This window comes from Streptomyces griseoloalbus, assembly GCA_014650015.1.
GTDB lineage: Bacteria > Actinomycetota > Actinomycetes > Streptomycetales > Streptomycetaceae > Streptomyces > Streptomyces griseoloalbus.
In genome coordinates, this window is the sequence record BMUD01000020.1 from 1 (window position 1) to 57488 (window position 57488).

At 71.2% G+C, this 57488-nt stretch carries 49 protein-coding genes, 1 tRNA gene, 1 pseudogene and 1 riboswitch (1 of these 52 running past the window's edge); of the genes and pseudogenes, 29 read left to right on the plus strand and 22 right to left on the minus strand.

The genetic code is table 11. The annotated features are described in order from the left end of the window. Nucleotides 1-378: 378 nt before the first annotated feature. Both IE178_RS26290 and IE178_RS26295 read right to left on the minus strand, forming a co-directional pair. Nucleotides 379-690, minus strand: a complete 312-nt coding sequence (locus tag IE178_RS26290) for a hypothetical protein (protein WP_184766042.1) — start codon at nucleotides 688-690, stop codon at nucleotides 379-381. A 21-nt stretch (nucleotides 691-711) separates the two neighbouring features. Then, entirely contained in the window at nucleotides 712-2391 is a 1680-nt protein-coding gene (locus IE178_RS26295; RefSeq protein ID WP_193514026.1) for a sodium:solute symporter family protein, read from the minus strand. A gap of 179 nt (nucleotides 2392-2570) precedes the next feature. On the opposite strand from IE178_RS26295, the gene galT reads away from it, so the two are divergent. The 3 genes from galT to galK are packed head-to-tail and all read left to right on the plus strand — an operon-like array spanning nucleotide 2571 to nucleotide 5792. Beyond that, the gene (gene galT, locus IE178_RS26300) at nucleotides 2571-3632 is read left to right on the plus strand and encodes a galactose-1-phosphate uridylyltransferase (protein WP_193514027.1); all 1062 of its coding nucleotides are present in this window, start codon (nucleotides 2571-2573) and stop codon (nucleotides 3630-3632) included. Further along, nucleotides 3629-4591: a UDP-glucose 4-epimerase GalE gene (gene galE / locus IE178_RS26305; protein ID WP_193514028.1), complete on the plus strand. Its 963-nt coding sequence runs from the start codon at nucleotides 3629-3631 to the stop codon at nucleotides 4589-4591. The genes galT and galE overlap by 4 nt, the downstream gene beginning before the upstream one ends. A 28-nt stretch (nucleotides 4592-4619) precedes the next feature. Continuing rightward, nucleotides 4620-5792: a galactokinase gene (gene galK, locus IE178_RS26310; protein WP_184766038.1), complete on the plus strand. Its 1173-nt coding sequence runs from the start codon at nucleotides 4620-4622 to the stop codon at nucleotides 5790-5792. 3 nt (nucleotides 5793-5795) lie between these two features. Here the strand turns inward: galK and IE178_RS26315 are convergent, their stop codons facing one another. After that, complete coding sequence (locus IE178_RS26315; RefSeq protein ID WP_193514029.1) at nucleotides 5796-6251, minus strand: GNAT family N-acetyltransferase; 456 nt, start codon at nucleotides 6249-6251, stop codon at nucleotides 5796-5798. 289 nt (nucleotides 6252-6540) lie between these two features. Here IE178_RS26315 and IE178_RS26320 point away from each other — a divergent pair, with 289 nt between their 5' ends. Continuing rightward, entirely contained in the window at nucleotides 6541-7308 is a 768-nt protein-coding gene (locus IE178_RS26320) for a LuxR C-terminal-related transcriptional regulator (protein ID WP_184766037.1), read from the plus strand. Here the strand turns inward: IE178_RS26320 and tamR are convergent. Beyond that, complete coding sequence (tamR, locus tag IE178_RS26325; protein WP_184766036.1) at nucleotides 7267-7764, minus strand: MarR family transcriptional regulator TamR; 498 nt, start codon at nucleotides 7762-7764, stop codon at nucleotides 7267-7269. The two genes, IE178_RS26320 and tamR, sit on opposite strands and share 42 nt — an antisense overlap. Before the next feature lie 119 nt (nucleotides 7765-7883). Here tamR and IE178_RS26330 point away from each other — a divergent pair, with 119 nt between their 5' ends. Further along, nucleotides 7884-8705 carry a trans-aconitate 2-methyltransferase gene (locus tag IE178_RS26330; RefSeq protein ID WP_193514030.1) on the plus strand — a complete coding sequence of 274 codons (822 nt, stop codon included), beginning with the start codon at nucleotides 7884-7886 and terminating at the stop codon, nucleotides 8703-8705. Here IE178_RS26330 and IE178_RS26335 read toward each other — a convergent pair whose 3' ends face one another. The 4 genes from IE178_RS26335 to IE178_RS26350 are packed head-to-tail and all read right to left on the minus strand — an operon-like array spanning nucleotide 8706 to nucleotide 10937. Next, nucleotides 8706-8954 carry a type II toxin-antitoxin system RelE family toxin gene (locus IE178_RS26335; RefSeq protein ID WP_184766034.1) on the minus strand — a complete coding sequence of 83 codons (249 nt, stop codon included), beginning with the start codon at nucleotides 8952-8954 and terminating at the stop codon, nucleotides 8706-8708. It abuts the gene before it with no gap. After that, a complete protein-coding gene (locus IE178_RS26340; protein ID WP_184766033.1) occupies nucleotides 8951-9205 on the minus strand; it encodes a type II toxin-antitoxin system Phd/YefM family antitoxin in 255 nt (84 codons plus the stop codon). Before IE178_RS26340 ends, IE178_RS26335 begins: the two co-directional genes overlap by 4 nt. Nucleotides 9206-9246: 41 nt before the next feature. Next, complete coding sequence (locus tag IE178_RS26345) at nucleotides 9247-9924, minus strand: TetR/AcrR family transcriptional regulator (protein ID WP_184766032.1); 678 nt, start codon at nucleotides 9922-9924, stop codon at nucleotides 9247-9249. After that, nucleotides 9921-10937 carry an acyl-CoA desaturase gene (locus IE178_RS26350; protein ID WP_193514031.1) on the minus strand — a complete coding sequence of 339 codons (1017 nt, stop codon included), beginning with the start codon at nucleotides 10935-10937 and terminating at the stop codon, nucleotides 9921-9923. Before IE178_RS26350 ends, IE178_RS26345 begins: the two co-directional genes overlap by 4 nt. Before the next feature lie 292 nt (nucleotides 10938-11229). Here IE178_RS26350 and ppc point away from each other — a divergent pair, with 292 nt between their 5' ends. Further along, entirely contained in the window at nucleotides 11230-13962 is a 2733-nt protein-coding gene (ppc, locus tag IE178_RS26355; protein ID WP_193514032.1) for a phosphoenolpyruvate carboxylase, read from the plus strand. A gap of 79 nt (nucleotides 13963-14041) precedes the next feature. Here ppc and IE178_RS26360 read toward each other — a convergent pair whose 3' ends face one another. The 8 genes from IE178_RS26360 to IE178_RS26395 form a co-directional block, all read right to left on the minus strand. Further along, nucleotides 14042-14716, minus strand: coding sequence for an LAVTG motif-containing sortase-dependent surface protein (locus IE178_RS26360; RefSeq protein ID WP_184766029.1), 675 nt, complete (start codon nucleotides 14714-14716; stop codon nucleotides 14042-14044). A 146-nt stretch (nucleotides 14717-14862) separates the two neighbouring features. Next, nucleotides 14863-15351: a hypothetical protein gene (locus IE178_RS26365; RefSeq protein ID WP_193514033.1), complete on the minus strand. Its 489-nt coding sequence runs from the start codon at nucleotides 15349-15351 to the stop codon at nucleotides 14863-14865. An 88-nt stretch (nucleotides 15352-15439) separates the two neighbouring features. After that, complete coding sequence (pth, locus tag IE178_RS26370) at nucleotides 15440-16042, minus strand: aminoacyl-tRNA hydrolase (protein ID WP_193514034.1); 603 nt, start codon at nucleotides 16040-16042, stop codon at nucleotides 15440-15442. Nucleotides 16043-16114: 72 nt separating this feature from the next. Next, on the minus strand, nucleotides 16115-16714 hold the full coding sequence (locus IE178_RS26375; protein WP_193514035.1) for a 50S ribosomal protein L25/general stress protein Ctc: 600 nt from the start codon (nucleotides 16712-16714) through the stop codon (nucleotides 16115-16117). A 209-nt stretch (nucleotides 16715-16923) separates the two neighbouring features. Further along, nucleotides 16924-17904 (minus strand): ribose-phosphate diphosphokinase, encoded by a 981-nt coding sequence (locus tag IE178_RS26380; protein WP_145868808.1) that lies wholly within the window; start codon nucleotides 17902-17904, stop codon nucleotides 16924-16926. 88 nt (nucleotides 17905-17992) lie between these two features. Continuing rightward, entirely contained in the window at nucleotides 17993-19441 is a 1449-nt protein-coding gene (gene glmU, locus IE178_RS26385; RefSeq protein WP_193514036.1) for a bifunctional UDP-N-acetylglucosamine diphosphorylase/glucosamine-1-phosphate N-acetyltransferase GlmU, read from the minus strand. A gap of 132 nt (nucleotides 19442-19573) precedes the next feature. After that, a tRNA-Gln gene (locus IE178_RS26390) sits at nucleotides 19574-19649 on the minus strand. Nucleotides 19650-19663: 14 nt separating this feature from the next. Further along, on the minus strand, nucleotides 19664-20524 hold the full coding sequence (locus IE178_RS26395) for a helix-turn-helix domain-containing protein (RefSeq protein ID WP_438874414.1): 861 nt from the start codon (nucleotides 20522-20524) through the stop codon (nucleotides 19664-19666). Nucleotides 20525-20691: 167 nt separating this feature from the next. On the opposite strand from IE178_RS26395, the gene IE178_RS26400 reads away from it, so the two are divergent. Next, a complete protein-coding gene (locus IE178_RS26400; RefSeq protein WP_193514038.1) occupies nucleotides 20692-22005 on the plus strand; it encodes a sensor histidine kinase in 1314 nt (437 codons plus the stop codon). A gap of 16 nt (nucleotides 22006-22021) precedes the next feature. On the opposite strand, the gene IE178_RS26405 is transcribed toward IE178_RS26400, so the two are convergent. Continuing rightward, nucleotides 22022-22555 carry an SUKH-3 domain-containing protein gene (locus tag IE178_RS26405; protein ID WP_184766022.1) on the minus strand — a complete coding sequence of 178 codons (534 nt, stop codon included), beginning with the start codon at nucleotides 22553-22555 and terminating at the stop codon, nucleotides 22022-22024. A gap of 45 nt (nucleotides 22556-22600) precedes the next feature. After that, a complete protein-coding gene (locus IE178_RS26410; RefSeq protein WP_184766021.1) occupies nucleotides 22601-23131 on the minus strand; it encodes a YwqJ-related putative deaminase in 531 nt (176 codons plus the stop codon). 352 nt (nucleotides 23132-23483) lie between these two features. On the opposite strand from IE178_RS26410, the gene IE178_RS26415 reads away from it, so the two are divergent. From IE178_RS26415 to IE178_RS26425, 3 genes are all read left to right on the plus strand, one after another. Further along, complete coding sequence (locus IE178_RS26415; RefSeq protein WP_184766020.1) at nucleotides 23484-24509, plus strand: SMI1/KNR4 family protein; 1026 nt, start codon at nucleotides 23484-23486, stop codon at nucleotides 24507-24509. 2 nt (nucleotides 24510-24511) lie between these two features. Continuing rightward, entirely contained in the window at nucleotides 24512-27289 is a 2778-nt protein-coding gene (locus IE178_RS26420; RefSeq protein ID WP_193514039.1) for an SUKH-4 family immunity protein, read from the plus strand. Nucleotides 27290-27490: 201 nt separating this feature from the next. Next, a complete protein-coding gene (locus tag IE178_RS26425) occupies nucleotides 27491-28375 on the plus strand; it encodes a coiled-coil domain-containing protein (RefSeq protein ID WP_318280257.1) in 885 nt (294 codons plus the stop codon). A gap of 228 nt (nucleotides 28376-28603) precedes the next feature. Here the strand turns inward: IE178_RS26425 and IE178_RS26430 are convergent, their stop codons facing one another. After that, the gene (locus tag IE178_RS26430; protein WP_193514041.1) at nucleotides 28604-30154 is read right to left on the minus strand and encodes an MFS transporter; all 1551 of its coding nucleotides are present in this window, start codon (nucleotides 30152-30154) and stop codon (nucleotides 28604-28606) included. Between the two features lie 399 nt (nucleotides 30155-30553). Here IE178_RS26430 and IE178_RS26435 point away from each other — a divergent pair, with 399 nt between their 5' ends. The 3 genes from IE178_RS26435 (at nucleotide 30554) to mfd (ending at nucleotide 37818) form a co-directional block, all read left to right on the plus strand. After that, the gene (locus tag IE178_RS26435; RefSeq protein ID WP_184766016.1) at nucleotides 30554-31342 is read left to right on the plus strand and encodes an ABC transporter ATP-binding protein; all 789 of its coding nucleotides are present in this window, start codon (nucleotides 30554-30556) and stop codon (nucleotides 31340-31342) included. Then, nucleotides 31339-33918: an ABC transporter permease gene (locus IE178_RS26440; protein ID WP_193514042.1), complete on the plus strand. Its 2580-nt coding sequence runs from the start codon at nucleotides 31339-31341 to the stop codon at nucleotides 33916-33918. Before IE178_RS26435 ends, IE178_RS26440 begins: the two co-directional genes overlap by 4 nt. A 342-nt stretch (nucleotides 33919-34260) precedes the next feature. Beyond that, nucleotides 34261-37818 (plus strand): transcription-repair coupling factor, encoded by a 3558-nt coding sequence (gene mfd / locus IE178_RS26445; RefSeq protein WP_184766014.1) that lies wholly within the window; start codon nucleotides 34261-34263, stop codon nucleotides 37816-37818. A 360-nt stretch (nucleotides 37819-38178) separates the two neighbouring features. Here mfd and IE178_RS26450 read toward each other — a convergent pair whose 3' ends face one another. Then, nucleotides 38179-38364, minus strand: coding sequence for an antitoxin (locus IE178_RS26450; protein ID WP_184766013.1), 186 nt, complete (start codon nucleotides 38362-38364; stop codon nucleotides 38179-38181). 184 nt (nucleotides 38365-38548) lie between these two features. On the opposite strand from IE178_RS26450, the gene IE178_RS26455 reads away from it, so the two are divergent. Continuing rightward, the gene (locus IE178_RS26455) at nucleotides 38549-39316 is read left to right on the plus strand and encodes an HNH endonuclease family protein (protein ID WP_193514078.1); all 768 of its coding nucleotides are present in this window, start codon (nucleotides 38549-38551) and stop codon (nucleotides 39314-39316) included. 106 nt (nucleotides 39317-39422) lie between these two features. Continuing rightward, nucleotides 39423-39646 (plus strand): annotated as a pseudogene (locus tag IE178_RS36995) (N-acetyltransferase); the annotation flags it as partial. 13 nt (nucleotides 39647-39659) lie between these two features. On the opposite strand, the gene IE178_RS26460 reads toward IE178_RS36995, so the two are convergent. Continuing rightward, nucleotides 39660-40463, minus strand: coding sequence for a hypothetical protein (locus IE178_RS26460; RefSeq protein ID WP_193514043.1), 804 nt, complete (start codon nucleotides 40461-40463; stop codon nucleotides 39660-39662). A 45-nt stretch (nucleotides 40464-40508) separates the two neighbouring features. Further along, on the minus strand, nucleotides 40509-40997 hold the full coding sequence (locus IE178_RS26465) for a hypothetical protein (RefSeq protein WP_184766011.1): 489 nt from the start codon (nucleotides 40995-40997) through the stop codon (nucleotides 40509-40511). 202 nt (nucleotides 40998-41199) lie between these two features. Between IE178_RS26465 and IE178_RS26470 the strand changes: the two genes are divergently transcribed. The 14 genes from IE178_RS26470 to IE178_RS26535 all read left to right on the plus strand — a co-directional run. Continuing rightward, nucleotides 41200-43434 (plus strand): N-6 DNA methylase, encoded by a 2235-nt coding sequence (locus IE178_RS26470; RefSeq protein ID WP_193514044.1) that lies wholly within the window; start codon nucleotides 41200-41202, stop codon nucleotides 43432-43434. A gap of 107 nt (nucleotides 43435-43541) precedes the next feature. Then, entirely contained in the window at nucleotides 43542-44204 is a 663-nt protein-coding gene (locus tag IE178_RS26475) for a hypothetical protein (protein ID WP_193514045.1), read from the plus strand. Between the two features lie 38 nt (nucleotides 44205-44242). After that, complete coding sequence (locus tag IE178_RS26480; protein ID WP_318280262.1) at nucleotides 44243-45739, plus strand: protein kinase domain-containing protein; 1497 nt, start codon at nucleotides 44243-44245, stop codon at nucleotides 45737-45739. A gap of 171 nt (nucleotides 45740-45910) precedes the next feature. Beyond that, nucleotides 45911-46558 carry a SurA N-terminal domain-containing protein gene (locus tag IE178_RS26485; protein WP_184766007.1) on the plus strand — a complete coding sequence of 216 codons (648 nt, stop codon included), beginning with the start codon at nucleotides 45911-45913 and terminating at the stop codon, nucleotides 46556-46558. A 174-nt stretch (nucleotides 46559-46732) separates the two neighbouring features. After that, nucleotides 46733-47728 (plus strand): nucleoside triphosphate pyrophosphohydrolase, encoded by a 996-nt coding sequence (locus IE178_RS26490; RefSeq protein ID WP_184766006.1) that lies wholly within the window; start codon nucleotides 46733-46735, stop codon nucleotides 47726-47728. A gap of 120 nt (nucleotides 47729-47848) precedes the next feature. Beyond that, complete coding sequence (locus IE178_RS26495) at nucleotides 47849-49144, plus strand: cytochrome P450 family protein (RefSeq protein WP_184766005.1); 1296 nt, start codon at nucleotides 47849-47851, stop codon at nucleotides 49142-49144. Between the two features lie 194 nt (nucleotides 49145-49338). Continuing rightward, nucleotides 49339-50319 (plus strand): LysM peptidoglycan-binding domain-containing protein, encoded by a 981-nt coding sequence (locus IE178_RS26500; protein ID WP_193514047.1) that lies wholly within the window; start codon nucleotides 49339-49341, stop codon nucleotides 50317-50319. A gap of 205 nt (nucleotides 50320-50524) precedes the next feature. Next, nucleotides 50525-50696: riboswitch (cyclic di-AMP (ydaO/yuaA leader) on the plus strand. A gap of 4 nt (nucleotides 50697-50700) precedes the next feature. Beyond that, a complete protein-coding gene (locus tag IE178_RS26505) occupies nucleotides 50701-51390 on the plus strand; it encodes a LysM peptidoglycan-binding domain-containing protein (protein WP_184766003.1) in 690 nt (229 codons plus the stop codon). 244 nt (nucleotides 51391-51634) lie between these two features. Beyond that, the gene (gene eno / locus IE178_RS26510; RefSeq protein WP_193514048.1) at nucleotides 51635-52915 is read left to right on the plus strand and encodes a phosphopyruvate hydratase; all 1281 of its coding nucleotides are present in this window, start codon (nucleotides 51635-51637) and stop codon (nucleotides 52913-52915) included. 111 nt (nucleotides 52916-53026) lie between these two features. Further along, nucleotides 53027-53503, plus strand: a complete 477-nt coding sequence (locus IE178_RS26515; RefSeq protein ID WP_184766001.1) for an FtsB family cell division protein — start codon at nucleotides 53027-53029, stop codon at nucleotides 53501-53503. Nucleotides 53504-53565: 62 nt separating this feature from the next. Continuing rightward, nucleotides 53566-54111, plus strand: a complete 546-nt coding sequence (locus IE178_RS26520; RefSeq protein WP_184766000.1) for a DUF501 domain-containing protein — start codon at nucleotides 53566-53568, stop codon at nucleotides 54109-54111. Further along, nucleotides 54108-55061, plus strand: coding sequence for a Ppx/GppA phosphatase family protein (locus IE178_RS26525; protein ID WP_193514049.1), 954 nt, complete (start codon nucleotides 54108-54110; stop codon nucleotides 55059-55061). Before IE178_RS26520 ends, IE178_RS26525 begins: the two co-directional genes overlap by 4 nt. A gap of 609 nt (nucleotides 55062-55670) precedes the next feature. Then, nucleotides 55671-57056 (plus strand): NAD(P)/FAD-dependent oxidoreductase, encoded by a 1386-nt coding sequence (locus IE178_RS26530; RefSeq protein WP_193514050.1) that lies wholly within the window; start codon nucleotides 55671-55673, stop codon nucleotides 57054-57056. Between the two features lie 379 nt (nucleotides 57057-57435). Next, nucleotides 57436-57488 carry the beginning of an SAM-dependent methyltransferase gene (locus IE178_RS26535; protein WP_193514051.1) on the plus strand. The gene runs 1246 nt beyond the window's last position, so the window shows 53 of its 1299 coding nt (coding positions 1-53); it begins with the start codon at nucleotides 57436-57438; the stop codon falls past the right edge of the window.

Genomic DNA, 57488 nt, shown 5'->3' on the forward strand with positions numbered 1-57488 from the left:
TGCGGGTTGTGTGGTTGTTGCGGTAGCGCCTGTGGGTGGTGGGTGGGTCGGGGCCGGGTCGGGGGTGTCCGTCCTCGGACTGGCGCGGAATCGGTCATTTGAGAAGCGGGGGTGCGGACGCGCCAGCCACTGCGGGCGAACACCCCCGCCCCGTCCCCTTCGCGCCGTACGCGGCCACAGCCGCCCACCGCGGGCAGCCACTGCCGCCCACTGCGGGCAGTCACTGCCGCCCACCGCGGGCAGCCACTGTGCCGCCAACTGCGGGCAGTCGTGCCGCTGGGGCGATGGGGGAGGGTGGGCGCGGCGGCACCCCGCCAACGCCGGGCTGCGCAACCACTCCCCGGCCCACCCCGGCACCGGGCACCAGCGCAGCGCCGCCTACTCGTCCCGTTCCCCGGGAACGGCATCCGGTGGCGGGGGAGCCGTCGGCCTCAGCTTCAGCCACAGCAGGAACAGCAGGCCGAGGGCCAGCATCCCCAGCCCTGTCCACAGGTTGATGTTGACGCCCTCCGCCTTGTCGATGTCGGCATCGGAGGCGGTGAATCCGGCGATCGTGACGATCACGCCGTACACGACGAACAGTCCGCCGATGAGGCGACGGATGTCGAAGAGGCGGGCGGCCGTCGCTGACTTGGTCTCCAGGTCGGTGATCTCACGCTGGAGGTCGCGCTCGGAGTAGTGCTCTGACATGGTCTCTCCATCCTCCCGCGGTCAGAACGAGAACGGGATGTAGCAGGCGGCGGCCAGGATCACCGCACCCCAGCCGAGCAGCGCCGGCTTGCGGTACCAGGCGTCGTCGCCCTCCGCGGGCGGCTCGGCCATGCCGGGGGAGCGGGTGCCGTAGACCAGGCCCTGGAGTTCGTCGGCGGGCTTGGGGGCCGTGAAGAGGGACACGGCGACCATGACCACCGCGCCCGCGACGAAGCCCGCGATCGCGGAGACGAAGTTGGCTCCCTGGTCGGAGGGGATGTCGATGATGCCCTGCTTGTAGATCCAGAAGTAGTTGATCATCGCCGCGGTGGTGCCCGCGACCAGCCCCCAGAAGCCGGACTTCATGGACGCGCGCTTCCAGAACATGCCGATGATGAAGACCACGAACATCGGCACGTTGAAGAAGGAGAACAGTGTCTGGAGGTAGCTCATGATGTTGGAGAACGAGGAGGCCAGGAACGCCGTGCCGATGGAGGCGAGGACGCCGATCGCGGTGATCAGGCGGCCGAAGCGGACGTAGTACCCGTCCTCGCGGCCCTTCACCACGTACTTCGCCCAGATGTCGGTGGTGAAGACGGTGTTGAAGGATGAGATGTTGGCCGCCATGCCCGCCATGAACGCGGCCAGCAGGCCGGTCACGGCGATGCCCAGCACGCCGTTGGGCAGGAGCTGTTCCATCAGGTACGGGATGGCGTCGTTGTACTGGAGGTCGGAGCCGGCCGTGCCGATCTTGGGGACCATGACCGCCGCGACCAGGCCCGGGATCATCACCAGGAAGACGATGAAGATCTTCGGGAACGCGGCGATGAGCGGGGTGCGCTGGGCCGCGGAGAGGTTCTTGGCGGACAGGGCGCGCTGCACCTCGGCGAAGTTGGTCGTCCAGTAGCCGAAGGAGAGGACGAAGCCGAGGCCGAGGACGATGGTCAGCCAGTTGGCGCCGAGCGGGTTGTCACTGCCGATGCCGGTACCGCCCCAGGCCGTCACGAAGTCGTCGCCGCGTGCCTGGGTGAGGGAGTCGGACAGGCCGTCCCAGCCGCCGACGCTCTTCAGGCCCAGCACCGTGATCGGGATGAGCGCGGCGAGGATGACGAAGAACTGCAGGACCTCGTTGTAGATCGCCGAGGACAGACCGCCCAGGGTGATGTAGGCCAGGACGAAGAAGCCGGCGACGACGATCGCCACCCACTGCGGCCAGCCCAGCAGCGCCTCGACCACGATCGCCAGGGCGTACAGGTTCACGCCGGCGATCAGGATGGCGGCCGCCGCGAAGAGGAACGAGCTGAGGAGATGGGCCGCCTTGTCGAAGCGCAGGAGCAGGAACTCGGGGACCGAGCGGACCTTGGAGCCGTAGTAGAACGGCATCATCACCAGGCCGAGGAAGACCATGGCCGGGATGGCGCCGATCCAGTACCAGTGGGTGGTGTAGACGCCGTACTGCGCGCTGTTTGCGGCCATGCCGAGGATCTCGGTGGCGCCCAGGTTGGCGGCGATGAACGCCAGACCGGTGACCCAGGCGGGCAGGGAGCGTCCGGAGAGGAAGAAGTCGAGACTGGTCTTGACCGAGCGGCGGGCGGCGAAGCCGATGCCGAGCACGACGACGAAGTAGATCCCGAGGATCGTGTAGTCCAGCCAGTTGGTGGGGAGTCGAAGCTCTGCAGATAGATATGTGGGGGTTTGCATAAGCACTCGCTTCGTTCGCGAACTGATCCGGTGCGGAACCTATGCCTCCGTGTTCGGTAATTGAACACGTCCGATGGTGTTCTTTGTTTGATCGTGATCAGTACGATTCCCTGGTCGGTTGTGATGTGTTATGTTCGATTGTGTTGAGTGATGGAGTGCGGGTGCAGAGGAGTACGGCAGTGAAGAAGACCTCGACCCGGCTGGCCGACGGTCGCGAGCTCATCTACTACGACCTCGCCGACGACACGGTGCGGGACGCCGTCGACCGCCGTCCGCTGGACGCCACGGTCACCACGTCCGAGGTCCGCCGCGACCCGCTGCTGGGTGACTCTGTCGCCGTCGCCTCCCACCGCCAGGGGCGCACCTACCACCCGCCGGCCGACGAATGTCCGCTGTGTCCTTCCCAGGGCGACCGGCTGAGCGAGATCCCCGACGCGTCGTACGACGTGGTCGTCTTCGAGAATCGTTTTCCCTCCCTGGCCGGGGACTCGGGCCGGTGCGAGGTCGTCTGCTTCACCTCCGACCACGACGTCTCCTTCGGCGGGCTGAGCGAGCGGCAGACGCGGCTGGTGCTCGACGCCTGGACCGACCGGACGTCCGAGCTGTCGCATCTGCCCTCCGTCGAACAGGTCTTCTGCTTCGAGAACCGCGGGGCCGAGATCGGCGTCACCCTTCAGCACCCGCACGGGCAGATCTACGCCTACCCCTTCACCACCCCCCGCACCGCCCTGATGCTGCGCCAAGTGGCCGCGCACAAGGAGGCGACCGGCGGGGAGAACCTGTTCGACGCCGTACTGGAGCGGGAACTGGCGGACGAGCGGATCGTCCTTGAGGGTGAACACTGGGTCGCCTTCGTGCCGTACGCGGCGCACTGGCCCTACGAGGTCCACCTGTACCCCAAGCGCCGCGTGCCCGACCTGCTCGGGCTGGACGAGGCGGCGCGTACCGAGTTTCCCCAGGTGTACCTGGAACTCTTGAAGCGCTTCGACCGGATCTTCGGCGAAGGTGAACCTCCGACGCCGTACATCGCGGCCTGGCACCAGGCCCCGTTCGGGCAGCTGGAGGAGTTCGACGGCGTGACGCGTGACGACTTCGCGCTCCACCTCGAGCTTTTCACCATCCGCCGCACGTCCGGCAAGCTGAAGTTCCTCGCGGGCTCCGAGTCCGGCATGAACGTCTTCATCAACGACGTGCCGCCGGAGCGCGCGGCCGAGCGACTGCGGGAGGTAGCGAGTTCATGAGCGAGAAGTACCTGGTCACCGGCGGTGCGGGATACGTCGGCAGTGTCGTCGCCCAGCATCTGATCGAGGCCGGTCACGAGGTCGTCGTGCTCGACAACCTCTCCACCGGCTTCCGGGAAGGCGTCCCCGCGGGTGCGTCGTTCGTCGAGGGCGACATCCGTGACGCCGCCAAATGGCTGGACTCGTCGTTCGACGGTGTCCTGCACTTCGCCGCCTCGTCACAGGTCGGCGAGTCGGTGGTGAAGCCGGAGAAGTACTGGGACAACAACGTCGGCGGCACCATGGCGCTGCTCGGCGCGATGCGCGAGGCGGGCGTGCGCCGGCTGGTGTTCTCCTCCACGGCGGCCACGTACGGCGAGCCGGAGCGGGTGCCGATCGTCGAGTCCGCGCCGACCGCCCCGACCAATCCGTACGGGGCCTCGAAGCTCGCCGTCGACCACATGATCACCGGTGAGGCGGCGGCGCACGGGCTGGGCGCGGTCTCCCTGCGCTACTTCAACGTGGCCGGCGCGTACGGGCAGTACGGCGAGGGTCACGACCCCGAGTCGCACCTCATTCCGCTCGTGCTGCAAGTGGCCCAGGGGCGGCGCGACGCGATCTCCGTCTACGGCGACGACTACCCGACGCCGGACGGCACCTGCGTGCGCGACTACATCCACGTCGCCGACCTGGCCGAGGCCCACCTGCTGGCGCTGCGGGCCGCCGCGCCGGGCGAGCACCTGATCTGCAACCTCGGCAACGGCAACGGCTTCTCCGTCCGCGAGGTCGTCGAGACGGTCCGTCAGGTCACCGGCCACCCGATCCCCGAGGTCGCGGCCCCCCGCCGGGACGGCGACCCGGCGGTCCTGGTGGCATCGGCCGCCACGGCCCGCGAGAAGCTGGGCTGGAACCCGTCGCGCACGGACCTCGCGGGGATCGTCGCCGACGCATGGGAGTTCGCGCAGCAGCGCGCCAAGTAGAACGTAACGAAGGGTCAGGGGTCAGGGCATGAGCGAGTCCAGCGAGGTTGTCGCGGAGTCCGTCGCCGAGCGGTTCCGCCAGTTGTACGGGGCCGCGCCGGACGGGGTGTGGGCGGCACCGGGCCGGGTCAACCTCATCGGTGAGCACACCGACTACAACGACGGCTTCGTCATGCCGTTCGCCCTGCCGCACGCCGTCGTCGCGGCGGTCGCGCGCCGCGACGACGGCGTCCTGCGGCTGCACTCGGCCGACGTGGACGGGCCGGTCGTGGAACTGACCGTGGACGCCCTCGCCCCCGAGTCCGACAAGCGGTGGACCGCCTACCCGGCGGGCGTGGTGTGGGCGCTGCGCGAGGCCGGGCACGCGGTGACCGGCGCGGACGTCCACCTGGCCTCCACGGTGCCGGCGGGCGCGGGCCTGTCGTCCTCCGCCGCCCTGGAGGTCGTCGTGGCCCTCGCGCTCAACGACCTGTACGGACTCGGCCTGCGCGGCTGGCAGCTGGCCCGCCTGTGCCAGCGCGCGGAGAACGTCTACGTCGGCGCCCCGGTCGGCATCATGGACCAGACGGCGTCGGCCTGCTGCGAGGCCGGCCACGCCCTGTTCCTCGACACCCGTGACCTCTCCCAGCGGCAGATCCCCTTCGACCTGGCCGCCGAGGGCATGCGGCTGCTCGTCGTCGACACCCAGGTCAAGCACAGCCACAGCGAGGGCGAGTACGGCAAGCGCCGCGCGGGCTGCGAGAAGGGTGCGGCCCTGCTGGGCGTGGACGCCCTGCGCGACGTCCCGTTCGCCGGCCTGGACGCGGCGCTGGCGCGGCTGGGCGACGAGGAGGAGGTCCGCCGGCTGGTCCGCCACGTGGTGACGGAGGACGCGCGGGTGGAACGGGTCGTCTCCCTGCTGGAGGCCGGCGACACCCGCGCGATCGGTCCGGTGCTGGCCGAGGGGCACGCCTCCCTGCGCGACGACTTCCGCATCTCCTGTCCGGAGCTGGACCTGGTGGTGGACACGGCCCTCGCCTCCGGCGCCCTCGGTGCCCGGATGACCGGCGGCGGGTTCGGCGGCTCGGCCATCGTCCTGGTGGAGGAGGCGGACGTCCCCGCCGTCACCAAGGCGGTGGAAGAGGCGTTCGCGGCGGCTGGGTTCACGACTCCCCGGGTCTTCGAGGCGGTGCCCTCGGCGGGGGCGCGGCGGCTGCGCTGAGCCTCAGCCCAGCCGCTTCGTCAGCGTGTACTCGGTGATCCCCGGCGGGTAGTCGGGGATCACGCAGACCACGTCGTAGCCCTGCCGCTGGTAGAACGCCGGGGCCTGGAAGTCCCAGGTCTCCAGGCGGGACGCCGTGCAGCCGCGTTCGGCGCGGGCGATGTGCTCCGCCCGGGCCAGCAGGCGGGAGCCCAGGCCCGCCCCCCGGTGGCGTCCGTCGACCCAGAGATAGGTCACGTGCAGCCAGGTCGTCCAGGTGTGACCGACCAGACCGCCCGCGAGATCACCGTTCGCGTCCAGCGCCCACACGTGCAAAGGCGCTTCACGTTCGTGCGGGGTTCCGCGCAGGGCCCGCAGGACCGGGGAGGCCGCCGTGTTGGTGTCCCTCAGGTGCCTGCGGAGCAGATCACGTCGGGCTTTGTCGACTTCTGTCTCAAGACGAAACATGCGGCACACCATAAACGCGTAAGGCCGCAAGTTCTGCAAATTGCCTTCCGCTCCCGGCCCTCGCCCGTACGCTGAAGAACAGTGCCGGTGGGGGCCGGCGCCGTTCAGGGGGCGAGACAGTCGGGTACGGCGTCAGAGGTGGGGTGGCGGTTGTCGCACGGCGGCGGCCGTGTGGCCGCGGTGCCCGTCCCACGTCCAGTGAGTGACAGGACAAGGGCCTCGGCGTCGTACCCGCGCCGGTGTCGTCTTCCGACGATGGGGTAATCCCCTGCTCCGTGAGGAGCTTGGGGGAGGGGGTTTCGTGGTGCGCATTCGAGTCCTGGTCGTCGACGACCATCGCATCTTCGCCGAGTCACTGGCCGCGGCCCTGGCCGCGGAGCCCGACGTCGACGTGTCCGCGGCGGGCAGCGGCCCGGCCGCGCTGCGCTGCCTGGAGCGGGCGGCCGCCGAGGGACGGCGGTTCGACGTGCTGCTCGTCGACGCCGATCTGGGCGGCAAGGTGCCCGGCGGCCGGCCGGCCGTACCCGTGCAGGCCGGCGACGAGGACGGGCTCGTCGACGGGATCTCGCTGGTCACCGGGGTGCGCTCGGCGCAGCCGCAGGTACGGACCGTGGTCCTCGCCGAGAAGGACGACGCGGGCCGGGCCGCGCTCGCCCTGCAGGCGGGTGCCTCCGGCTGGGTGGCCAAGGACTGCTCGCTGAACCGGCTGCTCACCGTCATCCGAGGCGTGCTGCGCGACGAGACGCATCTGCCGCCCGCCCTGCTCACCGGCGTGCTGCGGGAACTGACCGCCGCCCGCAGGCACCGCACCGAGAGCGAACGGCTCGTGGAGTCCCTGACCCCGCGCGAGCGGGAGGTACTGCGGTGCATGGTCGCGGGGCTGGGGCGCAAGGCCGTCGCCGAGCGCCTGTATCTGTCCCCGCACACCGTGCGGACCCATATGCAGAACGTCCTCGGGAAGCTGGGGGTGCACTCCACCCTGGCCGCGGTGGCGCTCGCCCGGCGGGCGGGCGTCGGGCCCGTGGACCTAGCCGGGGATGTTGTCGAACGGGGCGGTCAACTGGCGTAGCAGCCCGGCCAGTTCGCCGCGCTGGGCGCGGGTGAGTTCCGCGAGGATCGCCCGCTCCTGCGCCAGCAGCCCCGCCAGTGCCTGATCGGCGCGGTCGCGGCCCTCGTGCGTGAGCCGGACCAGGACGCCGCGCCGGTCACTGGGGTCGGGCAGCCGCTCCACCAGGCCCTTCTTGGCGAGGCGGTCGATGCGGTTGGTCATCGTGCCCGAGGTGACCAGCGTCTGGGTGAGGAGCTGACCCGGCGAGAGCTGATACGGGGTGCCCGCGCGGCGCAGCGCGGTCAGGACGTCGAACTCCCAGGACTCCAGGCCGTGCTCCGCGAAGGCGAGCCGGCGTGCCCGGTCCAGGTGCCGGGCCAGTCTGCTCACCCGGCTGAGCACCTCGAGCGGTTCCACGTCGAGGTCCGGGCGCTCCCGGCGCCACGCTGCGACCAGCCGATCGACCTCGTCCTCCATGGCGATCAGTGTAGTGGTTGTGTCGATGTGAAGTCTCTTGATATCAAGCATCTTGACGTCGAGGCGCATAGGGGGCGAGGCTGGGTACTCCTCGCTCGGCACCCGCACCGGGAGGCTTCATGTCCGCCGCCACCCCCACCTGGGACCCCGCCCAGTACCTGCGTCACGCCGGTCACCGCACCCGGCCCTTCACCGACCTGCTCGCCCGCGTCCCGGAACTCCCACGGCACCCGGCCCGCATCGCCGACCTGGGCTGCGGCGCCGGCAATGTCACCGCCCTCCTCGCCGACCGCTGGCCCACCGCCCGCATCACCGGCTACGACAACTCACCCGAGATGCTCGACAAGGCCCACGTCGACCACGAGGGACCGACACCGGAAGGCGGCCGGCTCGACTTCACCCACGCGGACGTCGGTACCTGGGCGCCGGCCGAGCCGTACGACCTGATCGTCAGCAACGCCACGCTGCAATGGGTCCCGGGGCACGCGGAGCGGTTCGCCGACTGGATCACCGGGCTCGCCCCGGGAGGCACCTTCGCCTTCCAGGTGCCCGGCAACTTCGGCGCCCCCAGCCATGTGCTGCTGCGCGAACTGGCCGCCTCCCCGCGCTGGCGCGCCCGCCTGGACGGCGTCCTGCGCCACGACGACGCCGTGCTCCGGCCGGAGGCCTACCTGGAACACCTGACCGCCCTCGGCTGCACGGCCGACGCGTGGGAGACGACGTACGTCCATCTGCTGGAGGGGGAGGACCCGGTCCTGGACTGGGTCAAGGGCACCGCCCTGCGGCCCGTCCTCACTCTCCTCGCCGACGACCCGGAGGCGCGGGAGGCCTTCGTCGCCGAGTACCGGGCGGCTCTGCGGGACGCCTACCCGGCCGGCCCCCACGGCACCCCGTTCCCGTTCCGCCGTGTCTTCGCGGTCGCCGTCCGGAGGGGCAGGTGATCAGGCGGTGCGCCCCAGGTGAGTGACGAGGATGCGGATGGCGTCGTCCTCGATGACGTACAGGACCCTGTAGGCGCCGACGCGCAGACGCCTGATGTCCAGCCCGTAGGGAGCACTCGCTGCCGGGCGGGGGTCATGGGCGAGTTCGTCGATCCCGTCGAGGACCATGGCGAGTCCCGCGGGATCCTCCTTGAGGAACCGGGCTGCGGCATCGAGGGCATGCGGCTCGAAAATGATCTCGTAGGTCACTTCCGTTCCAGCCCCAGCCGCGCGCGCACCTCGGCCATGGGGATGCCCGGCCCCAGCGTTCCCTCGGCCTTGCGCCGCTGGTAGTCGGCGACCGCCAGCGCGTCTTCGAGATCCTCTATGACCTGAGGCGACACGAGCAGGGCGGCCACGTGCCCGTGATCCGTGAGCGCGATCGTCTCGCGGCTGTGGGCCGCGCGACGGACGAGGTCGCCGAGCTGGGCACGGGCTGCGCTGATCGTGATCTCAGTCATGCACAGATGGTTGCACAAGATTAATCTTGTGCGCCAATGGTTCAGCTCTTGCGGTGGCCTATCAGCCGCGGCTTCGGTTCCAGGCCGTCCAGGCCGTGCCAGGCCAGGTTGACCAGATGGGCCGCCACCTCCGCCTTCTTCGGCTTGCGGACGTCCAGCCACCACTGGCCGGTCAGGGCCACCATCCCGACCAGCGCCTGCGCGTACAGCGGGGCCAGCTTCGGGTCGAAGCCGCGGCTCTTGAACTCGCGGCCCAGGATGTCCTCCACCTGGGTGGCGATGTCCGAGATGAGGGACGCGAAGGAACCGGTCGACTGCGGGATGGGGGAGTCACGGACCAGGATGCGGAAACCGTCCGTGTACTCCTCGATGTAGTCCAGGAGAGCGAACGCCGCCTGCTCGCACAGCTCCCGGGGATGGCCGGCGGTCAGGGAACTCGTCACCATGTCCAGCAGCCGCCGCATCTCGCGGTCCACCACCACCGCGTACAGGCCCTCCTTGCCGCCGAAGTGCTCGTAGACCACCGGCTTGGAGACCCCGGCCCTCGCCGCGATCTCCTCCACCGACGTGCCCTCGAACCCCTTCGCCGCGAACAGGGTGCGGCCGATCTCCAGCAGCTGCTGGCGGCGCTCCGCACCGGTCATCCGGGTGCGACGCGCACGCCGCGGCTTGTCATTGCTCGGGGTGCTGCTGGAGTCGGTCGCCACGGCGACCATCATGCCGCCTCGGCGGGTTCCCTTCCCTGCCGGGAGCCGCCTTCCGCGGTGGTGCGGCGGGAATCGATACGCGAGCGTGACGGCCACCGCACGTCATACGCCCAGCCCAACTGCTCGAACCAGCGGATCAGACGGGCACTGGAGTCCAGCTGCCCCCGCTCCACACCGTGCCGCGCGGAGGTCGGGTCGGCGTGGTGCAGGTTGTGCCAGGACTCACCGCACGACAGGATCGCCAGCCACCACACGTTGCCCGAGCGGTCCCGCGACTTGAAGGGACGCTTGCCGACCGCGTGACAGATCGAGTTGATCGACCACGTCACGTGGTGCAGCAGCGCCACCCGGACGAGCGACCCCCAGAAGAACCCGGTGAACGCCCCCCACCAGGACATGGTGACCAGGCCGCCGATCAGCGCGGGCAGCGCCAGCGACAGCACCGTCCACAGGATGAACTGCCGGGAGATCGCGCGCAGGGTCCTGTCCTTGATCAGATCCGGCGCGTACTTCTCCTGCGACGTCTGCTCCTCGTCGAACATCCAGCCGATGTGCGCCCACCACAGGCCCTTGATCAGTGCCGGGACCGTCTCGCCGTACTTCCACGGCGAATGCGGGTCGCCGTCGGCGTCGGAGAACTTGTGATGCTTGCGGTGATCGGCCACCCAGCGCACCAGCGGACCCTCGACCGCCATGGACCCGGCGATCGCCAGCGCGATCTTCAGCGGCCGCTTCGCCTTGAAGGAACCGTGCGTGAAGTGACGGTGGAAGCCGATGGTGATGCCGTGGCACCCGAGGAAGTAGAAGAAGACCAACAGACCGAGGTCCAGCCAGCTCACCCCCCAGCCCCACGCCAGCGGCACCGCCGCCAGCAGCGCCAGGAACGGGACGGTGATGAAGAGCAGCAGCGTGATCTGCTCGATGGAACGCTTGCGCTCCCCGCCCAGCGTGGCGGAAGGCGGTGCGGCGCCGTCGGACCGGGGTTTCTCCGAGGCTTCGTCGATCACATCGGAACGTGAGGTCATGCGTATCCCCTGTGGGGTATGTGGACTGGGGGTGGTGCCGGGCCGACGGAACCGCTCAGCCTTTCCTACGGTTCCGTAACCTACGGCATCGTAAGTATGGCAGTGCGTCGCCCGACGGCAAGAGCCCGTGAGCCAGCGCGTCCGGGTCGACACCTATCCTTGGAGTCGGTCGGACAGCGCGGTCCGCTCTGATTTCTTCCCGGACGTCCGGCCCGCATGCGGCGCACGCCGCCGCGAGACGACGTCCGGGTTCCCTCCCAGACGAGCTTCAACACTGCAAGGAGCCGCACCTGTGAGCAGTGCCGACGACCAGACCACCACGACGAGCAGCGAGCTGCGCGCCGACATCCGCCGACTGGGCGATCTCCTCGGGGAGACGCTGGTCCGGCAGGAGGGCCCGGAGCTGCTCGACCTCGTCGAGAAGGTCCGCCGACTCACCCGTGAGGACGGCGAGGCCGCCGCCGAGCTGCTGCGGGGGACCGAACTGCAGACCGCGGCCAAGCTGGTCCGCGCCTTCTCCACCTACTTCCACCTGGCCAACGTCACCGAGCAGGTGCACCGCGGCCGTGAGCTGCGCGCCCGCCGCGCCGCCGAGGGCGGACTGCTCTCGCGCACCGCCGACCGGCTCAAGGACGCCGACCCCGAGCACCTGCGCGAAACCGTGCGGCACCTCAATGTGCGGCCCGTCTTCACCGCCCACCCCACCGAGGCCGCCCGCCGCTCCGTCCTCAACAAGCTCCGCCGGATCGCCGCCCTCCTCGACACCCCCGTCATCGAGGCCGACCGGCGCCGCCTCGACACCCGGCTCGCCGAGAACATCGACCTCGTCTGGCAGACCGACGAACTGCGCGTGGTCCGCCCCGAACCCGCCGACGAGGCCCGCAACGCCATCTACTACCTCGACGAACTGCACGCGGGCGCGGTGGGCGACGTCCTGGAGGACCTGACGGCCGAACTGGAGCGCGTCGGCGTCCACCTCCCCGACGACACCCGCCCCCTCACCTTCGGCACCTGGATCGGCGGCGACCGCGACGGCAACCCCAACGTCACCCCCCAGGTCACCTGGGACGTCCTCATCCTCCAGCACGAACACGGCATCAACGACGCCCTGGAGATGATCGACGAGCTGCGCGGATTCCTCTCCAACTCCATCCGCTACGCCGGCGCCACCGAGGAACTGCTGGCCTCCCTCCAGGCCGACCTCGACGCCCTCCCCGAGATCAGCCCCCGCTACAAGCGCCTCAACGCCGAGGAGCCCTACCGGCTCAAGGCCACCTGCATCCGGCAGAAGCTGGAGAACACCAAGCAGCGCCTCGCCAAGGGCACCCCGCACGAGCCCGGCCGCGACTACCTCGGCACCGGCCAGCTCCTCGCCGACCTGCGGATCATCCAGACCTCCCTGCGCGAACACCGCGGCGCACTGTTCGCCGACGGCCGCCTCGCCCGCACCATCCGCACCCTCGCCGCCTTCGGCCTCCAGCTCGCCACCATGGACGTCCGCGAACACGCCGACGCCCACCACCACGCCCTCGGCCAGCTCTTCGACCGGCTCGGCGAGGAATCCTGGCGCTACGCCGACATGCCCCGCGACTACCGCTCCAAGCTGCTCGCCAAGGAACTCCGCTCACGCCGCCCGCTCGCCCCGACCCCGGCGCCCGTGGACGCGGCCGGCGAGAAGACCCTCGGCGTGTTCCGGACCGTCAAGCGGGCCCTCGCGGTCTTCGGACCCGAGGTCGTCGAGTCCTACATCATCTCCATGTGCCAGGGCGCCGACGACGTCTTCGCCGCCGCCGTACTGGCGCGCGAGGCCGGGCTCATCGACCTGCACGCCGGCTGGGCGAAGATCGGCATCGTGCCGCTGCTGGAGACCACCGACGAGCTCAAGGCCGCCGACACCATCCTCGAGGACATGCTCTCCGACCCGTCCTACCGGCGCCTCGTCGCGCTCAGGGGCGACGTCCAGGAGGTCATGCTCGGCTACTCCGACTCCTCCAAGTTCGGCGGCATCACCACCAGCCAGTGGGAGATCCACCGCGCCCAGCGCCGGCTGCGCGACGTCGCCCACCGCTACGGCGTACGGCTGCGCCTCTTCCACGGCCGCGGCGGCACCGTCGGCCGCGGCGGCGGCCCCACCCACGACGCCATCCTCGCCCAGCCCTGGGGCACCCTCGAAGGCGAGATCAAGGTCACCGAGCAGGGCGAGGTCATCTCCGACAAGTACCTCATCCCGGCCCTCGCCCGGGAGAACCTGGAACTGACCGTCGCGGCCACCCTCCAGGCGTCCGCCCTGCACACCTCGCCCCGCCAGTCGGTGGAGGCGCTGGCCCGCTGGGACGCCGCCATGGACGTCGTCTCCGACGCCGCCCACTCCGCCTACCGGCGCCTGGTCGAGGACCCCGACCTCCCCGCGTACTTCTTCGCCTCCACCCCGGTGGACCAGCTCGCCGACCTGCACCTCGGCTCCCGGCCGTCCCGCCGCCCCGACTCCGGCGCGGGACTGGACGGGCTGCGGGCCATCCCGTGGGTGTTCGGCTGGACCCAGTCCCGGCAGATCGTGCCCGGCTGGTTCGGCGTCGGCTCCGGCCTGAAGGCGCTGCGCGAGGCCGGACTGGACACCGTGCTCGACGAGATGCGCGAGCAGTGGCACTTCTTCCGCAACTTCATCTCCAACGTCGAGATGACCCTCGCCAAGACCGACCTGCGCATCGCCCAGCACTACGTCGACACCCTCGTCCCCGACGAGCTCAAGCACGTCTTCGACACCATCCGGGCCGAACACGAGCTCACCGTCGCCGAGGTGCTGCGGGTCACCGGCGAGCAGGAACTCCTGGACGCCGACCCGGTCCTCAAGCAGACCTTCACCATCCGCGACGCCTACCTGGACCCGATCTCCTACCTCCAGGTGGCCCTCCTCAAGCGCCAGCGCGACGCCGCCGGCGCCGGCGAACAGCCCGACCCGCTGCTCGCCCGGGCCCTGCTGCTCACCGTCAACGGCGTGGCGGCCGGTCTGCGCAACACCGGCTGACCCGGGACAAAACGAAGGGTGCCCCCGAGCCTCGTACGGGCTCGGGGGCACCCCCTTTTTTTCGTTTCCCGTCCGGGCGTCAGGCGCCGGAGCTCCGGCGGCGGCGGAACATCAGGAAGCCGCCCGCGGCGACCAGCGCGGCGGCCACACCGGCCAGCAGACCCACCGGGGCGCCGTTGCCGGTCTCGGCGAGATCACCGGAGCCGCCCTGCGGAGCCGACCCCGCGGCCGGGGCGGCGGACGAGGACGCGGCCGACGGGGAGGCGGAGGCCTCGGGCTCGCCGGACGGGGCCGCGGAGGGGGAGCCGGACGGAGCCGCGGAGGGGGAGCCGGACGGGGCCGCGGTCTCCTCGCAGTCCGTCCAGAACACCTTGTGCTTGGCCGATCCCTTCTCCCCGTCGAAGTTCCAGAACAGCTTGTAGTGGCCGTCGGGCAGCGACAGGTCCTCGGTACGGCCGTGCCCGGACGCGTCCAGGGTCAGGGTGTCCGACAGCACCGTCTCGCCCTTGGTGCCGGCCGTCGGGGCCCACACCTCGATGTGCCAGTCGACCTGCTGGCCGGCGTCGAAGCCGAAGCCGTCCAGATAGAAGGTGCACACATGGGGCTCGTTGCGGCGCTGCTCCTCGCCGGTCGAGGCATCGTGGATCTTGACCGTGCCGTTGTCGCCGGGCGGCGTGGCGTGCGCGACGGGAGCGGTCAGCACAGCGGTGGAGAACGCGGCGGCGAGCACGCCGGCGCGAGCGGGGATACGCATGAGGCAGTCCATCTTCGAGTGACGAACGGGGAAGATGTGGAGGGGGCGGTTCAGGGTCCTGCCCGGCCTGACCCCGCGTCAATCACGAAAGGACAACGCACCAATGCTTCACAGATGAGGAGGCCGGCGCAGGCGACGGAAACACCTCAGACGACCAGAAAAGCAGCCGTGAGCAGCGCGGTCCCCGACAGCGCCATCACCCACCCCGCCCGCGTCCGCAACAGCCCGCCCGCCACCACGACCGACGCCAGCAACAGCGCGCCCCCCAGCGGCACCCAGGCATAGAGGATTCCCGCGGAACCGGAGCGGACCGCCTCCCCGCCGCCCGGCTTCAGCACCACCGTGTAGGCCCGCCCCTCCTCCACGGCCACCGAGTTCTCCAGGACGACCTTCGCGCGCGGCTGCGACCCCGGCGACAACGGCGTGTACGGCCCCGAACACGTCGTGGCACCGCACCACGTCACCTCGACCGTGCCGCGCTCGCGCCCCTTCGTCAGCATCGCGTACTGCGCCGTACCCCACGACGCCCACACACCCGCGATCAGGATCAGCGCGGCGACCACGCCCATCGCCGCGAACCGGCCGAACCGCAGCACGGCGAGAGCGCCACCGGAGGAGCTGACCGCAGAAGGCATGGCCGCGATCCTTGGCCATGACCTCGCGTTCGGTCAACTCCGGTGGGTGCCGGCGACGGACAAGTCAACCGATGTACGCATCAGCAGGTCACGAGTTGTACGTCCCCTGCGCCCGCTCCAACCCCTCGATCACCAGACACTCCACCGCGTCCGCCGCCCGGTCCACGAAGTAGTCCAGCTCCTTGCGCTCCGCCGACGAGAAATCCTTCAGCACGAAGTCCGCCACCTGCATCCGCCCCGGCGGCCGCCCGATCCCGAACCGCACCCGGTGGTACTCCCGCCCGAACGCCTGCGTCAGCGACTTCAGCCCGTTGTGACCGTTGTCCCCGCCACCCAGCTTCAGCCGCAGCGTCCCGTAGTCGATGTCCAGCTCGTCATGGATCGCCACCACCCGCTCCGCCGGCACCTTGTAGAACTCCCGCAGCGCGTTCACCGGCCCGCCCGACACGTTCATGTACGACATCGGCTTCGCCAGGATCACCCGCCGGTTCGCCGGCCCCGGAGGCCCGATCCGGCCCTCCACCACCTGCGCCTGAGCCCTCCCCGCCCGCTTGAACCGGCCCCCGACCCGCTCCGCCAGCAGATCCGCCACCATGAACCCCACGTTGTGCCGGTTCATCGCGTACTCCGGCCCCGGATTGCCCAGCCCCGCGATCAGCCACGGGGCACCGGCCTCGGTCGTCACCTGCATGTCTCCTCGATACGCGCCAGCCGCCGCCCCCCGACGGGAAGCAGCGGCTGACGAAAACGGCGTCGGTGCGGATCAGGCCTCGGCGGCCGCGCCGCCCTCGGCGGCCTCCTCGCCCTCCGCGGCCTCCTCCGCCTGCGCGGCCAGCACCTGGATGACGACCGCGTCGTCCTCGACGGCCAGCTTGGTGCCCTTCGGAAGGGCGATGTCCTTCGCGTGGATGGAGGCACCGGCCGCCAGGCCCTCGACGGACACCGTGACGGACTCGGGGATGTGGGTGGCCTCGGCCTCGACCGGCAGCGTGCCCAGCACGTGCTCCAGCAGGTTGCCGCCCGGGGCCAGCTCGCCCTCGGTCAGAACCGGGATCTCCACCGTCACGGTCTCACCGCGCTGGACCAGCTGCAGGTCGACGTGCTCCAGGAAGCCCTTCAGCGGGTCACGCTGCACCGACTTCGGGATCGCCAGCTCGTTCGACTTGCCGTCGATGTCCAGCGCGATCAGCACGTTCGGCGTACGCAGGGCGAGCAGCAGCTCGTGGCCCGGGAACGTCAGGTGCAGCGGGTCCGAGCCGTGACCGTACAGAACACCGGGAACCTTCTTGTCACGACGGATACGACGGGCGGCACCCTTGCCGAACTCGGTGCGCGTCTCGACGCTGAGCTTGACCTCGGACATATTGATCACTCCTCGCAGGGGTGGAACGGACGAAGTCACCCGGCCAACGAACGGCCTGCTACGAAGAGCGCGTCGATAACGGACGCCGTACAAGCTCCTGATGAAGCGGTACGGCCTCCCTCGCCGAGCAACTGCAGCAGTCTACTCGGACCAGGAGGCCGCACCCAAAACGATCACCCGGGCCCCGCGGGAACCCGGCTGCAGAACCCTTACTGCTCGTCGAACAGGCTCGTCACCGAACCGTCCTCGAACACCTCACGCACCGCACGCGCGATCGTCGGCGCGATCGACAGCACCTTGATCTTGTCCAGGCTCTCGCCCAGCTCACCCGGCGTCGGCAGCGTGTCCGTGAACACGAACTCACTCACCTTCGAATTCTTCAACCGGTCCGCCGCCGGACCCGACAGCACACCGTGCGTCGCCGTCACTATGACGTCCTCCGCACCGTGCGCGAACAACGCGTCCGCCGCCGCACAGATCGTGCCACCCGTGTCGATCATGTCGTCCACCAGGACACACACGCGGCCCTTCACCTCACCGACCACCTCATGCACGGTGACCTGGTTCGCCACGTCCTTGTCCCGCCGCTTGTGCACGATCGCCAGCGGCGCGCCCAGCCGGTCGCACCAACGGTCCGCCACCCGCACGCGACCCGCGTCCGGCGACACCACCGTCAACTTCTCCCGGTCCACCTTCGCGCCCACGTAGTCCGCCAGCAGCGGCAGCGCGAACAGATGGTCCACGGGCCCGTCGAAGAAGCCCTGGATCTGGTCCGTGTGCAGATCCACCGTGAGCAGCCGGTCCGCGCCCGCCGTCTTCATCAGGTCCGCGATCAGACGCGCCGAAATCGGTTCACGACCCCGGTGCTTCTTGTCCTGACGCGCGTAACCGTAGAACGGCACGATGACCGTGATGGACCTGGCCGACGCACGCTTCAGCGCGTCGATCATGATCAACTGCTCCATGATCCACTTGTTGATCGGAGCGGTGTGGCTCTGGATCAGGAAACAGTCGGCACCACGAGCCGACTCCTGATACCGCACATAGATCTCGCCATTGGCGAAGTCGAAGGCCTTCGTCGGGACGACCCCGACACCCAGCTGGTGGGCGACCTCCTCGGCAAGCTCGGGGTGGGCGCGGCCGGAGAAGAACATCATCTTCTTCTCCCCGGTCGTCTTGATCCCGGTCACAGCACTTTCTCCTCAGAGGTGTCGCAGCTGGTGGGGGTGCGGATGTGCACTTATCACCGTACGCCGAGTTTGACGGAGCAGATTTCGGTCAGCCCTCCCCGGCCGACCCCCGGGAAGCGTCCTCCGCGGCCTTCGCCGCAGCACTCCCGGGACGCTTACGAGCCACCCAGCCCTCGATATTCCGCTGCTGGCCACGGGCCACGGCCAGCGAACCCGGCGGCACATCCTTCGTGATCACCGAGCCGGCGGCCGTATAAGCACCGTCCCCGATGGTGACAGGTGCCACAAACATGTTGTCCGCACCCGTCCGACAATGCGACCCCACCGTCGTGTGATGCTTGTCCTGTCCGTCGTAGTTCACGAACACACTCGCCGCACCGATGTTCGAAAACTCGCCGATCATCGCATCACCCACATACGACAGATGCGGAACCTTCGTCCCCTCACCGATCGACGCGTTCTTCGTCTCCACGTACGTACCGATCTTGCCCTTACGCCCCAGCCGCGTCCCCGGACGCAGATACGCGTACGGCCCGACCGTCGCCTCAGGACCCACCTCGGCACCCGCCGCCACCGTGTTGTCCAACCGCGCCCCGGCACCCACCCGGGTGTCCGTCAGCCGCGCATTCGGCCCCACCTCGCAGCCCTCGGCCAGATGCGTGACACCGTGCAACTGCGTGCCGGGATGGACGATCACGTCCTGCTCGAACGTCACCGTCACATCGACCCACGTCGTGGCCGGATCGACGACCGTGACGCCGCCAAGCATCGCGGCGGTCAGCAGCCGGTCGTTCAGGATCCGGCGCGCCTCGGCCAGCTGCACCCGGTTGTTGATGCCCGCGATCTCCCGGTGGTCGCCGGCCACCGACGCACCCACCCGGTGCCCCGCCTCACGCAGAATCCCGAGGACGTCCGTCAGGTACTCCTCACCCTGCGAGTTGTCCGTCCGCACCTTCTTCAACGCGTCCGCCAGCAACGCCCCGTCGAACGCGAACACACCCGAGTTGATCTCCCGGATCGCCCGCTGCTCCGCCGACGCGTCCTTGTGCTCCACGATCGCCGTGACCGCACCGGACGCCCCGTCCCGCACGATCCGCCCGTAGCCGGTCGCGTCCGGCACCTCGGCGGTCAGCACCGTCACCGCGTTGCCGTCGGCGGAGTGCGTGGCGGACAGCTGCCGCAGCGTCTCCCCGGTCAGCAGCGGAGTGTCACCACAGACGACGACCACGGTCCCGGCGACGGAACCGCCCAGCTCCTCCAGCCCCATGCGCACGGCGTGCCCGGTGCCGTTCTGCTCCGCCTGGACAGCGGTACGCACATCGGGGGCGATCTCGGTCAGGTGGGCGGTCACCTTCTCGCGGGCGTGCCCCACGACGACGACCAGGTTCTCCGGTTCCAGTTCACCGGCGGCGGCGAGCACATGGCCCACCAGGGAACGGCCACAGATGTCGTGCAGGACCTTCGGTGTGGCCGACTTCATACGGGTGCCCTCACCCGCTGCGAGAACGACGACGGCTGCCGGGCGGTTGGCGCTCACGGGATGCCCTTCGGCTGTGATGGGGTGGGGGTGACATCCGCAGGATACCGGGGGGCCTGTGGGGGGACATGAGAGCGGGCCCTGACCTGGGTGGTGACCAGTCAGGGCCCGAACTGAGATCTTGGTGTGCTGTGGCTCCCCCGCAAGGATTCGAACCTTGTCCTGCTGGTACCAAAAACCAGTGTGCTGCCATTTACACCACGGGGGACAGCGCCTCAGACCTTACCGGAGACGTGCTCGCGCGTGGGTCACGATGCCGTCCCACCAGCCCTCGATGCGGTTGTACAGGTCGGCGCTCCTCGCGACACTGACGGCCAGGCAGCCGTGGTAGTTGTCACCGGTGTTCTTGCGGACCGTCTTCGGGTTGTGCTTCTTGAGCGTCGGCCTGGCGAAGAGCGAGACGTCGATCTCCGCGACCCGTGCCCAGAATCGGTGCGCGTCATCGATGTCCGCGGATTCGTGGATGAGGACCCGGAAGTTCAGTCGCTTCCGGTCGATGCCGAGCAGGTCCAGCCATGCGAGGTAGACCCGGATCACGTCTGCGTCGCTGTTGACGAAGATCGCGCGTTCCCGGCGGTCGTAGGGTTTGCTCTTCGAGCCCTCGGCCCAGTAGAGCGCGACCCCTGCCATGAAGAGCTCGCGATCCGTCAGATCACCGATTTCCTGTCGAGCTCCGAGCTTGGTTCGCCGGTGTGCCTCCCTGTCTGCTTCACGCCGCCGTGCCAGTCCCTCGCGCATCAGGGTTCGCCGCTCCTCCGGCGTGTACCGGGGTTCCGGTTTCGGCAGGTCCCGTACCCACAGCGACACCGAGCTCCTGGAGCAGCCCAGCTCGGCTTCGATCTGGTCGTACGTCCAGCCCTGGAGGCGTAGGTCCCGGGCCTTGGCCCTGAGGTCGTCCTTGGCGTTGGGGCGCTTCGTCCAGGCCGGGGGTGGTTCTCCCTTCACCAGCTGGTTGAGGATGTCGTTGTTGTGGATCTTCAGCTCGTCGCGGATCTGCCGGAGGCTGTAGCCCGCTCGTCGCAGCGCCACCGCGCGTTCCCGCAGGTTTTCGAAGTCGGCGTAGGTGCCGGGTGCGTGTGTCACAGGCATACCGTCCGGGCGGAATGGCCGCTTCCCCCTTCGAACGGTGATCGATTCAGCAGTTCGAGGGATTTCGGGCCGTATCGCGTCCGAACGGTCACCCTCTGTGGTGTGGACCGGTCGGGGAAACTCGCCGGATGAGCGGCGGGGGGCGCCCTTAGGCTGGAGGCATGACCACGACGGGGGAAGAGCATGGGCCGGCCCGGGGAGGGCCGTGGTGGTGGGACAGGCGGCGTGGCGCGGCGTTCGATGTGGGGCTCGCGGTGGTGTCCGCGGTGGAGTGCGGTCTGGAGGGGATCCCGTTCGCGCGGGAGGCGGGGATTCCGGTCGCCGCGGGGGTGGTCTTCGGGCTGCTGGCCGGTTCCGTGCTGCTGGTGCGGCGGAAGTGGCCGATCGCGGTGGTGCTGGTGGCGGTCGCGGTCACGCCGGCCGCGATGGGGTTCCTGATGGGGGTCGTGGGCCTGTATTCGCTGGCCGCGTCCGAGGTGCCGCGCCGGATCATCGGCTCGCTGGCCGGGATGCAGTTGGTGGGGGTCCTCATCGTGATGTTCGTGCGGATGCGGCAGGACCTCGCGCGGGAGGACCTGGAGGTCCAGGACTGGATCGTGCCGTTCGCGTCGATCACGACGGCGCTGGGGATGACGGCCCCGCCGTTGCTGCTGGGTCTGTACGTGGGGGCGCGGCGGCGGTTGATGGAGAGCCTGCGGGAGCGGGCGGACAGTCTGGAGCGGGAGCTTCAGTTGCTCGCGGAGCGGGCCGAGGAGCGGGCCGAGTGGGCGCGGGGCGAGGAGCGGACGCGGATCGCGCGGGAGATGCATGACGTGGTCGCGCATCGGGTGAGTCTGATGGTGGTGCATGCGGCGGCGTTGCAGGCGGTGGCGCGGAAGGATCCGGAGAAGGCGGTGAAGAATGCCGCGCTGGTGGGGGACATGGGGCGGCAGGCGTTGACGGAGTTGCGGGAGATGCTCGGGGTGCTGCGGGCCGGTGGGGACGGTGGGCGGCGGGAGCGGGTGTCGGTGCCGTTGGCGGCGGTGGGGGTGGCTGCGGCGGCTGCGGCGTCGCGGGCGGTGGATGAGGCCGAGGGGGCGGTGGAGGGGCCGTGTCTGTCGGAGATCGGCGAGTTGGTGGGGCAGTCGGCGGCGGCGGGGATGGTCGTGGATCTGTCGGTGGTGGGGGAGAGCCGGTCGTATGCGCCGGAGGTGGAGTCGACGGCGTATCGGGTGGTGCAGGAGGCGTTGACGAACGTCCACAAGCATGCGGCGGGTGCGAAGACGTATGTGCGTCTGGCGCATCGGGTGTCGGAGATCGCGATGCAGGTGGAGAACGATCCGCCGCCGGAGGCGGCGTCGTCGGCGGGGTTGCCGTCCGGGGGGAACGGTCTGGTGGGGATGAAGGAGCGGGTGTCGGCGTTGGGTGGGGTGTTCGTGTCGGGGCCGACGGATGCGGGGGGTTTTCGGGTGTCGGCGGTGATTCCGGCGTCGTAGTCGGGTCGCGGTGTGGTCAGCCGGCGGTGAGGCGGGTGGGCTGGATGCCGGTGACGAGGGTGGCGAGGGCGTGGTCGACGGTGGGGCCGAGGTACCAGTCGCCGGTGTGGTCGAGGGCGTAGACGCGGCCTTGGATGTCGATGGCGAGGAGGGCCCGGGTGTCGGTTTCGGCGCCGAGGGGGCAGACCTCGGTGTCGAGGGCGCGGCCGAGGTCGCCGAGGGTGCGGGCCATGTGGAGGCCGTGGAGCGGGTCGAGGTGGAGGGTGGCGGGGGCGACCTGGCGTCCGGGGCCGGTGGGGTGGAGGTGGAGTCCGCCGAATTCGGCCCAGGCTTCGACGGCGGCGGGGAAGACGGTGTGGCGGTGTCCGGCGGGTGAGGTGTGCTCGCGCAGGGTGTCGGCCCAGATCTCGGCTTGTTTGATGTCCCAGCGTCCGGGTTGCCAGCCGGCGGTGCGCAGGGCGGCGTCGACGGGTACGGCGAAGCGGGGTGGGGCCGCCCCTTGTCCGGGTGGGGTCGAGGACGTGGGGGAGGGGGTGCGGTCGGTGTGCATCTGTGCTTCGTTCGTCGGGGTCGGGTGGGGGTGGCCGGGGAGCGGTCAGTTGCCGGGGGTGGCGGGGTCGACCATGCGGACGCCGAAGTGGGCGCTGAGGGCGGTGCAGGCGCGGCAGGGGGTGGCGTAGCTGCCGTGGAGGGGGTCGCCGTCCTCGCGGATGCGGCGGGTGGTGAGTTTGGCTTGTTTGAGGGCTTTGCGGGCTTCGCCGTTGGTCATGGGTTTGCGTGCGGCGCGTTTGCTGCGGGCGGCGTCGGCGGTGGTGATGTGCCGGGAGATGAGGATGGTTTCGGCGCAGCGGCCGGTGAAGCGGTCGCGTTGGTCGCTGGTGAGGGTGTCGAGGAAGTCCTGGACGAGGGGGTGCAGGGCGGGGGGTGTGTCGCCGCGGGCGGCGGTGCCGGTGAGGGTGGAGCCGCGGACGGAGAGGGCGGCGGCGATGGTGGGGAGGATTCCGTCGCGGCGGTGGTGGAGGGTGGGGGTGTGGGCGGTGTCGGTGCTGCTCCAGCCGATGCGGGGGTCGCCGGAGCGGGGGTCGCCCGAGGGGCCGGTGTGCGGCCCTGTCTGCGTCACGTTCATGATCATCATCCCCTCCCGAGCATCCCCCCGGAGGTGACAGAGTGCCAAATGCCGTGGCTGATGCGGAAGCTGGGGCGGGGCGACACGCCCGGGTTTGGGTGAGCTGTCACGGGAGGGTGACGGCTGGTCACGGAAGTGGAAGGGCGGGTGACCGGCGCCGGTGACCGGTGTCGTCGTACCGCATAGGCTGTCGGCACCGCGATCCACGCGGTGATCCGCGCGGTGGTGTGTGCGGGCGCCGTGGGGGTCGGGGCGGTAAGCAGTCGAGACAGACGTGACAGTCGAATACGTTCCGTAACGGTCCGAAGGTGGGCGGTGCGGGTCGTACAGAGTGCCGCAGGGGGCAACCGCCATGACGACAGGTCGGCTCGGGCTGGGGGCACCTCCCGGCCGCCAGGCTGGGGGACAAGCCGTGCCGCCGAACGCGGCGTATGCCGGGCAGGTCGTGCACTTCCCGGATCCGGTGCGGGCGGCCCGCCATCCGAGAGGGGTGCGGGTGGACGAGCGCGGTTACCCCGATTTCTCGCCCTATGCGCGTGCGGCCGCGGAGATCGCGGATCCGCCGGAGGGTTTCGGTGTCGACGAGTTGCGGTTGACGGACTTCGTGTCGGCGAACGCGGCGTTGGCGGCGAGCGGTCACGCGTTGTGGGACACGGTGCCGGCGGTGGCGACGCCGCACGGCTGGACGTGGCATCACGTGGTGGGGTCTCGGCGGCTGGAGCTGGTGCCGGTCGAGGTGAAGGCGCTGCTGCGGCATCACGGCGGGGTGGCGACGTCGGTGGTGGACCAGACCAAGCGGGGTACGCGGCCGTTGCAGGAGACGCGTCCGGCGCATTTCGGGCTGCCGAAGTCGGGTGTGGCGGTGACGGAGTCGCAGGTGCTGGGGGTCGAGGAGGATCTCGGGTACCGGCTGCCGGGTGCGTACCGGTCGTTTCTGAAGGCGGCGGGTGGCTGTGCGCCGGTGGGGACGGCGCTGGACGCGGAGCTGGGGCTTTTGGTGGACCAGCCGTTCTTCACGGTGCGGGACGAGGCGGCGGTCAACGACCTGGTGTACGTCAACAAGTGCCTGCGTGATCACCTCACCAAGGACTACCTGTGCGTCGCTTTCGTGCAGGGCGGTCTGCTGGCCGTGAAGGTGCGGGGCGAGCGGGTGGGGTCGGTGTGGTTCTGCGCGTACGACGACGTGCGGGACGTGGATCCGTCGTGGCCGCCGGCCGAGCGGGTGGAGCGGCTGCTGCTGCCGTGCGGTGACGACTTCGACGCGTTCCTGTCGCGGTTGGCGGGGTCTCCGCCGGAGTTGGAGACCGTGGCGAATCTGATGGTGGACGGTGGGTTCGCGCGTGCGGTCCCGGTTTCTTCCGCGGGGAGTGAGCTGTAGCGATGGTGACGTTCGCGCAGGCGCAGGAGCGCGCGGAGGAGTGGGTCAACGGGGATGTGCCGTCGTATCAGCATCGTGAGGTGCGGGTGCGGGAGTTCGACCTCGGGTTCGTGGTGTGGGCGGAGGACCGTTCGGACGGGCCCCGTTCGGACGGGGGTGCGCAGCGGCTGGTGATCGCCCGTGACAGCGGCGAGGCGTCGTTGTGGCCCGCGTTGCCGGTGGGTGAGGTGATCCGCCGGTACGAGGAGGAGTACGGGCGTGACGGTGCGGGACCGGAGCCGGCGGCGGCTCCTGCGGCGCGGGTGGATCTGAATCAGACGTCGTTCCTGTTGAGTCCGCCGGAGTGGTTGCAGGAGGCGGCGGACCGGCTGGGGATTCCGGATCGGCGGGGGGAGACGTCGGGTTCGGGTTCGGCGGGCACGGGCACGGGCTCGGGTTCGGGTTCGGGTTCGGCACCGGCGGAGGCGTCGGCTTCGGCTTCGGCGTCGGGGTCCGGTTCGGGTTCCGGGGCTCCCGCACCGGGTGCGCCTGCCGGGGCGGGGAGTGGCACCGCGTGGCCGGCCGCAGGGGGGAGCGGTTCCCAGGCGGGTGCCGGTGTGCCCGCCGGGGCGACTCCGTGGGCCGGTACGGACACCAACGCCGATGCCGGTGAGGACCGTTCCGTACCGCTGCCGCAGACCGTGTTCGCGCCGCAGTTGAGCGAGCCGGGCGAGGACACCCCGCCGCCCGCGGCGACGCCGCCGGAGGCGCAGACGGCGCTGATGTCGGGCGGCAGCGCGCTTCCGCCCACGGCTGTCGCGCCGGCGATCCGGGATCACGGTGCGGGGCGGGGGGCGCCGGGTACGCCGCAGTACGGCTATCCGCAGGGTCCGGGTGGTGCGCCCGGTACGCCTCCGCCGGGTGTGCCGACGCCGCCGGCCGGTACGGCACCTCCGGAGCGGCCGCTCCCGCCCCACGCCGGGGACATCGCCGACGCCGCGACCAGCAAGGCGACTCCGCCGCCGCGTCGCGGTGCGGGTGCGACGACTCCGCCTCCGCCGGGTGCCCCGGGGACTCCGGGTGCGCGTCCGGGGGGCGCGCCTGTGCCGCCGGGCGCTGCGGGTGCGCCGGGCAGCACGCCCCCGCCTCCGTCGGCCGCTCCGGCGGGCGGGTACGTCCCGACGCAGATGGTGTCGGCGCTCGGCCCGCAGCCGCCGGGGACCCCGACACCGCCGCCGGGTGTCCCGACGCCGCCGCCGGGGACCCCGACACCGCCGCCGGGTGTCCCGACGCCGCCGCCGGGGACCCCGACACCGCCGCCGGGTGTCCCGACGCCGCCGCCGGGGACCCCGACGCCGCCGCCCGGTGCGCCGAGTGCGCCCGGGGGTACGCCGCCCGGCGGTGTCCACCACGCCGCGACGATGTTCGCCGACCCGGGCGCGATGGGTCCGGGCGCACCTGGTGCTCCCGCGACGCCCCGGCCGCCGGGGCCTCCTGGGGTCCCGGGTGCCCCGGGTTCTCCCCAGCCGCCCGGGCCCCCTGGTGTTCCGGGTGCGCCCGGCGTCCCGGGGGCTCCCGGTGCGCCCGGTGCGCCCGGTGTCCCGGGCGGAACGGGAGGTGGCCGTGGACCGGTGCACCACGCGGAGACCGTGCTGGCCGCGCCGCCGGTCGGCGGGCCCGGTACGCCTCCGCCGCCGGCTCCCCCCGGTATGCCCGCCGCCGTTCCTCCCATGCCGCCCGGCGCGATGCCGCCCGGTACGCCTCCGCCGGGAGTGCCGGTCCCCGGTCATCCGCCGGCGTACGGCTATCCGCCGCAGCCCACCGGTCAGCCGACCGTCGGCCCCGGTTACCAGGCCGTGCTGCGCTACCGCGCGCAGGACGGTTCCGAGCAGCAGCTGATCCGGCGTTCGGCGCCGGGTACGCCGCATCCGGAGTGGCAGATCTTCCATGAGCTGCGTGCCATGAACGTGCCGCCGGACCAGGTGCTGGAGCTGCACACGGAGCTGGAGTCGTGCGAGCTGCCGGGTGCGTACTGCGCGCGGATGATCCGGGAGCAGTGGCCGCAGGCGCGGATCACGAGCATCGCCCCGTACGGCACGGACCATGCGAGCCGGCAGCAGGGGATGCTGCAACTTCTCGCCCATCAGGGCGAGCTGCATCAGGTGGCGGACGGTCCGGCGCGTCCCGCACCGGTGCGCGCGCCGATCGTGCCGGTGCAGCCCGCGCCGCCGGTTCCGCCGGAGGCGATCGGGCAGGAGCTGGCGGGGACGTTCGGGCCGGGGGTGTTCCGGTTCGAGCAGGCGGCGGTGTCCCGGCAGGGTGTGCCGCCGATCGTGGCGCACACGCTGGTGGCGGCCGGGCTGCCGATGGACATGGGCCCGTTCTTCTGGGCGCAGGCCCAGCCGGGCCGTCCGGTGCCGACGCTGGCGGAGCTGGCGGCGGAGCGGGGTGTGCAGCCGGCTCCGGACGCGGGTTCGTACCTGGTGATGGGCAGCGACTTCGGCAGGGCGATCTGTGTGCAGTACGGCACGGCGAACATCGTCGCGGTGCCGGTGGAGGCGGGGCCGGGCGGTGCGCCCGTACCGCCGCAGTTCGTGAACACCGGTCTGCCGGAGTTCGCGCGCTGTCTTTCGCTGCTCGGCCGGATGTGGCGGCTGCGGTTCGGGCTGAACCAGGAGCAGGCGGGCCGGTGGACCGTCGATTTCCAGGGGCAGTTGGCCGCGCTGGACCCGGCGGCGCTGGGGTCGCCGGAGAGCTGGTGGTCGGTGCTGCTGGAGCAGATGTGGGACGGGCTGCTGTGACCCGTTGCCACTGAGACGCGTGTGACGCGAGAGCCGGGCCCGGTCGGCGGAACGACCGGGCCCGGCTTTTGCGTGCCCTCTTCGCGGAGTGTCGCGTTATGAACACTTCCTTGTGATCCATCAAGATGTGCGCGATTCATCCCATTTCGTGCTCGGTCATGGTGCTGGGCTTCGTGTCCGTCGGTGGAGAGGGGTTCCAGGGTGAGCAGCACATCGGTGTCGTCGCAGGGCTTCGAGGTCGTACGGGGGCGCGGCTACCGCCCCTTGCAGGTGATCGCGTACGTCGAGGCCCTCTCGGGGGATCGTGACGCCGCCTGGGAGCGGGCCGCGCGGCTCACCGTGCTCGCCCGGGAGATGGAGGAGGAGCTGGTGCTGCTGCGGGAGCGGGTGGCGGGGCTGGCTCCCCAGACGTACGAGTCGCTGGGGGAGAGCGCGCGCCGGCTGTTCGAGCTGGCCCAGGAGGAAGCGGTGGCCGTACGGGAGGCGGCGCGGCAGCAGGCGCAGGACGTCACGGACCTGGCGCAGGACGACGCGACCGGCGTGCGGGAGGCCGCGCAGGCGTACGCCGACACGGTGCGCGCCGACGCCGACGAACACGCCCGGCAGCGGCTGCTCGCCGCCCGCGCGGAGGCCGACGACATCCGGATCGGGGCCCGGCTCGAGGTGAAGGAACGGCGCGGGGAGATGCTGGCGGAGCTGCGGGAGACGCGGCAGCGCACCTCCGAGATGCTCGCCGAGCGGGCCGAGGAGCAGGCACGGCGGCTGGACGAGGTGGAGCGGGAGGAGGCCGCACGCGGGGCCGCGCTGGCTGCTCGTCACGCGGAGGCGGAGGCACGCGCCGAGAAGGTGCTGGCCGAGGCCCGGCAGGTCTTCGCCGACGCGGAGGAATCGGCCCGGCGCCGCGCGGAGGAGGCACGGGAGCGCGCGGCGGAGGTGCTGGCCGAGGCGCGCGTCCGCGCGGAGGGCATCGCGCGGGAGACCGAGCGGGTGCTGCGCGACCACGCCGAGACGCGGGAGAGCGTCCAGACGCACATGGACCACGTGTGCGCCAGCCTCAGCGCGCTGACCGGCCGGGTGGTGGAGTGAGCCGGCCCTGGACAGGGGGCCTCCGGCCGCTCGCGGGTCCTGCCCGGGTGTCGAGCCGTCCGTGTGTCGAGCCGTCTGGGTGTCGAGCCGTCCGTGTGTCGAGCCGTCTGGTGCCGAGCCGTCCGGGTGCGCGGCCGCCACCGGTGCGGTATCGGCCGCGCGGTCACGGGGCTTCGCAGCGGGTTCCCTCGCAGCGGCTTCCCATCGGCTCCCGTCGCGGACGGGCCGTCACGGCAAGCGTTCCTGCTGGTCCTTGAGGAGCGGGAACCTGCGCGGTGCGAGCACCAGCAGGACGAGGAGCGCCAGTGCCGCCGCGCCCGCCGCGCCGAGGTAGACCGCGTGCACGGCGTCCGCGACGGCCCGGCGGGTCGCCTCGGGGACGGCGCCCGCGTCCAGCGCGTGGGTGACGGAGTCCAGGTCGTTCGCGCCGCCGAGGCGGGCGGCCAGGACGCCGTTGGCGACCGCGCCGAAGAGAGCCGCCCCCACGGTCTGGCCGGTCTGCCGGCAGAAGAGGATCGACGCGGTCGCCGTGCCGCGTTCCTCCCATGCCACCGACGACTGCACCCCGATGATCAGGGGGAGTTGGAACAGGCCGAGCGCCGCGCCCAGCAGACACATCAGCAGGGCCGGCTGCCACGCCTGGCCGGGGTAGGGGAGGAAGGGGAAGGCGAAGAGGACGAGCGCGGCCGTGCCGATGCCGATCATCGCCGTGTTGCGGAACCCGATGCGGCGGTACACGTGCTGGCTCAGGGCGGCCGAGATCGGCCAGGTCAACGTCCATACGGAGAGCACGAATCCGGCGGCCACGGGCGCGAGGCCGAGCACCGACTGCGCGTAGGTGGGCAGGAAGACGGTCGGGGCGACCATGAGCAGACCCAGCGCGCCCAGCGCCAGATTCACCGCGAGGATCGTCCGGCGGCGCCACACCCAGCCGGGGATGATCGGCTCCGCCGCACGGTGTTCCACCACGATGACGACGGCAAGGAGCGCGATCCCCGCCGCGAACAGGGCGAGTGACGGGGCGGACAGCCAGGGCCAGGCGACCCCGCCCTGCACGAGAGCGGTGAGCAGGACGCCGCCGCAGGCGAAGACCGCGCACGCGCCCGCCCAGTCCACCCGCGCGGGACGGCGGTTCTCCCGCCGGGGTTCGTGCAGGTGACGGACGATCAGCCACAACGCCACGGCGCCCACGGGCAGGTTGACGAGGAAGATCCAGCGCCAGTCGGCGTAACCGGCGAGCACCCCGCCGATGCCGGGACCGGCCACCGCGGAGACCGCCCACACCGTGGACAGCCGGGCCTGGATCCTCGGGCGCTCCTCCAGCGGGTACAGGTCGGCGGCGAGCGTCTGGACCGTGCCCTGGAGGGCGCCGCCGCCCAGCCCCTGCACCACACGGAACGCGATGAGCGCGGCCATGTTCCAGGCCAGCGCGCACAGCAGCGAACCCAGCAGGAACAGCGCGGCGCCCGCGACGAGGACCGGTTTGCGGCCGAAGGTGTCGGAGAGCTTGCCGTAGACCGGCAGGGAGACCGTCACGGCCAGCAGGTAGCCGGAGAAGAGCCAGGAGAAGTAGGAGAACCCGCCGAGGTCGCCGACGATCTGGGGGACGGCCGTGGAGACGATGGTGGAGTCGAGTGCCGCCAGCGCCATCGCGAGCATCAGCGCGGCGACGACGGCTGTGCGCCGCCCGGCCGCCGCGGCGTGCGCGCTGTCGCGTGTCACTGGTTCGGTGCTGCCCACCCGGGGTCCCTTCCTCGAGGTTTCGTGCCCCCTGCACATGTCTGCCGCGGACAGCTTCGCATTCGACCCTGACGCGGCGGGAGGGTGGAGCGTCGGGTGGGCCGTCAGGAGGAGACGACCCCGAGACGGACTCCACCCGTCGGTGGAGGGCCCCTAGGGGGACCTCCGTACTACGGCTCGGGGAGGGTTCGTACCGGCGGAGGACGAGAGACGGGGGCGGTCGTCCTTAACCTGGCTTTATGCCGCCGGGGGGCGGTTGAGCGCAGTACCGGGGGTGGGGTTTTCCTCAGGAAAAGACTGCGCTGAACACCAGGGCGCTCGAACCCTGTCCACCGCGAGACTGAAGCCCGTCGCACGAACACGCACCGAGCGGCCGCCGGCAGGACCGCGGCCGCCGGGGCACCGCTTTCACTTGCTGACCGACATAGGAGACTTACCGTGACATCGGCTGTGACCATTCCCAGGCACGGGGGCACTGGAGGGCGTACGGCCGTTGCCGCGCGGGCGCGGCAGGTCGTGAAGGCGTACGGGTCCGGGGAGACCCGTGTCGTCGCCCTCGACCACGTCGACGTGGACATCGCCCGCGGCCAGTTCACCGCGATCATGGGCCCCTCGGGGTCCGGCAAGTCCACGCTGATGCACTGCCTGGCCGGGCTCGACACCGTCACCGGCGGTCGGATTTATCTGGACGAGACCGAGATCACCGGTCTGAAGGACAAGAAGCTCACGCGGCTGCGCCGGGACCGGATCGGGTTCATCTTCCAGGCGTACAACCTGCTGCCGACGCTGAACGCGATCGAGAACATCACGCTGCCCATGGACATCGCCGGCCGCAAGCACGACCGGGCGTGGCTGGACCGGGTCGTGGAGACCGTCGGGCTCGCCGGGCGGCTGAAGCACCGGCCGACGCAGTTGTCCGGTGGTCAGCAGCAGCGGGTCGCCGTGGCGCGGGCGCTGGCGGCCCGGCCGGAGATCATCTTCGGTGACGAGCCGACCGGAAACCTCGACTCGCGCGCGGGCGCCGAGGTGCTCGGCTTCCTGCGCCGCTCGGTGGACGAGCTGGGCCAGACCATCGTGATGGTCACCCACGACCCGGTCGCCGCCTCCTACGCGGACCGGGTGCTGTATCTCGCCGACGGCCGGATCGTCGACGAGATGCACCAGCCGACGGCCGAGCAGGTCCTGGACCGCATGAAGGACTTCGACGCCCGGGGGCGCACGTCATGACCGTCTGGAAGACCTCGATGCGCAACGTCCTCGCGCACAAGGGGCGGATGGCGCTGTCCGCGGTGGCGGTGCTGCTGTCGGTGGCGTTCGTGTGCGGGACGCTGGTGTTCACGGACACCATGAACACGACGTTCGACAAGCTGTTCGCGGCCACGTCGTCGGACGTCACGGTGAGCGCCAAGGGCGCCTCCGACAGTGGTGAGACGACCTCCGACACCGGCAAGCCGCCGGTGATGCCGGCCTCCGTGCTCGGTGAGGTGCGGGGCGCGGACGGCGTGAAGTCGGCCGAGGGCACGGTGTTCTCCACCTCGGTGACCGTCGTCGACGGCGACAAGGACAAGCTGTCGCCGACCAGCGGCGCCCCGACCATCGTCGGCAGCTGGAACAGCAACGAGGCGCGCACCATGAGGATCACCTCCGGCGCGGCGCCGAAGGGCGCCGAGCAGGTGATGGTGGACGCCGACACCGCCGACAAGCACGACCTGAAGCTCGGGGACGGGATATCCGTCATCACCGCGGTCGGCACGCACACCGCGAAGATCTCCGGTATCGCCGACTTCACCGTCACCAACCCCGGTGCCGCGATCTTCTACCTGGACACGAAGACCGCGCAGCGGACCCTGGTCGGTGAGAGCGGCGTCTACACCAACGTCAACGTCACCGCCGCGGCCGGCGTCAGTGACGCCCGGCTGAAGAAGAGCGTGGTGGCCGCGCTCGGCGGCGACTACAAGGTGCAGACCGCCGAGGAGACGGCGGAGGCCAACCAGAAGAGCGTCGAGGGCTTCATGAACGTCATGAAGTACGCGATGCTCGGCTTCGCCGGGATCGCCTTCCTCGTCGGCATCTTCCTGATCATCAACACCTTCTCCATGCTGGTCGCCCAGCGCACCCGGGAGATCGGTCTGATGCGGGCGATCGGTTCGTCCCGCAAGCAGGTCAACCGCTCGGTGCTGGTCGAGGCGCTGCTGCTCGGGGTGTTCGGCTCGGTCCTCGGTGTCGGCGCGGGCGTCGGTCTCGCGGTCGGCCTGATGAAGCTCATGGGCATGATGGGCATGGACCTGTCCACAAACGACCTCACGGTGGCCTGGACGACCCCGGCGCTCGGACTGCTCCTCGGTGTGGTCGTCACCGTGCTCGCCGCCTATCTGCCCGCCCGGCGGGCCGGCAGGATCTCCCCGATGGCCGCGCTGCGCGACGCCGGTACCCCGGCGGACGGCAGGGCCGGCTTGATACGGGGCGCGATCGGCCTGGTCCTCACCGGCGCCGGCGGCTTCTCCCTCTACCTGGCGGGCGCCGCGGACAAGGCCACGGACGGTTCCCTGTGGCTGGGTCTGGGCGTGGTGCTGTCCCTGATCGGGTTCGTCGTCATCGGTCCGGTGCTGGCGAGCGGCGTGGTCCGGGTGCTCGGCGCGATCCTGCTGCGCGCCTTCGGCCCCGTCGGCCGCATGGCGGAGCGCAACGCCCTGCGCAACCCGCGCCGCACCGGCGCGACGGGCGCCGCGCTGATGATCGGCCTCGCCCTGGTGGCCTGTCTGTCGGTGGTCGGCTCCTCCATGGTGGCCTCCGCCACCGACGAGCTCGACAAGGCCGTCGGCACGGACTTCATCATCCAGTCCGACAACGGCCAGCTGATCACTCCGCAGGCCGTCGAGGCCGCGAAGTCGGCGCCGGGGGTCGACCGGGTCACCGAGTACAAGTGGACCGAGGCCGACTTCACCACGCCCGACGGCAAGACGCTGAAGGAGACGGCGATCACGGCGGCCGACCCGACGTACGCGACCGACCTGCGGGTCGAGACGGTGGCCGGGAAGCTGAGCGACGCCTACCGGCCCGACTCGATGTCCGTCCACGAGGACTTCGCGAAGGACCACGGCATCGGCATCGGCTCGAAGATCGAGATCGCGTTCAAGGACGGCTCGACGGGCGCGCTGACGGTCCGGGCGATCACCAGCAGTGAGGCCGTCGTCGACTCCGGCGCGATGTACACGTCCATCGACACCCTCGCCACGTACGTGCCGGCCGACAAGATGCCGCTGGACATGCTGCTCTTCGTTTCGGCGAAGGACGGGCAGCAGGAGGCCGCGTACACGTCGCTGAAGGACTCGCTGCACGACTACCCGCAGTACACCGTGCGCGACCAGACCGACTACAAGGAAGCGCTGAAGGACCAGATCGGTCAGCTGCTGAACATGATCTACGGTCTGCTGGCCCTGGCGATCGTCGTCGCGATCCTCGGTGTGGTGAACACCCTGGCCCTGTCGGTGGTGGAGCGCACCCGGGAGATCGGCCTGATGCGGGCCATCGGCCTCTCGCGCCGGCAGCTGCGCCGCATGATCCGCATGGAGTCGGTCGTGATCGCCCTCTTCGGTGCCCTGCTGGGCCTGGGGCTGGGCATGGGCTGGGGCGCCACCGCGCAGCAGCTGCTCGCCCTGGAGGGCCTGAAGGTCCTCGACATCCCGTGGCCGACGATCATCGGCGTGTTCATCGGCTCGGCCTTCGTGGGCCTGTTCGCGGCCCTGGTCCCGGCCTTCCGCGCCGGCCGCATGAACGTCCTGAACGCCATCGCCACCGACTAGCCACCGCATACGGGGGTTGCGGGGGAACACCCGGCGCCGGGACGTCCTACGGGATGTCCCGGCGCCGGGACGTCTTCTGCCGGTGCCCGGCCGCGCGACGCGGCGAGTGGGGGACGGGAGTTCCCGGCTGCCCGTCCGGCGTTCGAGGGCCGTGCAGGGCCGAACGGGGCTCCCAGGGGGCGCAGCCCCCTGGGAGGGTGAGCACCGGGACGCCTCACCAGTCGACGGACGTTGTCCACAGCCCCGGCGCCCGCGAGCGCAGCGTCGTACGCTGGAGACCCCCGGCCCGCGGCGCGCGTCGGGCCCGTCGTGTTGCACACCCCCGGACGGAAAGCACCCCGAATGAGCTTGCACGGTCTGCTCGACGCCGTCGTCAAGGACACCGCCCTCGCGGAAGCGATCTCCGCGGCTGCCGACGGCAACCGCATGCACGTCGACCTGGTCGGCCCGCCCTCGGCCCGTCCCTTCGCGGTCGCCGCCCTCGCCCGGGACACCGGCCGCCCCGTCCTGGCGGTGACGGCGACCGGACGCGAGGCGGAGGACCTGGCGGCGGCCCTGCGCTCACTGCTCCCGCCGGAGGGGGTCGTGGAGTACCCGTCCTGGGAGACGCTGCCGCACGAGCGGCTCAGCCCGCGCAGCGACACCGTCGGCCGCCGCCTGGCCGTACTGCGCCGCCTGGTCCACCCCCGCCCCGACGACCCCGACACCGGTCCGGTCTCCGTCGTCGTCGCGCCCGTGCGCTCGGTGCTCCAGCCGCAGGTCAAGGGCCTGGGCGAGCTGGAGCCGGTCTCCCTGCGGACCGGTCAGGCCGCCGACCTGAACGAGATCGTCGAAGCCCTCGCCGCCGCCGCGTACGCCCGCGTGGAGCTGGTCGAGAAGCGCGGTGAGTTCGCCGTACGCGGCGGCATCCTCGACGTGTTCCCACCGACCGAGGAACACCCCTTGCGCGTCGAGTTCTGGGGCGACGACGTCGAGGAGATCCGCTACTTCAAGGTCGCCGACCAGCGCTCCCTGGAGGTCGCCGAGCACGGCCTGTGGGCCCCGCCGTGCCGCGAGCTGCTGCTCACCGACGACGTGCGGGAGCGCGCGCGGGTCCTCGCCGAACAGCACCCGGAGCTGGGCGAACTGCTCGGCAAGATCGCCGAGGGCATCGCGGTCGAGGGCATGGAGTCCCTGGCCCCCGTCCTCGTCGACGACATGGAGCTGCTGCTGGACGTGCTGCCCAAGGGCGCCATGGCCGTCGTGTGCGACCCGGAGCGGGTGCGCACGCGCGCGTCGGACCTGGTGGCCACCTCGCAGGAGTTCCTGCAGGCCTCCTGGGCGGCCACCGCGGGCGGCGGTGAGGCACCCATCGACGTCGACGCGGCCTCCCTGTGGTCCATCGCGGACGTCCGTGACCGGGCCCGCGAGCTGGACATGATGTGGTGGTCGGTGTCGCCGTTCGCCGCCGACGAGGAGCTCACGGGGACATTCGCCGCCGACGCGGTGGGCGACACCCTCAAGCTCGGCATGCACGCCCCCGAGAGCTACCGCGGTGACACCGCGCGGGCGCTCGCCGACACCAAGGGCTGGCTCGCCGACGGCTGGCGCACCGTGTTCGTCACCGAGGGCCACGGCCCGGCCGCCCGCACCGTCGAGGTGCTGGGGGGCGAGGGCATCGCGGCCCGCCTCGACACCGACCTCGGTGAGATCACCCCGTCCGTCGTGCACGTCGCGTGCGGCTCCATCGACCTCGGCTTCGTCGACCCGGCGCTCAGGCTCGCCGTGCTCACCGAGACCGACCTGACCGGCCAGAAGGCCTCCGGCCGCGAGGGCGCCCGGATGCCGGCCCGGCGCCGCAAGACCATCGACCCGCTCACCCTGGAGCCGGGCGACTACATCGTCCACGAGCAGCACGGCGTGGGCCGCTACATCGAGATGGTGCAGCGCACCGTGCAGGGCGCCACCCGCGAGTACCTGGTCGTGGAGTACGCCCCCGCCAAGCGCGGCCAGCCGGGCGACCGGCTGTACATCCCCACCGACCAGCTGGAGCAGATCACCAAGTACGTCGGCGGCGAGGCCCCCACCCTGCACCGTCTGGGCGGCGCCGACTGGACCAAGACCAAGGCGCGCGCGAAGAAGGCGGTCAAGGAGATCGCCGCCGACCTGATCAGGCTCTACAGCGCCCGGATGGCCGCCCCCGGCCACGCCTTCGGCGCCGACTCGCCCTGGCAGCGCGAGCTGGAGGACGCCTTCCCCTACGTGGAGACCCCCGACCAGCTCACCACCATCGCCGAGGTCAAGGAGGACATGGAGAAGTCGGTCCCGATGGACCGTCTGATCTGCGGCGACGTCGGCTACGGCAAGACCGAGATCGCGGTGCGGGCCGCCTTCAAGGCCGTCCAGGACGGCAAGCAGGTCGCCGTGCTCGTCCCCACGACCCTGCTGGTGCAGCAGCACTTCGGCACGTTCAGCGAGCGGTACGCGCAGTTCCCGGTCAACGTGCGGGCGCTGTCCCGGTTCCAGACCGACACCGAGGCCAAGGCGGTCCTGGAGGGCCTGCGCGAGGGCTCGGTGGACGTCGTCATCGGCACCCACCGCCTCTTCTCCTCCGAGACGAAGTTCAAGGACCTGGGCCTGGTCATCGTCGACGAGGAGCAGCGCTTCGGCGTCGAGCACAAGGAGCAGCTGAAGAAGCTGCGCGCCAACGTCGACGTACTGACCATGTCCGCCACGCCGATCCCGCGCACCCTGGAGATGGCGGTCACCGGCATCCGCGAGATGTCGACGATCACCACCCCGCCGGAGGAGCGCCACCCGGTGCTCACCTTCGTGGGTCCCTACGAGCAGAAGCAGATCGGCGCCGCCATCCGCCGCGAACTGCTGCGCGAGGGCCAGGTCTTCTACATCCACAACCGCGTCGAGTCCATCGACCGCGCGGCGGCCCGGCTGCGCGAGATCGTCCCCGAGGCGCGGATCGCCACCGCCCACGGCCAGATGTCGGAGTCGGCGCTGGAGCAGGTCGTCGTCGACTTCTGGGAGAAGAGGTTCGACGTGCTGGTGTCGACGACCATCGTCGAGTCCGGCATCGACATCTCCAACGCCAACACCCTGATCGTCGAGCGCGGCGACAACTTCGGCCTCAGCCAGCTCCACCAGCTGCGCGGCCGCGTCGGACGAGGCCGGGAGCGCGGCTACGCGTACTTCCTGTACCCGCCGGAGAAGCCGCTCACCGAGACCGCGCACGAGCGCCTCGCGACCATCGCCCAGCACACCGAGATGGGCGCGGGCATGTACGTGGCGATGAAGGACCTGGAGATCCGCGGCGCCGGAAACCTCCTCGGCGGCGAGCAGTCAGGTCATATCGCGGGCGTCGGCTTCGACCTGTACGTGCGGATGGTCGGCGAGGCGGTCGCGGACTACCGGCGCCAGCTGGAGACGGGCGAGATCGAGGAGGAGCCGCCGCTCGAGGTCAAGATCGAGCTGCCCGTCGACGCGCACGTCCCGCACGACTACGCGCCCGGCGAGCGGCTGCGTCTCCAGGCGTACCGCGCGATCGCCTCCGCCAACACCGAGGACGACATCAAGGCCGTCCGCGAGGAACTCGTCGACCGCTACGGCAAGTTGCCGGAGCCGGTGGAGAACCTGCTGCTGGTGGCGGGCCTGCGGATGCTGGCCCGCGCGTGCGGCGTCGGCGAGGTCGTGCTCCAGGGCAGCAACATCCGGTTCGCGCCGGTGGAGTTGCGCGAGTCGCAGGAGCTGCGCCTGAAGCGCCTGTACCCGGGCACGGTCATCAAGCCTGCCGCCCACCAGGTGCTGGTCCCGCGCCCGAAGACCGCGAAGGTGGGCGGGAAGCCGCTGGTCGGACGGGACCTGCTCGGCTGGGTCGGGGAGTTCCTGACGACGGTGCTGGGTTCCTGACGCCGGTTTTGGGTTCCTGCATTACGGGTCATGGACTCCTGGCCACGGTCATGGAGTCGCGGCCACGGTCATGGAGTCCTGACCACGGCCGTGGAGTCGCGGCCACGGTCATGGAGTCCTGACTACGGCCGTGGAGTCGCGGCCACGGTCATGGAGTCCTGACCACGGCCGTGGAGTCGCGGCCACGGTCACGGAGTCCTGACTACGGCCATGGAGTCGCGGCCACGGTCACGGAGTCCTGACTACGGTCATGAATTCCTGACGACGGTGACGGTCCGGGTTCCCGGCGCATGCGTACACAGGAAACCGTCCACGGCAGGCAGAGGGTGCCGTGGACGGCCCTGACGGGTGCGCGAGGCGTTACGGCTGGTCGGGGCGATCGCGGTCCATGCCGAGCCGGCGTTCGGCCTGCTGCTGCCCGGTGTCGATCTGTTCCTCGTACTTGCCGCCGGTCCTCTCGTTCATTTTCCGTTCCGCGGCGTCCGAAGCCTGCTTGGCCTTCTCACGCGCCGCCTTGTTGCTCTTGAACTTGTCGAGGATGCCCATCCAGAGCTCCTTCCGGAGTGACTCAGAACCGACGATACGCGCGGTTCGCGAGGAATGCCCAAATAGCCCTGATGTGGTCTGGACCACTCGCGATCTGTCGTTCGCTACGGTGAGATGCGGGGTCGGCCCGCCCTCGCCGGGGCAGGGAACAGGAGAACAAGGGAGGGGCGCGGTGACGCGACACATGGGGTGGGGCGGAAGAGCCCGGCGTACGGGGCCGGCGGTGATCGCGGCGGTGGCTCTCCTCACCGGCTGTGAGGTGGTCCCGGACGCGGATACCCCCGCCGGAGTCGGAAGCGGGGGCGCCGCCTTGGACGGTCGTGCCGTCAGCCCGCTGGGCAACCCCGACGGCACCGAGCCGGGCCTCGCACCCCTGACCGGCGAGACGGACCGGGCCGCGGCCGTCGACCTCATCGGGAAGGTGGCGACCAAGGGCCGCGGACCGAGGACGGGCTACGACCGCGACGAGTTCGGCTACGCCTGGAAGGACACGGCCGACGGGGTCCCCCTGGCGAGGAACGGCTGCGACACCCGAAACGATGTGCTCCGCCGCGACGGTCGGGACCTGCGCTTCCGGTCCGGTTCCGATTGTGTGGTGGTCGCCATGACCCTGGCCGATCCGTACACCGGGAAGACGATCGAGTGGCGCAAGCAGCAGGCCGCCGAGGTGCAGATAGACCACGTGGTGCCGCTCTCCTACAGCTGGCAGATGGGCGCCTCGCGCTGGGCGGAGGAGAAGCGGGAGCGGCTGGCGAACGACACGCTCAATCTGATCCCGGTCGAGGGCCGGGCCAACTCGGCCAAGGGGGACTCCGGTCCGGCGTCCTGGCTCCCCCCGGACAAGGGCATACGGTGCGCGTACGCGGTCCGCTTCGCCCAGGTCGCCCTCAAGTACGAGATGCCGGTCACGGCGCCCGACAAGCGGATGATGCTGCGGCAGTGCGGCGGCTGACCGGCGGCTGACCAGTGGTCGAGCGGCGGCTCGGCGGGGCTCGGCGGCGGGACATCGCTTCCCCGCCCACTGGGCCCGGCCCGGTCTGCCCCACGGCCCCTGACCGCGCGTCCATGCCCGGGCGGGTGCCACCGCCGAGTCCGTGCCACACGCGTCCATGACGGTCTCCGTCCCGCTCGCGGACCGGCGCCGCTGGACGGGGCTGCCGTTCGACACCGACGGCGCTGCCGAGGTGCCCGGCGCGCCGGTGCCGGTCCGGTGCGCTGCGAGGCGGAGCGGGGACACGAGACGCGGGTCGGGCCGAACGTATGGGTGCGGCACCCGCTGTGAGCCCCCGGGCACGTCAGCCCAGGGAGTCGACGTCCAGGACGTTGTCGGTGGGTTCGTCCACCGGGACCGGCTTGTCGTAGTCGCTGAAGGTGACCGAGCCCGGGTCGGTGGTGGACGTGCTGTCGATGCGCAGCACGTACGGCTCACCCTCGGTGGCGACGTACAGCGTGAAGCGGTCCTTGCCGTCCCGCGCCTCCAGCGTGAGCGCGGGCGTGCCGTCGACGGCCGTCGTCTTCCCGCGGGTGGCGTCCGAGTCGCCCTTCGCCGCGCCGCCGAGCACCAGGTCGAGGTCGCAGAAGCCGGCGATGTCCTCGGCGTCCGTGCCCTTGGCGGACATCTTGGTCCACTTCCCGGCCAGCAGGGCCACGGTCGCGTCCACGTCGGCCTTGGGCTCGCCCTCGCTCTGGGCCCGCAGGAACGCCTCGTCGTACTTCATGTAGAGGGTGTCGCCGGTCTTGATCAGCTCGGCCTCGCCCTGCTCGCCGAGACCCATCGTGCCGGCGCAGTCGCCCCGCTTGTCCAGGGCCATGTCGAGATGGATGGTGCCGCCGGTCTCGTCGTCGGGGATGTCACCCGTCATGCGCAGGGACGAGGCGTCGGTGGTGGCCTTCAGGGCCTTCTCGGCGATCTCGCCGCCGGTCAGCCCGGCGAAGGCTTCTTCCTTCGGCTTCTGGGAGCTTCTCGGCTCCTTCGTCGCGCTCTGCTCGGTCGAGTCGCGCGATGTGCTGCTGTTCGCCTTGTCCTCGCCGGCGCAGCCGGTGAGGACGGCGGTGGCCACGGCGGCGAGGCAGAGGCCGGCGAGTGCGGTGCGACGCATGACGGGTTCCCCCAGGGGTGAGCGTGGACGGAAGGTGAGCACAGATCAGAAGTTGCCGGTGCCGAGCAGTTCGCCCTCGGCGTCGTAGACGGTGACGAGGCCGTTCTCGCTCTGCTTCCAGTCGGCGAACGCGGAGGCGATGAGCTTGGCGGGGCCCGTGCCCTCACCCATGAGGCCGCCGGTGAAGTCGGTGAAGACGTCGGCCGAGTCGAGGATGTCGTTCTGCTCGTCGGCGCCCTGGACCTTGGTGACGTGCGCGACGGCCTCCTTCTCCGCGGCCGTTCCGTTCTTCTGCACGAACGCCTTGAACTGCTCGGCCTGGGACGCCTTCCCGGCTCCCTCGTCCTTGGCGGAGCCCGCGTCGGACCCGGCGTCGGACTTCGTGTCCGACTTGGCGCCGGACTGCTGGTCCGCGGATACCGACGAGCCCTTGTCGGCGCTTTGGCCGTCCGTGCCACCGGAGTTCGCCGAAACGGCACCGATGACGACGATCCCCACGACGGCGCCCAGCGCGATCTTGCTCTTCATGCCCATGGATGTGTCCCCTCCCAACGCGGCGACCGCCCTCTTTCGGCGGTCGCTCGTTCGCTGGGTCAATGAGAACAGACGCTGTGAACCGAGTCAACACGGTTCACAGGTAAGGATGGGTACACGGACGTGAACTTACGGATCTTGCGTACATCGGTATGCTCGTCGTCACACACGGAACAGAGGAAAGCGGGGCGGGGTGCCGGGCATGCAGGACAACGCGACAGAAGTGACCGCCGCCGGGATCGCACGGCTGGCCGGTGTCGGCCGCGCCGCCGTCAGCAACTGGCGCCGTCGGCACGCCGACTTCCCCAGGCCGGTCGGCGGCACCGAGACCAGCCCCTCGTTCGCGCTCCCCGAGGTCGAGGGCTGGCTGCGCCGGCACGGCAAGCTCGCCGAGGTCCCCCTCAAGGAGCGCGTCTGGCAGCAGCTCGCCGGCCACCCCGCGGGACCGGTCACCGCCCTCACCCACGCCGGCTGCGTCCTGCTGCTGATCCACGACCGTTCTCCCCTCTGGCTCGAAGTGAGCTCCGGCTCCGACGAGCGACTCGCCGCGATGCTGCCCTCGGCGCTGGAGCAGGTGCTCACACCGCGACTGGGTGAGGCGAACCGATCACGCGTGAACGGCGCGGGCACTGTGAACACCTCCGCGCACACCTCGGCCGCCCCCACCGCGGCGCTCACCGCCCCCGCAGCCCCCACCGCCTCCGCAACCCTCGCGGCCCTCGAACCCCCCACCGCCCCCCAGCTGCTCCCCTCCGCCCCCCTGCTCCGTGGCGTCGCCGAACTCGCCGCCGACTCGGGCGCCCGGCACACCTTCGAGTTCCTGCTCGGCCGGCACCTCGACGCCAACCCGCGCCAGTACACGCTCACCCCCGCCGACCTCTGCGGCCTCATGGCCGGCCTCGCCGGCCCGGCCCGCACCGTCCTCGACCCGGCCTGCGGCACCGGCGCCCTGCTGCGCTCCGTCACCTCGCGCCCCGGTCAGGAGCTCTACGCCCAGGACAGCGCCCCCGACCTCGCCGCACTCACCGCGCTCCGCCTCGCCCTGCACACCCGCGCCCCCGTGCACGCCGCCACAGGCGACACCTTGCGGGCCGACGCCCACTCGGCGGTGCGGGCCGACGCCGTGCTGTGCCACCCGCCGTTCAACGAGCGCAACTGGGGGCACGACGAACTCGCCTACGACCCGCGCTGGGAGTACGGCTTCCCGGCCCGCACCGAGTCGGAGCTGGCCTGGGTGCAGCACGCGCTCGCCCGACTGCGGGACGGCGGCGTCGCCGTCCTGCTGATGCCGCCCGCCGCCGCGTCCCGCCGCTCCGGCCGCCGGATCAGGGCCGACCTGCTGCGCCGGGGCGCCCTGCGCGCCGTCGTCGCCCTGCCGGTCGGCGCGGCACCCCCGTACAACATCCCGCTGCACCTGTGGGTGCTGCGCCGGCCCGAACAGGCGCCCGCCCAGCCGGAGGTGCTGCTCGCAGACGCCGGGCAGTTCGCCGGCGAGGGGCGCGGCGGCCCCGACTGGGCGGGGGTGCGGGAGACGGTTCTGGACGCGTGGCGCGCCTTCGACCGGGCCGGCCGGCTCGACGAACGGCCGGGACTGGCCCGCTCCGTGCCCGTCATCGAACTCCTCGACGACGACGTCGACCTCGCCCCGGCCCGGCATCTGCCGCCACCGGCCGCGGCGGACGGCGCCGGCCGGCTCTCCGACGTACGCGAACGCCTCGGCGAGACCCTGCGTCTGACCGCCCGGCTGACCCCGCCGCCCGTGGATCCCGCGCGGCCCGCCGCTCCCGGGCGCCTGCCCCTCACCACCGTCGGTGAACTCGCGCGCGGGGGCGCCCTGGTGATGCGTACGGGCGGAAACGGCGGCCACGCGCGCGTGCCCGTGCTCACCGACCACGACGTGCTCTCCGGAACTACCCCCTCCGGGACCCTGCCGGAGAGCGACGAGGAAGCGGTGCTCACCGAACCCGGCGACGTCGTCGTCCCCGTGCTCGGCGGAGGCTCGGTCGCGCGGGTGATCGACGAGACGACCGCCGGCGCCGCCCTGGGCCGCAACCTGGTGCTGCTGCGCCCCGACCCGGCGGCGCTCGACGCCTGGTTCCTCGCCGGTTTCCTGCGCGGCACCGCCAACAACCGCCAGGCCAGCAGCTACGCGTCCACCGCCACCCGGCTCGACGTACGCCGCCTCCAGCTGCCCCGGCTGCCGCCGGCCGAACAGCGGCGCTACGGCGCCCGGTTCCGGGCCCTCGACGCGTTCGAGCAGGCGCTCCGGCAGGCGGGCCGGCTCGGCGAGCAGCTCGTCCGGGGGATGTACGACGGTCTCACCGACGGGACGATCGACCCCGACGGGACGATCGACCCCGACGGGACGATCGACCCCGAGGGGACGGTCGCCACCGAGGGGACGGTCGCCACCGAGGGGACGGTCGCTCCCGACTGAGCCGGGACGACAACGGTTCGGTGCATCCGGGACCGGTTGTCCCCGTGGGCCTATACGCTCGGACTCTCAACCGAGATCCCATCGGCTACACCTGTCCGGGAGCAGTCATGTACGGCCACGGCGTGGCGCCACCCACCCGCAGCGCGGCAACGGTCATCGCCCTGCGCGTGCTGTTCGCCGCCGCCGGTTTCCTGTCGTGCGGACTGCTGGCCTGCGCGCCGCTGTTCCGGGTCGCCATCCTGCGGGGACGGATCCTCGACTGGGTGGCGGCCTGGCTGAGCATCCCGGCGTCGATCACCTGCCTGGCGGTGGTCGGTTCGCTGCCGGAGACGGACAACCGCACCGACGTCGCCCTGGCCACGGCGCTGATCCTCGGCGCGGCCGCCGGCGCCTACTTCCTGACCGTGGACATACGCCTGCACCGGCGGCCTGGAGGCCCGTACGCGGTGCAGGCGCCCCCGTCGCCGCACGCCGCGACGATGCACTCCCCGGGCGTCCACTCCCCGTACGGCTATCCGCAGCCGGCCTCGCCGTACGCGCCGACGCCCGTACCGCAGCCCCCGGCCCCCCACACCCCGGCCCCCCACACCCCGGCACCTCATACCCCGGCCCCCCACACCCCCGTACCGCCGCCGCAGTCGCAGCCGCCGCAGCGCCCGGCGCCGGCCCGGATCGACCAGGTGCGTGCCGAGCTCGACGAACTCAGCGACTACCTGCGCCGCCAGGACGGGCAGCAAGGGCAGCACGGCAACCACGAGGGCGGAAGGTGACCGTGACGACGGGACGTGTCGTCGCCGGCCGCTATGAACTGTCCACGCTCATCGGACAGGGCGGCATGGGACAGGTCTGGACGGCCTACGACAAACGGCTGGACCGGCGCGTGGCGGTGAAGCTGCTGCGCCCGGACAAGGTGGCCGGCCAGGAGGCCGACGAGCTGCGCCGCCGCTTCGTGCGCGAGTGCCGGGTGACCGCGCAGGTCGACCACCCCGGCCTGGTCACCGTGCACGACGCGGGCAGCGAGGGCGAGGAGCTGTTCCTCGTCATGCAGTACGTCGACGGTGCCGACCTCGGCGACCACCTCGCCGAACACGACCCGTACCCGTGGCAGTGGGCGGTGGCGGTGGCCGCGCAGCTGTGCGCCGTACTGAGCGCCGTGCACGCCGTGCCGATCGTCCACCGCGACCTCAAGCCACGCAACGTGATGGTGAAGCAGGACGGCACGGTCACCGTGCTCGACCTCGGTGTCGCCTCCGTCATGGACAGCGACACCACGCGTCTGACGCACACGGGCTCGCCGATCGGCTCGCCCGCCTACATGGCTCCGGAGCAGGCGATGGGCGGCGCGGTCGGCCCGTACACCGACCTGTACGCGCTCGGGGTGCTGATGCACGAGCTGCTCAGCGGCGACGTGCCGTTCGCGGGCTCGACGGCGCTCGGAGTGCTGCACCGGCACCTGTACGAGCCGCCGGTGCCCGTGCGCCGGATACGCCCGGAGGTCCCCGAGGCACTGGAGGCCCTGGTGCTGCGCCTGCTCGCCAAGGACCCGCAGCACCGCCCGGACTCCGCGCAGGAGGTCTACGAGCACCTGGCGCTGCTGCTCCCCGCGCGGGGAACGCCCACCGGCGCTCCCCTGGACCCCACCCGCCCCTTCCTGCGCCCGCACGCCCCCTGGCCGGACCGTGCCCGCACGCCCGCTCCCCAGCCCGCCCCCGCCGCGCCGCCCGCGCCCGTGGCCGGGACGGCCGATGTCGCCGCCGCCGTGGACGAGGTCAAGCGGCTGCTCGGCGAGGGCCGCATCACCCAGGCCGTCGACATCCTCGGCTCGATCCTGCCCGTCGCCGCCGACCAGCACGGCGAGCACTCCCCGGTCGTGCGCACCCTGCGCAAGCAGTACGCGGCCACCCTCCTGGACGACGGCCAGTACCGGCGCGCCCTGCCGGAACTGCGCCGCCTCGCCGACGAACGCGCCGCCGAGGCCGGCCAGGCCGACCCGCAGTCCCTGCGCTACCGCTACGAGGCAGCCCAGTGCCTGGAGCAGCTCGGTGAACCGGCGGCGGCGCTCGCCGAGTACCGGGCGCTGCTGGCGTACTACGAGAACCAGTACGTGGCCGCCGGCGACCCGCAGCTCGCCCATGACGTCCGCCGCCGCATCGGCCACCTGCTGCTCGCCCTCGGTGACCGCGCCGCCGCGCACGACACGCTGGTCCGGCTGCTGCACGACGTGGAGCGCGCCCAGGGCCCGGGACACCCGCTGGCCGCCGAGATCCGCCGGACCCTGCAGTGGCTGGGACAGGTGCGCGGATAGCCGGACAGCGGACCGCAAAGGGGCCGCACGGCCGGACGGCGCGGGCGCGGCGGTGCCGGAACTCCCCGTGAATCGTTGGTCGAATGGGTTGGCCAGAGCTTGGCCGATGCCTACCATCGATCACCGCAAGACTTTGTGCACCGCCGCACAAGCTCCCCTCAGGAGGTCTCCTTGCACCGCCGCCGTCGCACCGCGCTCCTCCTCACCGCCGCGATCGCCGCAGCGGCGCCCCTGCTCACCGCCTGCGGAAACGATGCGCACCCCGGTGCCGCCGCCGTCGTCGGCGGGGAGCGGATCACCGTGTCGCAGCTCGAGAACCGGGTCGACGAGGTCCGCGCGGCCCAGCGGGCGGCCGTTCCCGACGAGGCCCAGTACCAGCAGGCCATCGCCCGGACCGGCAGCCTCACCCGCGACACCCTGCACGGCATGGTCCTGGACCGCGTGCTGGAGCGCGCCGCGCGGGACGCGGGCGTGAGCGTCACGCCCCGCGAGGTCCAGGAGATGCGGGCCGGTCTGGAGCAGCAGGCCGGCGGTGCCCAGGCGCTGGAGGCGGCCTGGCTGCAGCAGTACGGCATCCCGCCGCAGCGCCTCGACGACAACCTCCGTCTCCAGCTCCAGGCCCAGAAGCTCGCCCAGCGGCTCGGCACCGACACCAGCCGGCCCGAGTTCTGGAAGGCGCTGTCCGAGGCGGGCAAGGAACTCGACGTCGACGTCAACCCGCGCTACGGCGGCTGGGACGCCGAGAAGAGCAGTCGTGTCGACGCCAAGACCCCGTGGGTACGGGACGTCACCTCGGCCGGGACGCAGCAGACGCTCTGACGGCCCGGCGTGCGGACAGCCGGGCCGCGGGCGTCCGGCCTGTGGACGACCGGGGTACAGGCAGGGGCTGTGGACCACCGCCCTGTGGATAACGGCCTCGTGGACCACCGCCCTGTGGACAACAGACCTGTGGACAACTCGGGCGCTGTCGGCGGTGTGGGCTAGTTTCGGATCGTGAACGCAATCAGCTCCGCACCGAGCCCGGAAGCCGCCGTCGGCCGCATCGTCCTGCTCACCACCAGCCACCGCGTCGCACCCGGCCTGCTGTCCTGGCCTGCCTGGCAGATCCTGCACGCGGCCGACCGGGTGCTGTGCGCGGACGGCGCGCATCCGCAGCTGCCGTATCTGCGGGAGGCGGGGATACCGGTCGAGGAGGCGTCGCCGACCGCCGAGGACCTCGTCGACGCCTGCGCCGGCGGGCGGACGGTGGTGGTCGTGGCCACGGGCGAGGGCGAGCCCGCGCTGACCGACGGACTGGCCCGCCTGGCCGGAACCGGCCGTGTCCGGATGCCCGAGCTGGAGCTGCTGCCCGCCTCCTACGACCTGCCGGGCGCCCGTCTGCTCGACCTCGTGCAGGTCATGGACCGCATCCGCGCCGAGTGCCCGTGGTCCTCCCGGCAGACCCACAAGGGCCTGGCGAAGTACGGCATCGAGGAGGCGTACGAGCTCGTCGAGGCCATCGAGGAGGGCGACCGGGAGGAACTGCGCGAGGAGCTGGGGGACGTCCTGCTCCAGGTCGTCTTCCACGCCCGGATCGCCGAGGAGCACCCGGAGGAGCCCTTCTCCGTCGACGACGTGGCGGGCGGCATCGTGGCCAAGCTGATCCACCGGCACCCGCACGTCTTCGGTGACGAGACGGCGGACACACCGGAGGACGTCAAGGAGCACTGGCTGCGGACCAAGGCGGAGGAGAAGCGCCGCAGCTCGGTCACGGAGGGGGTGCCGCTGGGCCAGCCCGGCCTGGCCTTGGCGGCGAAGCTGGCGTCACGGGCGCGGACGGCGGGATTGGACGTGCCGTTGCCGGCGGGCGAGGGGGTCGGCTACGAGCTGCTGGCGCTGGCGGCACGGGCGGAGGCGTCCGGGGTCGACCCGGAGGCGGCGTTGCGGGCAGCGGCGCGGGCCTATCGCGACGCGATACGGGCGGCGGAGGGCGGCCAGGACGGAGTCTGACGCCGGGGCGCGGTGCGCGAAGGTGTTCCGCCCCGCCGCCCCTTCCCTTCCCGTCCCCGGGGGCTCCGTCCCCGGACCCCGTTCGCGCAGTTCCCCGCGCCCCCCAGCCGAGGTCGCCGTATGCATGACCAGCCCACCCCGCCGCCCTCACAGGGACCCCTGCACGGGCCCGTTCCCGAGCTGTTCACCTGGGAGTTCGCCGCCGACCCCTACCCCGCCTACGCCTGGCTGCGCGAGCACGCCCCCGTGCACAGAACGCGACTGCCCAGTGGCGTCGAGGCCTGGCTGGTCACCCGGTACGCCGACGCCAAGCAGACCCTCGCCGACCCCCGCCTGTCCAAGAACCCCGCGCACCACGACGAGCCCGCGCACGCCAAGGGCAAGACCGGCATTCCCGGGGAGCGCCAGGCGGAGCTGATGACGCATCTGCTCAACATCGACCCGCCGGACCACACCCGGCTGCGCCGACTGGTCAGCAAGGCGTTCACCCCGCGCCGCGTCGCCGAGTTCGCGCCCCGTGTGCAGGAGCTCACCGACGGGCTCATCGACCGGTTCGCGGCCGGCGGCTCCGCCGACCTCATCCACGAGTTCGCCTTCCCCCTCCCCATCTACGCCATCTGCGACCTGCTCGGCGTCCCCCGGGAGGACCAGGACGACTTCCGGGACTGGGCGGGCATGATGATCCGGCACCAGGGCGGCCCCCGGGGCGGTGTCGCGCGGTCGGTGAAGAAGATGCGCGGGTACCTCGCCGAGCTCATCCACCGCAAGCGCGAGGAACTGCCCGCCGAACCGGCACCGGGCGAGGACCTCATCTCCGGGCTCATCCGCGCCTCCGACCACGGCGAGCACCTCACCGAGAACGAGGCCGCCGCCATGGCGTTCATCCTGCTGTTCGCCGGTTTCGAGACCACCGTCAATCTCATCGGCAACGGCACGTACGCCCTGCTCACCCACCCCCGGCAGCGCGATCGCCTGCAAGGGGCCCTCGCCGCCGGGGAACGCGGGCTGCTGGAGACCGGCGTCGAGGAACTCCTGCGCTACGACGGCCCCGTGGAGCTCGCCACCTGGCGGTTCGCCACCGAGCCGGTGACCATCGGCGGGCAGCGCGTCGCGGCCGGCGACCCGGTCCTCGTCGTCCTCGCCGCCGCGGACCGGGATCCGGAGCGGTTCGCCGACCCGGACGTGCTCGACCTCGGCCGGCGCGACAACCAGCACCTGGGGTACGGCCACGGCATCCATTACTGTCTGGGCGCCCCGTTGGCCCGTCTGGAGGGCCAGACCGCGCTCGCCACGCTGCTGACCCGTCTCCCGGACCTGCGGCTCGCGGTGGAACCCGCCGAACTGCGGTGGCGCGGCGGGCTCATCATGCGCGGACTGCGCACGCTGCCGGTGGAGTTCACTCCCGCGCGCACGTGACGGACCGACGGCCGCTTCCTGTGCCCCGGAGCGGACCAGCGCAAACATGACGCGGCCTCAGCTCTGTGATCTTCACGTGATCTGCGCGGCATGAACTTGTGACAAGTGATCCTCTGCCGATACGTTCACCCATCAGCGCGGCACCTCGGTTCCACTCGCCGCGGGTCATTGCTGTCTTGTGAAAGGTCTCCCGCATGCTCTCCGGGAACGGTCGGCACCGCCGCCCCCGTCAGGCTCCGGCTCTTCTCGTCGCGGCCGGAGTGACCGGCTCCGCCATCGCGATCCCGCTCCTCGGGGCCGGCAGCGCCAGCGCGGCCGACGGCGCGACCTGGGACCGCGTCGCGGAGTGCGAGAGCGGCGGCTCCTGGAGCCAGAACACCGGCAACGGCTACTACGGCGGCCTGCAGTTGACCCAGGACGACTGGGAGGCCTACGGCGGCCTGGACTACGCGCCGAGCGCCGACCAGGCCAGCCGGGGCCAGCAGATAGCCGTGGCCGAAAGAATCCTCGCCGACCAGGGGGTCGGCGCATGGCGCACCTGCGGACTGCTCGCGGGCCTCGACCAGGACGCGGCGTCGGTCGACATCGACACGGGCGTGGCGGAGGACTCGACACCGGAGGCGTCCGGATCGCCGGACTCCGGTGATTCGTCCGCCCCCTCCTCGCCGTCGCCCACGTCCGACCCGTCGTCCGCCGCGGAGGACGCGGAAGGAGCGGAGAGCCCGGAGGGCACGGCCGGCGCATCGGCCGGTGCCGACGCGTCCGCCGACCCGTCCGCCGGCTCCGGCACCTCCCCTTCCGCCTCGGCCACCCCGAAGACCGACGAGTCGGACAAGGTGGGGCAGACCGACGGCTCTTCGGGTCTCACCGACACCGAGGGCACCGGTGCCGGCCGTCACCGCGGCGGGAGCGCCGACGAGGGCGAGAGCGCGGACCGTGCGTCCGAGTCGTCCGGCCGGCATGCCTCGCGCGGCACCGACGCCTCGCGCGACGCCGCCGACGGCTCCTACACCGTGCGCACCGGGGACAGCCTCTCGTCCATCGCCGACTCCCTTGAGCTCGGCGGTGGATGGCGCGCTCTGTACGCGGAGAACGAGCAGGTCGTCGGCGTCGATCCGGACCTCATCCTGCCGGGTCAGGAGCTTGCGGTCGGGGTCGAACCGGGCGAGAAGTGACGCCCGAAGACGCGTGGGCGCGGCGCCAGTTGGCGTCTTGATTCGCGACGAATGTCCGGTTCAAAGACTGTGAGAGATAGGTCTCAGAAGCCCTGATCGTCTTTGTATTTCCGCGGATCGCGTGTCTACGGTCGTGATCGCTCGCCATCGCGGGCCCCGGCTGCCGCCACGCCGAATCCTGCCAGTGGCAGCACGGGAACAGTCGTCGCGTCATGCGCCGTAGGCAGGAGCGGGGGACCCAAGGTAAGTGCCGAGTCCGGGCAGTTGACGCCGGACACGGCTTGGGGTGAAGCCGCGTCCCCTCCGGGGGGCGTGGCCGGGCAACTCAACCGGCCCGAACCCGACAGCTCACCTCGCAGGCGTCGGTGAGGGGATCCATCCATGCTGTTTTCCGGCAAGGGCAAGCACCGTCGTCCGTCCAAGGCCACCCGCGCCATCGCCGTCACCGGTGTCGTCGGCGCCGCCGTCGCCGCCCCGCTGATGGCGGCCGGCGGCGCCTCCGCCGCCACCGCCTCCGAGTGGGACGCCGTCGCCCAGTGCGAGTCCGGCGGCAACTGGTCCATCAACACCGGCAACGGCTACTACGGCGGTCTGCAGTTCTCCGCCTCCACCTGGGCCGCGTACGGCGGCACGGCGTACGCCGCCTCCGCCGACCAGGCCAGCAAGGCCCAGCAGATCGAGATCGCCGAGAAGGTCCTCGCGGGCCAGGGCAAGGGCGCCTGGCCGGTCTGCGGCACGGGCCTGTCCAACGCCGCCTCCTCGGGGGCGTCCACGGGCTCCTCGCAGAGCACCGGTTCCACCGAGACCCGTGAGACCGAGCAGAAGGCCTCCCGTTCCGCCGAGCGCCCGGCCGCCGAGGAGAAGGCGGAGAAGAAGACCGTCACCACCCCGACCGGCAAGAAGGTCGCCAAGGGCGACGGCGAGTACAAGGTCGTCAAGGGCGACACCCTCAGCACCATCGCCGAGGAGCACGACGTCAAGGGCGGCTGGGCCGAGCTGTTCGAGCTGAACGACGACATCGTCGACGACGCCGACCTTATCTACCCGGGCCAGCAGCTGCACCTCAAGTAAGCAGCGGCCCCCCTGCTCCCGCCCCGGTGCGTGTTCCCCCGTACGCACCGGGGCGGGTCTTTTTGTGCCCCGGTTGCGCTCCGGTTTCCGGAAAGGGCTTTGTTCCGTTCGGAAACAATTTACTCTCGGTTCTGTCCATGGGATGGGCGACCGGCTGGCCGATCGCCCGGAGCCGGTTAGGCTCGGTCTCGCAAGACCCACCGTGGTCCTGCCCACCCGCGTCACATCCAAGAAGGAGATGCTCGTGCCGTCCATCGACGTCGTCGTAGCCCGGGAAATCCTGGACTCCCGAGGCAACCCCACGGTCGAGGTCGAGGTCGGCCTCGACGACGGCAGCACGGGTCGTGCCGCCGTCCCGTCCGGCGCCTCCACCGGCGCCTTCGAGGCCATCGAACTCCGTGACGGTGATGCCAACCGTTACCTGGGCAAGGGCGTCGAGAAGGCCGTGCTGGCCGTCATCGAGCAGATCGGCCCGGAGCTCGTCGGCTACGACGCCACCGAGCAGCGCCTGATCGACCAGGCGATGTTCGACCTGGACGCCACCGACAACAAGGGCTCCCTCGGCGCCAACGCCATCCTCGGCGTCTCGCTCGCCGTCGCCCACGCCGCCTCCGAGGCGTCGGACCTGCCGCTCTTCCGCTACCTGGGCGGCCCGAACGCGCACCTGCTGCCGGTGCCGATGATGAACATCCTGAACGGCGGCTCGCACGCCGACTCCAACGTGGACATCCAGGAGTTCATGATCGCGCCGATCGGCGCGGAGTCCTTCTCCGAGGCCCTGCGCTGGGGTGCCGAGGTCTACCACACCCTGAAGAAGGTGCTGAAGAGCAAGGGCCTGGCCACCGGCCTCGGCGACGAGGGCGGCTTCGCCCCGAACCTGGGCTCCAACCGCGAGGCCCTCGACCTCATCATCGAGGCCGTCAAGGAAGCCGGCTACACGCCCGGCGAGCAGATCGCCCTGGCGCTCGACGTCGCCGCGTCCGAGTTCTACAAGGACGGCGTCTACACCTTCGAGGGCAAGGAGCGCTCCGCCGCCGAGATGACGGAGTACTACGCCGAGCTCGTCGACGCGTACCCGCTCGTCTCCATCGAGGACCCGCTGTTCGAGGACGACTGGGAGGGCTGGAAGACCATCACCGCCAAGCTCGGTGACAAGGTCCAGCTCGTCGGCGACGACCTGTTCGTCACCAACCCCGAGCGCCTCGCCCGCGGCATCGAGGAGGGCGCCGCCAACGCCCTGCTGGTCAAGGTCAACCAGATCGGTTCGCTCACCGAGACCCTGGACGCCGTCGAGCTGGCCCAGCGCAGCGGCTTCAAGTGCATGATGTCCCACCGCTCCGGCGAGACCGAGGACGTCACCATCGCCGACCTGGCCGTCGCCACCAACTGCGGCCAGATCAAGACCGGCGCCCCGGCCCGCTCCGAGCGCGTCGCCAAGTACAACCAGCTGCTGCGCATCGAGGAGATCCTCGACGACGCCGCGGTGTACGCCGGCCGCAGCGCGTTCCCGCGCTTCAAGGGCTGAGCGCCGCTCACGTAGGCAGCGTCGTACGTACGTCCCCGTACTCGGTCCCGTACCGTGTGCGGGGACGTACGCACGTATGACCACGCATGAAGGTGAACCGGAGGCGGAGACATGGCGGTGAAGGACCGGGACCGTTTCTCCACCGCGACCAGGATCCGGCTGATCGGTGAGCAGACCGCGGCCCGGGTCTACCGTTCGCAGACCAAACGCCAGGCCCGCCGCTCCCGGCTGACCGGCCGGGCGGCGCTGCTCGCCCTGGTGGTCTGCTCGATGATCGTGGCCCTCGCCTATCCCATGCGGGAGTACGTCTCCCAGCGCGCGGAGATCGCCGACCTCCAGCAGGAGCAGGACGAGACCCGCCAACGGGTCGAACGGCTGCGCGACATGAAGGCGCGCTGGCAGGACGACGCCTACGCCGAGCAGGAGATCCGCCGGCGGCTGCACTACGTGATGCCCGGCGAGACCGGTTACATCGTCATCGACCCGGGTACCGCCAGGCAGTCGCGCACCGACCTCGATGCCGCCGACCGCCCCTGGTACGCGAACGTCTGGGACGGTGTCGACCGGTCCGACGCCGCCGCCGGGTGACCCCCTGGCCGACCCTTTGTCGTAAGCCGCGCAAAGCGGCCGAGATCCGCAGAAAGACAGGTATGGAAACGCCTCCGCCCACGACCCCGCGCACGGAGCCCACCGACGCGGACGTCGAGGCCTTCAAGCAGCAGCTCGGACGGCCCCCGCGCGGGCTGCGCGCCATCGCGCACCGCTGCCCCTGCGGACAGCCGGACGTGGTGGAGACCGCGCCGAAGCTGCCCGACGGCACCCCCTTCCCGACGCTCTACTACCTCACCTGCCCCCGGGCCGCCTCGGCGATCGGGACGCTGGAGGCGAACGGCGTGATGAAGGAGATGACGGAGCGGCTGGCCACCGACCCGGAGCTGGCGGACGCGTACCGCGCGGCGCACGAGGACTACATCCGGCGCCGCGACGAGATCGAGGAGCTGAGGAACTTCCCGAGCGCGGGCGGCATGCCGGACCGGGTGAAGTGTCTGCACGTCCTGGTCGCCCACTCGCTGGCCGCCGGCCCCGGGGTCAACCCGCTGGGCGACGAGGCGCTGGCGATGCTGCCGGAGTGGTGGCGCAAGGGCGCCTGCGTGACGCTGCCCGAGCCCACCGCGGCCAGGGAGGACGACCAGTGACCCGAGTCGCCGCCATCGACTGCGGTACGAACTCCATCCGGCTCCTGGTGGCCGACGCCGACCCGGAGACCGGTGAACTGACCGATCTGGACCGGCGGATGACGATCGTGCGGCTCGGCCAGGGCGTCGACCGCACGGGACGGCTGGCGCCCGAGGCGCTGGAGCGGACCTTCGCCGCCTGCCGCGCCTACGCGGCGGTCATCAAGGAGCACGGCGCGGAACACCTGCGTTTCGTCGCCACGTCCGCCTCCCGAGACGCGGAGAACCGCGACGAGTTCGTGCGCGGGGTGCTGGACATCCTGGGCGTGGAGCCCGAGGTCATCACCGGTGACCAGGAGGCCGAGTTCTCCTTCACCGGCGCGACCAAAGAGCTGACGGGCCGGTCCGACCTGCGCCGCCCCTTCCTGGTCGTGGACATCGGCGGCGGCTCGACCGAGTTCGTCGTCGGCGACGACCACGTACGTGCCGCCCGCTCGGTGGACGTGGGCTGCGTACGGATGACGGAGCGGCACCTGGTGCGGGACGGGGCCGTGACGGACCCGCCGACCGAGGAGCAGATCGCGGCGATGCGCGCCGACATCGAGGCCGCCCTGGACCACGCCGAGGAGACGGTCCCGCTGCGCGAGGCGCACACCCTGGTCGGCCTGGCGGGCTCGGTCACGACGGTGTCGGCGATCGCCCAGGACCTCCCCGAGTACGACTCCGAGGCGATTCACCACTCACGCGTCTCCCGTGACCGGGTCCGCGAGATCACCGAGTGGCTGCTGCGCTCCACCCACGCCGAGCGCGCGGCCGTGCCCTCGATGCATCCGGGCCGGGTCGACGTCATCGGGGCGGGGGCCCTCGTCCTGCTGTCGATCATGGAGCGGATCGGGGCGGAGGAGGTCGTGGTGTCGGAGCACGACATCCTGGACGGCATCGCTTGGAGTTGCGCCTCCGAGGCGCGTTAAGGAGCGATCCTCGACGGCATCGGCTGGTCCCTGGCAACCGGCGCGGGATGAGAGGCGGGCCCCACGGGGTTGCGGTGGACGTCCCGTCGGTCGCCCACCTGACGGCGAGGACGACGAGTTCACCGTTCGCGGGCGATCCTCGGCGGCATCGCCCGGCCGGGGTCCTGGCTCCATTTATTACCGATCAGTAGCACTCTGCTGAGCTGTCGGTATAGCGTTTGAGCGCGGTCCGGGGGTTTGTGCGGGCCCTCCGGCGGGGCTCCGCCGAGAAAGTTCGTGAAGTTCTTCACAAGGAATTGTCCCCGGTAGGTCGAAGAACTGGGCCCCGTTGACCCGTCCGGGGCCCCAACGCCCCTTTGAACGCGTTCAGAAGACGTCTGGAGCGGCTCCCCCGGGTGAGGTCGCGCGGTCCCGCGAAGCGACCTCACTCCGCCCTCCGGCCGACAGAGAGGCAGCTCACGCGGCATTGACAACGTCCCGTGGGGTGCTCCGGTTCCCGTTCCGCGTAGCGATCTGGAGCAAAAAGCGCGGGAGTTTAACACAGGCCCCGTCCGACCTTGTGAAGGGGCGCACGAGGTACCCCCCTGAGACGGGTGGATACTCGATGGCATGAGCACCACGGAGCGTCCCAGGATCCTCGTAGTAGGCGGTGGGTACGTAGGCCTGTACGCAGCTCGGCGCATCCAGAAGAAGATGCGTTACGGCGAGGCGACCGTCACCGTCGTCGACCCGCGGTCGTACATGACCTACCAGCCCTTCCTCCCCGAAGCCGCCGCCGGCAGCATCTCCCCGCGGCATGTCGTCGTCCCGTTGCGACGCGTGCTTCCCAAGGCGGAGGTCCTCACCGGCCGGGTCACCACCATCGACCAGGACCGCAAGGTCGCCACGATCGCCCCGCTGGTCGGTGACGCGTACGAACTGCCCTTCGATTACCTGGTGATCGCGCTCGGCGCGGTCTCCCGGACCTTCCCGATCCCCGGCCTCGCCGAGCAGGGCATCGGCATGAAGGGCATCGAGGAGGCCATCGGCCTGCGCAACCACGTCCTCGAACAGCTCGACAAGGCCGACTCCACCACGGACGAGGAGATCCGGCGCAAGGCGCTCACCTTCGTCTTCGTGGGCGGTGGCTTCGCCGGTGCGGAGACCATCGGTGAGGTCGAGGACATGGCCCGCGACGCGGCCAAGTACTACAACAACGTGTCCCGCGAGGACATGCGCTTCATCCTCGTCGACGCCGCCGACAAGATCCTCCCCGAGGTGGGTCCCAAGCTCGGCGCGTACGGCAAGGAGCACCTCGAGGGCCGCGGCGTCGAGGTCTACCTGTCCACGTCGATGGACTCCTGCGTCGACGGCCACGTGGTCCTGAAGAACGGCCTCGAGGTCGACTCCAACACCATCGTGTGGACGGCCGGCGTCAAGCCGAACCCGGCCCTGTCCCGCTTCGGTCTGCCCCTCGGCCCGCGCGGCCACGTCGACACCGAGCCGACCCTCCAGGTCAGGGGCACGGACTACATCTGGGCCGCGGGCGACAACGCCCAGGTCCCGGACCTCGTGGGCCGCAAGGCCGGCAACGAGAACGCCTGGTGCCCGCCGAACGCCCAGCACGCGCTGCGCCAGGCCAAGGTGCTCGGCGACAACGTGGTCTCCGGCATGCGGGGCTTCCCGCAGAAGGAGTACAGCCACGCCAACAAGGGCGCGGTGGCGGGCCTCGGCCTGCACAAGGGCGTGGCGATGATCGTCATGGGCAAGATGAAGATCAAGCTCAAGGGCCGGCTCGCCTGGTACATGCACCGTGGCTACCACGGCATGGCGATGCCGACCTGGAACCGCAAGATCCGCGTCTTCGCCGACTGGACCCTCGGCATGTTCCTCAAGCGCGAGGTCGTGTCCCTGGGCGCGATCGAGTCCCCGCGCGAGGAGTTCTACGAGGCCGCCAAGCCGGCTCCGGCGCCCGCGCCGGCCAAGCAGGAGAAGACCGAGGCCAAGGCCTCCTGACCCCACCTCAGGTCACCGCCTCCCCGAAGGGGCCACCCGCCATCCGTGGTGCGGGCGGCCCCTTCGGCGTCTTCGGGGAGTCGAGGGGGAGTGGCTGGGGGCGGAGCCCCCGGCGGGGACCGGGGCGGAGCCGAAGGCGGGCGCCTTCCGGCCTCCCGGGCCCGGCGGGTGGCCGGGCGGTTCCGGGGTCCGGGGCGGAGCCGCGGGGGTGCCGTCCCGCCCCACCGGGTCGGGCGGCCGGGTGGGCGAATCCCGCCCCCGCCGCCGCAGCCCAGCGCGTTTTGCCCAAGGATGACGCGCGCCGGGGACTGCCTGGGCGCCCTCCAGGTGTTTACGTGGTGACGACATTCCGGGATTCCCCGTCACGGAGGTGTACCCCATGCCAGACGCCGCCCCCCGACTGAAAGGCCTGCTCGAACAACTGCTCGGCAC

Bases quoted from the DNA above. Each gene is read 5' to 3' on its own strand.
- IE178_RS26290 (WP_184766042.1), bottom strand. From the start codon at position 690: ATGTCAGAGCACTACTCCGAGCGCGACCTCCAGCGTGAGATCACCGAC.
- IE178_RS26295 (WP_193514026.1), bottom strand. From the start codon at position 2,391: ATGCAAACCCCCACATATCTATCTGCAGAGCTTCGACTCCCCACCAAC.
- galE (WP_193514028.1), top strand. From the start codon at position 3,629: ATGAGCGAGAAGTACCTGGTCACCGGCGGTGCGGGATACGTCGGCAGT.
- galK (WP_184766038.1), top strand. From the start codon at position 4,620: ATGAGCGAGTCCAGCGAGGTTGTCGCGGAGTCCGTCGCCGAGCGGTTC.
- IE178_RS26315 (WP_193514029.1), bottom strand. From the start codon at position 6,251: ATGGTGTGCCGCATGTTTCGTCTTGAGACAGAAGTCGACAAAGCCCGA.
- tamR (WP_184766036.1), bottom strand. From the start codon at position 7,764: ATGGAGGACGAGGTCGATCGGCTGGTCGCAGCGTGGCGCCGGGAGCGC.
- IE178_RS26330 (WP_193514030.1), top strand. From the start codon at position 7,884: ATGTCCGCCGCCACCCCCACCTGGGACCCCGCCCAGTACCTGCGTCAC.
- IE178_RS26340 (WP_184766033.1), bottom strand. From the start codon at position 9,205: ATGACTGAGATCACGATCAGCGCAGCCCGTGCCCAGCTCGGCGACCTC.
- IE178_RS26345 (WP_184766032.1), bottom strand. From the start codon at position 9,924: ATGATGGTCGCCGTGGCGACCGACTCCAGCAGCACCCCGAGCAATGAC.
- IE178_RS26350 (WP_193514031.1), bottom strand. From the start codon at position 10,937: ATGACCTCACGTTCCGATGTGATCGACGAAGCCTCGGAGAAACCCCGG.
- IE178_RS26360 (WP_184766029.1), bottom strand. From the start codon at position 14,716: ATGCGTATCCCCGCTCGCGCCGGCGTGCTCGCCGCCGCGTTCTCCACC.
- IE178_RS26365 (WP_193514033.1), bottom strand. From the start codon at position 15,351: ATGCCTTCTGCGGTCAGCTCCTCCGGTGGCGCTCTCGCCGTGCTGCGG.
- pth (WP_193514034.1), bottom strand. From the start codon at position 16,042: ATGCAGGTGACGACCGAGGCCGGTGCCCCGTGGCTGATCGCGGGGCTG.
- IE178_RS26375 (WP_193514035.1), bottom strand. From the start codon at position 16,714: ATGTCCGAGGTCAAGCTCAGCGTCGAGACGCGCACCGAGTTCGGCAAG.
- IE178_RS26400 (WP_193514038.1), top strand. From the start codon at position 20,692: ATGACCACGACGGGGGAAGAGCATGGGCCGGCCCGGGGAGGGCCGTGG.
- IE178_RS26405 (WP_184766022.1), bottom strand. From the start codon at position 22,555: ATGCACACCGACCGCACCCCCTCCCCCACGTCCTCGACCCCACCCGGA.
- IE178_RS26410 (WP_184766021.1), bottom strand. From the start codon at position 23,131: ATGAACGTGACGCAGACAGGGCCGCACACCGGCCCCTCGGGCGACCCC.
- IE178_RS26415 (WP_184766020.1), top strand. From the start codon at position 23,484: ATGACGACAGGTCGGCTCGGGCTGGGGGCACCTCCCGGCCGCCAGGCT.
- IE178_RS26420 (WP_193514039.1), top strand. From the start codon at position 24,512: ATGGTGACGTTCGCGCAGGCGCAGGAGCGCGCGGAGGAGTGGGTCAAC.
- IE178_RS26430 (WP_193514041.1), bottom strand. From the start codon at position 30,154: ATGTGCAGGGGGCACGAAACCTCGAGGAAGGGACCCCGGGTGGGCAGC.
- IE178_RS26440 (WP_193514042.1), top strand. From the start codon at position 31,339: ATGACCGTCTGGAAGACCTCGATGCGCAACGTCCTCGCGCACAAGGGG.
- mfd (WP_184766014.1), top strand. From the start codon at position 34,261: ATGAGCTTGCACGGTCTGCTCGACGCCGTCGTCAAGGACACCGCCCTC.
- IE178_RS26450 (WP_184766013.1), bottom strand. From the start codon at position 38,364: ATGGGCATCCTCGACAAGTTCAAGAGCAACAAGGCGGCGCGTGAGAAG.
- IE178_RS26455 (WP_193514078.1), top strand. From the start codon at position 38,549: ATGGGGTGGGGCGGAAGAGCCCGGCGTACGGGGCCGGCGGTGATCGCG.
- IE178_RS26460 (WP_193514043.1), bottom strand. From the start codon at position 40,463: ATGCGTCGCACCGCACTCGCCGGCCTCTGCCTCGCCGCCGTGGCCACC.
- IE178_RS26465 (WP_184766011.1), bottom strand. From the start codon at position 40,997: ATGGGCATGAAGAGCAAGATCGCGCTGGGCGCCGTCGTGGGGATCGTC.
- IE178_RS26470 (WP_193514044.1), top strand. From the start codon at position 41,200: ATGCAGGACAACGCGACAGAAGTGACCGCCGCCGGGATCGCACGGCTG.
- IE178_RS26475 (WP_193514045.1), top strand. From the start codon at position 43,542: ATGTACGGCCACGGCGTGGCGCCACCCACCCGCAGCGCGGCAACGGTC.
- IE178_RS26495 (WP_184766005.1), top strand. From the start codon at position 47,849: ATGCATGACCAGCCCACCCCGCCGCCCTCACAGGGACCCCTGCACGGG.
- IE178_RS26500 (WP_193514047.1), top strand. From the start codon at position 49,339: ATGCTCTCCGGGAACGGTCGGCACCGCCGCCCCCGTCAGGCTCCGGCT.
- IE178_RS26505 (WP_184766003.1), top strand. From the start codon at position 50,701: ATGCTGTTTTCCGGCAAGGGCAAGCACCGTCGTCCGTCCAAGGCCACC.
- IE178_RS26515 (WP_184766001.1), top strand. From the start codon at position 53,027: ATGGCGGTGAAGGACCGGGACCGTTTCTCCACCGCGACCAGGATCCGG.
- IE178_RS26520 (WP_184766000.1), top strand. From the start codon at position 53,566: ATGGAAACGCCTCCGCCCACGACCCCGCGCACGGAGCCCACCGACGCG.
- IE178_RS26530 (WP_193514050.1), top strand. From the start codon at position 55,671: ATGAGCACCACGGAGCGTCCCAGGATCCTCGTAGTAGGCGGTGGGTAC.